Below are 57,671 nucleotides of genomic sequence, written 5' to 3'. Positions count from 1 at the left end.
TCGAAAACTTTCGCAATGTTCCCAAGGCCAAGCCCTACACTCTGGAAGAGCAGTTGTCCTGGAGCGTCCTGCCCGACCAGGCTGACTGCGGCAACATGGAAGTCGACGGCGGGAAGGATGTCGCTGATGTGTCGACCGAAGTGCTACGTATTACCTCAGTTGCCACTGCCGGTCAGGGTGGCCCGGTCCTTGCCCCATGGTCGGCGGCGCATCCCTACGTCAATCTATACACCAATGCCAACCCGGTGATGGCAACGGTAGCCGGGAACTTGCGACTGACCGCCGGCGATGCCTCGTGCGACATTCGCCATATCGTGCTGAACTTCGGCACGACGCCGTTCCCGGTGCTGGAAGGCCAATCCATTGGCATTACCCCGCCGGGGCTGGACGCCAACGGCAAACCGCACTTGCTACGCATGTATTCGGTGGCCAGTCCGCGCGAAGGCGAGCGCCCCGGTTACAACAATCTGGCGCTGACCGTGAAGCGTGTTACCGAGGACCATGAAGGCAACCCAGTAACCGGGGTCTGCTCCAATTATGTCTGTGATCTCAAGAAGGGCGACCAGGTGCAGGTCACCGGTCCCTATGGCGCGAGCTACCTGATGCCCAACCACCCGGGCGCCTCGATCATGATGATCTGCACGGGTACCGGTTCCGCGCCGATGCGTGCCATGACCGAGCGGCGCCGTCGCCGGATCGACCAGAAGGAGGGAGGTGAACTGGTGCTATTCTTCGGCGCCCGGACGCCAGGCGAATTGCCTTATTTCGGTCCGTTGCAGGAGCTGCCGAAGGAATTCATCGACATCAACTTTGCTTTTTCGCGTCTACCTGATCAACCCAGGCAGTATGTGCAGGATTTGATCCGGGCCAGGGCCGACAAGGTGGCGGCGATGCTGGCCGACGACAACTGCTTTATATATATTTGTGGACTGAAAGGTATGGAAACCGGCGTGATCGAGGCTTTCACCGACATCTGTCGGGCAAGAGGTTTGGACTGGAATACAGTATGGCTGGCATTGCTGAACAAGGCTCGTTTCCACGTTGAGACCTATTGACCCCGGTGTTCTCTGCCAGAGTATTGCTTTGGCGATCGTGAGCGGTTTGCGGAGGCAAGTGTGGAACCTGTAGCTACCCAGATCATCAAGGACGAACATTCTGCGATTGCAGCCGTGCTCTACACATTGCGTTATCTGGTGAAGCAGATGCGAGAAGCCGGCAATACGCCAAACTTTCCCCTGCTACGGGCAATCCTGGATTACATCGTGTCCTACCCTGATCGCTGGCACCATCCCAAGGAGGATGACTTTCTCTTTGCTGCTGTTAAGAGACAGACGAAGGAAGCGGATGCGCTAATAGCTGATCTAGAGCATGAGCATAAACTCGGTTATTTGATGATCGAAAATCTTAAGCAACAGCTCCTCGCGTTTCAAAATAACATGCCAGAGTCTGGTGAAGCATTTTTCAAGCAGGCGGAGAGCTATGTCGAGTTTGAATGGGAACATATGCGCAAGGAGGAGGAGGAGCTTGTCCCGATTGCCAAACATACCCTGACCACCGCTGACTGGATAGAAATAAATTCAGCCTTCCGCGAGAATGACAACCCGCTGTTCGGCATCAAGCCCAGGGAAGAGGCAGAACGGCTGTACCAAAGAATATTAAGCCTGGCTCCGCCGCCCATTGGTTTTCACCTATAGCACCGCAGTTCCATGGTATCGGATTTCCAAGGATCACGTAGCCGGATGAAATGCGCCGGGGAATTCTTTATGCGCCGAAAGTATCTGCCTCATGCGTCCGGAATGACTGCGGTAGCTTCGATCTCCACCTTCGCCCCGTCCTCGACAAAACCGGCGACTTGTATTGCAGTCATTACCGGAAAGTGGCGCCCAATGACATCACGGTAGGCCTCGCCTATGCCTTTCTGATTCGTGTTGTACTCGTCCTTGTCAGCCAGATACCAAGTCATGCGTACGATGTGCTCAGGCCTGGCTCCGGCTTCAGCGAGAATAGTGACGATATTGGCCAGAGCCTGACGAGACTGGTCAACAAGATTGTCGGTTTTAAATTCCTCATTCACATCAAATCCGACTTGACCCGCAACGAACACCATCGTTCCTCGCGCGGCAATTCCATTCGAGTACCCCTTCGGCTGGCGCCAACCGGGTGGTCGCAGAACTTGCATTGTGATCTCCAATTCAAATTTTCAAGAGGGTTTCTCTATTGAACCCTAGATGCCTGTTATTTCCGATGATCTTTTGATTTGCTGCACATGTAACGAGTCGTTGTTTGATGTACATGACTAAATTGTTTCAGGAGAACTCTGCTTTTCTCCCAACTCGATTTTGAGCGGCAGGAATACTCGAGGTGGCGCATTGGCGCGGATGCGGATTCCGTTTCCTTCTTCATCTGCGCCATCCAGTCATCGTCTGCTCGCCTGCGTACGACAATAACATTTCCTCGCCCTTCGCCAGCTTGTTTCGACTCATCCATTGGGTGACAGCTCCCGCTTTTCGAAATTCGCAGCCTGCCTGATTCTAGTCCGCTTTTGCTGCCCCTGCTGGCTTGCCGACGGAACCTCATTTGTAATCAGGATTTGCATATCTGTTGCGGCCCAATACGGGAAAAGCTTTAGTCCCTACGTATTTGGTACCAATTTATTCCTTCGTCAATACTCCATAAAATAAATCAAAAAATTGCGTGACTGAGCCTCTTTCCAAAGTCAGAAATCAAAGAATCTTCTACTGAATGTTGACCGAAACACGCAGTGGAAATTTTTAGTGAGGACTACATGAACAAGTTTTATCCAAGCGCAGCCACTGCATTGGCCGGAATTGTGCGCGATCGCCAGACACTAGCCGTAGGCGGATTTGGCTTGTGCGGTATTCCAGAAGCCTTGATTGCGGCACTGCGCGACACCGGCGTCAAGGATCTCACGGTAATCAGCAATAACGCGGGTATCGACGATGTTGGACTTGGCCAACTACTGGCTACGCATCAAATTACAAAAATGGTTTCCTCCTATGTGGGAGAGAACAAGGAATTTGAGAGGCAATATCTCAGTGGCGAACTGGAAGTTGAATTTACGCCACAAGGCACTCTGGCTGAAAAGTTGCGCGCCGGGGGCGCAGGAATTCCCGCATTTTTTACCCAGACGGGTGTCGGAACCATCATTGCCGACGGCAAGGAAATCAGGGAATTCGATGGTGTCGCCTATGTGTTGGAACGATCGCTGGTGGCTGATGTGGCGTTGGTGAAGGCCTGGAAGGGGGATCCGCTGGGTAATCTGGTGTACCGCAAGACGGCACAGAATTTCAATCCCAACTGCGCAATGGCCGGGAAGATCACTGTTGCCGAGGTTGAAGTGATGGTCGGCGTCGGCGAGTTGGACCCCGACGAGATTCATACCCCAGGCATTTTCATTCATCGGATGGTGCATAACCCATCGGCTGAAAAACGCATCGAGAAGCGAACCACTCGGATCTGACAGGAAGGGAAGCTGTTTATCATGGCTTGGTCAAAAGACGAAATGGCGGCGCGCGCCGCCAAGGAACTCAGGGACGGGTACTACGTCAACCTTGGAATTGGACTGCCGACGCTGGTCGCCAACCACGTTCCCGAAGGCATCGAGGTTACCCTTCAATCCGAGAATGGTTTATTGGGGATAGGCCCATTTCCTTTGGAGGGGGAAGTCGACGCTGACCTGATCAATGCCGGGAAGCAGACGGTTACTTCCCTGCCTGGGTCGAGTTATTTTTCCAGTGCCGATTCATTCGCCATGATACGCGGCGGCAAGATCAATCTGGCCATTCTTGGTGCAATGCAGGTCAGCGAAAAAGGTGATCTGGCGAATTGGATGATCCCCGGGAAAATGATCAAAGGGATGGGCGGCGCCATGGACCTGGTAGCTGGCGTCCAACGCGTGGTTGTTCTCATGGAACATACCGCAAAGAACAAGGATGGAAGCGAAGATCTCAAGCTTCTCAAACAATGTACCTTGCCTCTGACGGGCATCGCTGTGGTTGATTTGATCATTACCGATCTTGGTGTCCTCGAAGTTACCCCTGCCGGACTCAAAGTACTGGAACTAGCCCCTGGCGTGACCGCGGAAACATTGCAGGAAAAAACTGGTTGTGCGCTAAAGTTTCCGCCCGAATTATGTAGGGGGAAGAAGCAAGAATTGATTTGATTGCTGCAAATGCCTGCTGTCGTAGCCGGCGGAGATAGGCAAAAGGGTTTCCGACTTTGCTTACTAAGGCAGGGCTTGCCGTCACCCCGGTAGCAATGACCAGCATGAATAGCCTGACGCATTGATGATGGTCGGCCTGTTTTTGGCAGATCAATTCAAGTAATAACTGCATGGAATTGATATCTCAACCCCAAAGTGAAGAAGGTTGCCTGATCGACCGAATCAACTGACTCTTCCTCCTCCAGTCCGTAACGGACTGGTTTCAAGCCCCAGCCGTATGGCCGGGGCTTTTTTTATACGCTGGTGGCACAGGCGATGGATCGTCAGATGGGTGGAGAGTCAGCGTCGTCCAGTACCGCCTGTTCGCAAATTCTGCTTTTATCGTCCGTAATACTTGCCGCACACCACACAATTCAGAAAATACACAGACCTTCAATGTACTCAATCACAACGCAAAATAACAGAATGCGTTCGAACTTCTACCCCAGATCAAAGCGTAGTCAGAAACCAGGCAAGCCAGATGTTGCAGTGCAATACGGATATGGCTTTAGCCGTTAGGGGTTCAATGCCAATTTATGAACTCCTTGGCAAGTTACTATTGATCACAAACAAGTTGGATACGGAGCCAAAATAGAAACATGCGTAACCGACCGGCGGCAAGTCCCACCCCAGCAACTTTACCTCGACTCTTGCCACTCCATGGTTTCGTGCATTCCACTTGCTGAGACAAAAGTGGATTATTGTTGCTGTACCGAGTCCGATTTGTCCCTTTGTCAGAATTCAAACGTCGGATCGAGGCTAGGCAGTCTATATCTTGATGGAGAAAAGCATGGTCATGTTAAGCCAAGTCAATCGCGATAGCAGTCCCCCGGATATCATGATTCCCCGCGACTACAACGCCGCGCATGACCTCATCGAACGTAACTTGGTCGCTGGGCGTGGCGGCAAGATCGCGTACATTGATGATCGCGGTAGTTACACGTTTGACGAGCTATCAAAGCGCATCAACCGCTTTGCCAATGTCCTGAAGGGGCTACAGGTTCGGCAGGAGGAACGGATACTCCTCTGCTTGCTTGATACGATAGATTTTCCAACCGCATTCCTCGGTGCCATCAAGGCGGGTGTAATCCCGGTGCCCACCAACACCCTGCTGACGGCAGAGGACTACCGGCATATGCTGCGCGATAGCCGGGCCACAACGCTGGTTGTATCGCACCTGTTGTGGCCACACTTCCAGGAAATCGTCGACGACATTCCCACGCTTCGCCATGTCATCCTTTCTGACGAGAAGGTGCCGGGCAGGCTGGAGTTGTCATCATTGTTGTCGCAGGCCAGTGATGTCTTTAGGGCTGCAGAAACAACCAGCGACGATCCGTGCTTCTGGCTCTATTCGTCGGGTTCCACAGGCAACCCCAAGGGCACGGTGCACATTCACTCGAGCCTGGTCAACACCGCCGAACTCTACGCCATCCCGACGCTGGCCATCAGGGAGAGCGACGTTGTCTTTTCGGCAGCCAAGCTTTTCTTTGCTTATGGCCTGGGTAACGCACTGACCTTCCCGCTCGCGGTCGGGGCGACGACGATCCTGATGAACGAGCGCCCCACCCCGGAAGCCGTATTCAAGCGGCTGCGCCAGCATCAGCCCTCGGTATTCTGCGGCGTGCCGACGCTATATGCATCTATGCTAGCCCATCCTGATTGTCCCGGAGCTGAGGAACTGAACCTGCGCTGTTGTCCTTCAGCCGGTGAGGCGCTGCCTCAAGAGATCAGCCGGCAATGGTCGGCCCGCTTCGGGGTAGACATCCTCGATGGCATTGGCTCCACCGAAATGCTGCACATTTTTTTATCCAATCGCGTGGGCGATGTACGCTACGGGACAACCGGCAAGCCCGTGCCAGGCTACAAGGTGCGGCTGGTAGACGAAGACGGTCAGCCAGTGGCCGTCGGAGAGATCGGTGCGTTGGAAGTCAGCGGGCCATCATCAGCCATCCAGTACTGGAACAATGTTGCCAAGAGCCGTAGTACTTTTATCGGCGACTGGATCCACAGCGGCGACAAGTATTCGGTAACTGCAGACGGCTACTACGTGTATGCCGGACGCAGTGACGACATGCTGAAAGTGGGCGGGATTTATGTCTCCCCCACAGAAGTGGAATCAGTATTAATGGGCCACGAGGCGATACTGGAAGTCGCCGTCGTCGGACGCCATGACGACGAAAAACTCATCAAGCCGGCGGCCTACGTAGTTCTGAAGCCTGGTTGGTCGGCCTCGCAAAAGCTGGCTGGGGAACTAAAGCAGTTCGTAAAGGCGCACTTGGCACCATATAAATATCCTCGTTGGTTTGAATTCCTCGATGAATTGCCGAAGACAGCCACAGGCAAAATCCAGCGTTTCAAATTGCGTTCTGGCAATCAAAATCCGTCAATTAAATGACATTCAACCAACCAGAATGCCTTTGCTTTTCATTCCCAGCAGCGCCGTTAAGAACTAGAAGGAGGCAATGAATCAATTCACCATCCTCAATGCAGGGCAAAGCCGGGGGCTTATCTCACTGGTTTGTCATCTTGCAGCAAGACGATTCGCATTCACAAACTCCCGGAGCACTTGGCCATTACTTTGCCATGCGGCCTCCGTCCGTAACCAAAAGCAACCGCGTGGTGTAACTGGACGCAGCGGAGGCCAGGTAGAGTACCGTGCCCTTAATCTCTCTCGCATCCGCTACTCGGCTCATCGGCGTAAATGCGGTGATTGCCTTCACAAATTCCGGGTCGCCATACGCATCGCACGGCGATGGCTTGTCGACCCAGGCTTCGCACTCGAGATGCCGTTGCCTCGTTTCCCTTGTCATCGATGTCGCCACAAACAACATGCGGCTCGGCTTCAGACTTGGCCTCCGCAAATTCATGGCCGAGCCCATTAGCGGCGAGGCGGCGATACTTGCAGCTTTGCGTTAGTGAATCGCCCCCGCCCCAATCGACATTGCGGAACTATAACCTTGGCTACCGGACTTTCCAGGTAACTCTTGCTCCAACGGATATGGGAGAACTTGTTCCATAGGCTTGGATAGATGAGCTTTTATAAGTACCTGGGAAATTCGGGTTATCCGCTACGCTGATTTGCCTGCTTTTAATCCACATGTAACCTGCCGAAAAACCAAGCCTCCAAGTATCAAAATCCCTTTCGTAACCAGCCATGAGCATATCGTCGTCATGGTCGAACATCATGGGGCTTACCGCACTGTCCGCGATCATGGGCTTTTCGCTGGTAAAGCCCGCTCGTAATGTATGCCGGGGAATAAATTCATATTCCATAGCAACGCCCCACCGCACACGGTTGGTTGTGCTACTCAGTAGCGGACCATTGAGGGCGGCGGTTTTATGAAATTCTACTCGAGCTCGCTCAAAGTCTGTATAGCGCGTCCAGACAAGCTGGCTCAAGAGCCTCAGCTTCTCTGAAGATTGGTAGGCCAGCCCGGCGGTAATACTTTGTGGTGATACAAAAGTGATGGAATCACGCTGTCCAATATTGCCTACATGAGCGTCACCACGGAATTTTGCCACTCCTGGTGTACGGTAAGCCAAACCAAGAGACACCTTGTCGGTTAGGGCATATATCAGCCCTGTAGAAGCACTGATGCCAAACCCTTTTGCCTTGAGATGGACGTCGCCCAAAGGGGTAGGCATGCGCATTTTCAGCATTCCAAACTGTGGTGCCAGCTGGATACCAAAGCGCAAGTCTGGAGTCAATTGCCTTCCCGCATTGAAGCCAAAATTCATGATTCCCACTTCGCCAAGGTAAGGGGAGGACTGCCCGATTTCAGGTGCGAAAGGCAAATTAAAAGCAGCGCCCAGGTTCCCATAAACACCGAAACCAAGCGACCAGTCGCGAATCTCCCCCAGCCCATACCACAATCCCATCGCAGCGAAATCCTTTCTTCCTCTACCGTCATAACCCGTTGCCGGATTTTTATAGCTCATTTCGAAAACACCGGGGTAAATGGCGATCAATGCCTCGTTCTTCGCTTTGCTTACAACGCCAGCCGGATTGGTCATCAAAGCACTCTCGCCATCATCAGGTGCGGCAACCGTTATGCCCGCAAGATCAGCATTACGCCCCGCGCCATGGGGTGAAATCATCATAGAGGATTCAGCAACGGTTGATAATGTCAAAAGAATAATGGCGCCTAACAGACGCCAATGTTTAATGCTGGTACTCATATCGCATCTCCCTTGTTGTTTATATATATGCGAGAACAGTATAAGCATAAATTGCCGGCTCTTTTGTTGTCGTGAATAATTTTTGCACATTCAGGATAGTGCCGCACTCACGGGATAACGTAGCTACGTCAACTTGGATAGAGTACGTGCCAAGGAAGTTGATCTCTATTAAATCGATTGGCGCAATTTAGGAAGCCAATGCGTCGCTCGCAGGTTCGGATTGCCTTGAGCAATATTGTTCGAATGAGGAAGGAGACTAAAGCATGCAGGAACGTGGTTTTGCCCAATAGAACCGAATATGGAGGAGTGTTATCGGTGCTGCAGTGCAGTACGGATATAGCTTTAGTTTCTAGGTGTTCAATACCAATTTAATCATTCTTTGATACTCCCTAGAATCTAACCAAAATCACTAACCAAAATCGATAAAAAAGATAGAAGGCACTTGCCTGCGATCAGTTGCAAGAACAGTCCCCCTCTAAAGCGAAGAGGGGACTACACAACAACGACGGTTAAGCAATTTAATTGTTGATGAGGGTTAACGTATGACTAACAAAGAAACAATAGACGACAGTCGGCGCAGCCTGATGAAGGTGGTGGCGACTGCAGGAGGAGTGGCGGGGATAGGCGCCTTGGCTGTCTCGGTGACACCCTTCATAGAAAGCATGCAGCCGTCGGAGCGGGCCAAAGCAGCCGGCGCGCCGGTGGAAGTGGATATCAGCCGCTTGAAGCCCGGACAGATAGTGACCGTGGAATGGCGCGGCAGGCCGGTGTGGATACTGCATCGCACACCGGAGATGCTGGAATCGCTGAAGGCAACGGCGGCACGGGTCGTGGATCCGATGTCGGAGAACTCGGTACAGCCCAAGTACTGCCAGAACGAGACGCGTTCGATCAAGCCGTCGATCATGGTGGCGCTGAATGTGTGCACGCATTTGGGCTGTTCGCCGACGCCGAAATTCGTCAAAGGGATCGAATCCGGCATCGACGCGGACTGGGAAGGCGGCTTCTACTGTCCCTGTCACAGTTCCACCTATGACCTGGCTGGACGGGTGTTCAAGGACAAACTGGCGCCGGCCAACCTGGAAGTTCCTCCCTACCGATTCGTTGGTGATGGCAAGCTCATCATCGGCGAAGAGAACAACACCAAGAAAGCCTAACCGCTATGACTACGCTCACAGTCAAGCTACGCAATCTCGTCGCCTGGATCGACGAACGCACGCCGATGACGGCTACCTGGAAAGCCAACACCCGGCTGGCCACCTACTATGCGCCGAAGAACGTCAATTTATGGTCCTTCATGGGGACTCTGGCGATTCTCGTCCTGATCAACCAACTGATCACCGGCATCTTTCTTACCATGCACTACAAGCCGGATGCCTCGCTCAACGAAGCGGGCATCCCCGTGGCCTTCGCCAGCGTTGAATACATCATGCGCGACGTTCCCTGGGGCTGGCTGATTCGCTACCTGCACTCGACCGGCGCCTCGGCGCTCCTGGTTCTGGTTTATCTGCATATGTACCGCAGCGTCCTCTACAGCTCCTTTCTCAAACCGCGCGAGTTGACCTGGTTGTTCGGCATGCTGATCTTCCTGGCGCTGGTGGCGCAGACCTTCGTCGGCTATCTGATGCCATGGGGACAACTGTCTTTCTGGGCGGCGCAAGTCATCATCAACGCCTTCTCGCAGATACCTTTCCTCGGTCCGAAGTTCACCATCTGGCTGCGCGGCGACTACGTCGTCAGCGATGCCACGCTGAACCGCTTCTTCTCTTTCCATGTGATTGCCTTCCCGGCGCTCGTGTGTTGGATGCTGCTCAAGCACGTGCCCTACACGATGAAGGATCTGCGCTACTTCCTTGGCTTCTTCCTGATCTGCGCGGCGCTCGTCTTTCTGGCGCCTGAGGCGGGCGGCTATTTCATCGAGTACAACAACTTTACCCAGGCCAATTCGCTAGTGACGCCGAAGCATATCGCGCCGCTGTGGTATTTCACTCCCTATTATTCCATCCTGCGCGCCATTACTTATCCGCTGTTCGGCATTAGCGCCAAGTTCTGGGGCGTGATCGGCATGCTGCTGGCGATGGTGATCTTTGCGGCCTTGCCCTGGCTGGACAAAAGTCGGGGTCAGATGATTCGGAAGAAAGGTCCCATCTTCAAAATTGCTCTCGCCCTTTTTGTTATCGCCTTCGTCGCCCTGAGCTATCTGGGAACTGTGCCGACTACCCCGCAGCGTTTGATGCTGGCGCAGATATGCACGGCCATCTACTTTGGCTTCTTCCTGTTAATGCCCATCTACAGTCGCCTGGACAAGTCCAAGAACGATGCCAATGGGAGTATGCAATGAACCTGAAACAAATGAACCTGAAGCGCCTCCTGCTGGCGCTGCTTCTGGCGCCGTTTTTGTCCATTGCCGCACCGGTGAAACCGGCCCCGGAAATTCACCTCGACCATGCGCCGGACCGCAGCCAGGATCAAAAAGCGCTGCAAAACGGTGCTCGGATTTTTACCAAGTACTGCCTGACCTGCCATTCGGCTTCTTTAATGCGCTTTAACCGGCTGGAGGAAATCGGCTTTACCGAGCAGCAGATCAAGGAAGAACTGATGTTCGACAAAGGCAAGATCGGCGAGCCGATGAATGTGGCGCTGTGGCATGCCGATGCCAAACGCTGGTTTGGTGTGGTGCCGCCGGATCACAGCTTGACGGTACGGGCGCGGCACTCGGATCTGGGTCCCGGAGAAGACTGGATCTACACCTATCTGCGCAGCTTCTACCGCGATCCGATGCGCCCCAGTAGCTGGAACAACGTCGTTTTCCCGAATGTGGCGATGCATCACGTGCTGTGGAAAGAGCAAGGCGAGCAGGTGCTGGGCCAGGACGGCAAGCTGCAGTTACTGAAGCCCGGCAAGCTGACGCCGGATCAATATGACATCATGGTGGCCGACCTGGTCGCTTTTCTCAAGTACATGAGCGAGCCCTCGGCGAAACAACGGCGGCCTCTGAGCATCTACGTGTTGATTGGTATGGGCGTACTGCTGGGCTTCGCCATCGTCCTCAAGCCGGCGGGGAAGAAACTGCGCGCACCGCGGCGAGTTGCATGAGCCATGGATGAGTTTACGTGAGCTTGCATAAGCTCGTGCGCTGGTTAAAAAACGACAGGAGACAAGATAATGGAAACGCAACGCGTGGAAAGCATCGAGGACTATTTGTCCCCCGCCTCGGCACATTGGGCGCGGGTTCGGACGACACAAGTCGATATGATCCCGACCCCGCTGCAGATGCAGCCGACAGACTATATCCGCAATTCGTGGGAAAAAAGGCCTTATGGGCAGACGCAGAAAATTATCGTTGCGAGCGTGCATGACGGGAAGAAGTGGGCGTTGCGCGCGAGTTGGACAGACAGCAGCAAGCCGGCCCCATTCAAGACTCCAGGCGACATGAATGCGCTGGAAGCTGCCGCCTGGGAAACGCATCAAGCACTAGGCAAGCAGACTCCAGTCGAAATAGATCCTCTGGCAGTATTCCCCAATGCCTTTGCAATTGCCTTGCCGGTGAGGAATCGCCCTGTGCTGGCGTTGATGGGTGACAAGGATGCGCCGATTCATTACCTCCGCTGGAGCGCTGACAAGAAGGAGGCTGTCTCGATGATCGCAACCGGAATCGGTTCGTCACGTCCGGGGCCCGAGCTGAAAAGTTCCGTGCGGGTGGCAGCGGATGGACCGACATGGCATCTCGTCATTGCGCGCCCCCTGGATGGCGGCAAGGATGCCGCCCCGCTTGTGGCCGGCAAAACGACCGGTGTGGGTTTTGCGCTATGGCGTGGCGAAAACCAGGAACGCGCTGGCATCAAAGCATTTTCGATCGACTGGACCGAACTGGAACTGGAATCCTAGGAGCATATCGATGAAGCAAACGCTATTTCTGGCGGTTTTTGCCAGCGTACTCGTGACTGCTAGTCCTGCCTGGAGCGCCGACGAAGCCAAAACCGATGCCAATGCCGACACTAAAGTCAAACAATTGGTGAAGAAGCAATGCGGGGGCTGCCACGGCGATGACGGCAACAGCGTGAAGCCGACGGTGCCGAAGCTGGCGGGACAACACGCCGACTATCTGTACAAACAGTTGCGCAACTTCAAGGCGACCGACGGCAAACCAGCAGGGCCATCCAACCCGATGTATCCGACCCCCTCCGATCTGGTTTATATCGCTTCACCGGAGGGCAAGTTGCCGGAGCGGACCAATCCGCTCTATTTTGTGGTGATGAACGGCATGGTGAAGGACTTGACCGATGCCGACATGAAGGCCGTGGCTGTGTATTTCAGCGAGCAGACGCGCAAGTCGGCGGATTCCGTGACCAAGAGCGGCGAAGGGTTTGAGGCGGCGCAACGCTTATATCGGGTGGGAGATGCGGTGCGACATGTGCCGTCTTGTGCCGGTTGCCACGGCCCGACGGGCGACGGCCTGCCGGCACAGTTTCCGCGGCTCTCCGGACAATTAGCCAATTACACGCTGAAACAGCTGAAAAACTTCCGTGCCGGCTACCGGACCAACGACCCGAACAGAATGATGCGCGATATTACCTACAGGCTGACTGAGGAAGAAATCGAGGCCCTGTCAGACTACATTGCCGGCCTGCGCTGAGTCGACCATGGGACAGATGACAACACTTAGCGTCAAGGTGCTGCGCAAGCGGCGGGAAGCCACTGACATCGTCAGCCTGGAACTGGGCCGCGCCGATAGCGGAATGCTACCAGCATTTTCCGCCGGCTCGCACATCGACGTGCATATCGGACCGGATCTGATTCGCCAATACTCCTTGTGCAACCACCCGGAGGAACGTCATCGCTATCTGATCGGCGTGCTGCGCGATCCGGCCTCGCGCGGCGGTTCGGTGGCGATCCACGACACTATTCAGGAAGGCGACCTGATCGAGATCAGCACGCCAAAGAATCACTTTCCGCTGGTACGCGCAAGACGCAGCCTGCTGTTCGCCGGCGGCATCGGCATCACGCCAATGCTCTGCATGGCCGAGCGGCTGGCGCACACCGGCGCCGATTTCGAGATGCACTACTGCGCCAGGAGCGAGGATCGCATCGCCTTTCGCGACCGAATTGCCGCCTCGGACTTCGCCCGCCAGACGCACTATCATTTTGATGACGGCGACGAGGAGCAGAAACTCGACCTGGCGTATCTCCTCGACGTGCCAGACCACAGCACGCATCTCTATGTCTGCGGTCCGACCGGCTTCATCGACCATGTCTGCAAGATGGCCAAAGACTGCGGCTGGCGGTCGGAGAACGTGCATTACGAATATTTCGGCGCTCCGGCACTGGATACTTCGGGCGATACTGCCTTCGATGTCGAGATCGCCAGTACCGGCGAGATCATTACCATTCCTCCGGGTCAGGCCGTGACCAATATCCTGAAGAAGCGCGGCATCGATATCGATGTCGCCTGCCAGCGCGGCGTCTGCGGCACGTGCGTGACGCGCGTGCTCGATGGCACACCCGAGCACCGCGACCATTATCTGACTGCCGAAGAGAAATTGCAGAACGACCAGTTCACGCCCTGCTGTTCGCGAGCCAGGGGCAAGATGCTCATACTCGACTTATAACGAAACATAGATAACAGAAACAGGTGCCTTAAAGTTTCTCGTAAATTTGATCCGGCTGAAGCATCTGCTCGGACGGTGTAAGGAACAGGAGGATGCATATATGAGTACGACGAAAACGGATTTGGCAGAAGCAGGAGTGCCGGTAGTGGTCGACCAGAGCCGGCGCGATTTCATGAAACGCAGTGGGGCGGGTGTGCTTTCGCTGTCATTGGTTTCGCTCACGACAGGACTGACGCCTGGTTTTGTTAAAGAGGCGCTGGCCGGAATCAATACACCGCAATACCAGAAGTGGGAAGATGTTTACCGGAATGTGTGGAAATGGGACAAAGTGACTTGGGGCTCGCATCTGAACATCTGTTGGCCCCAGGGCTCATGCAAGTTTTATATCTACGTCAGAAATGGCATCGTCTGGCGGGAAGAGCAGGCGGCGCACAATAACGCCTGTAGCGCGGATCACGTGGATTTCAAGCCATTGGGATGCCAAAAAGGGGCTTCATTCAACAACAATCTCTATGGCGATGAGCGGGTCAAGTATCCGCTCAAACGCGTAGGCAGGCGCGGCGAAGGCAAGTGGAAGCGCGTATCGTGGGATGAAGCCGCGACGGACGTTGCCGATTCGATCATTGACAGCTTCGAGAGCCAGGGAACAACGGATGGATTCGTCCTGGACGCGCCACACGTACATGCCGGTTCCATTGCCTGGGGAGCTGGTTTCCGGATGACCTATATGATGGACGGCGTATCTCCCGACATCAATATAGATATCGGCGATACCTACATGGGGACGTATCTTACCTTCGGCAAGATGCATATGGGTTACTCTGCCGATAACCTCCTGGATTCAGAACTCATTTTCATGGTCTGCAGCAACTGGTCGTACACTTATCCGTCCAGTTATCACTTCATGACCGAGGCTCGCTACAAGGGAGCGGAGGTCGTGGTCGTGGCGCCCGATTTGAATCCCACCACGCCCGGCGCCGATATTCACGTTCCCGTCAAGGTTGGCCGCGACGCCGCCTTCTGGCTTGGCCTCTGCAAAGTCATGATCGATGAAAAGCTGATCAATCGCCAATTTGCCAGCGAACAAACCGATCTACCTTTCCTTGTCCGCACGGACACGGGGAAGTTCCTCAGTGCCGCTGAGGTCGAAGGCGGGTTCGAAAAGCAGTTCTATTTCATGGACGAGAAGGATGGCGTGTTGCGCCAGGCGCTGCGGGGCACCCTGAAGCTGGAGCATACGCCGGCCCTGGAAGGAACGTTTAACGTCAAGCTGCAAAATGGTTCGACAGTGCAGGTGCAGACGGTGTTCGAGCGGCTCAAGGAACATTTGAAAGACTACACGCCGGAAAAGGCCAGCGCCAAGAGCGGCGTACCGCCATCCCTGATCCGGGAATTGGGGCGCAAGCTTTCCAAGAAGCGTGCCTCGTGTTACATCGGATTTACCTCCGCCAAGAGTTACCACGGCGACCTGTTTGAGCGCAGTCTGCACCTGGCGATGGCGCTGAGCGGCAATTGGGGCAAGCCAGGGACCGGGTCCTTCGCCTGGGCCTATTCCGATGACAATATGGTCTTCCTCGGCGTCATGGATAAACCCGTGGCGCAGGGAGGCATGGCTGCACTCCACCAGATGGCCGAGGATTTTCATAAGCGCACGATGGCTACGGATCCTACGGCCACCGACGAGATGGGCAACATCGAATTCTATAAAGCCGTGACTTCTGCCGTGGGTCTGGTACCGCCGGCGTTTTGGCTTTACTACCACGTGGGCTACAACCAACTGTGGGACAACAAGGCTTGGCAGGATCCGGCTCTCAAGAATACCTTCGGTGGATATTTGCAAGAGGCGATAGACAAGGGCTGGTGGACCAAGGATCACCTTCGTCCGGCGAAGGACAATCCGCCTCAAGTCTATATGATTCTGTCGCAGAATCCGATGCGAAGGAAACGCAGCGGCGCCAAGATGTTTCCGGAGGTGCTATTCCCCAAACTGAAGATGATTTTCGCCCTTGAGGTCAGGATGTCATCTTCGGCCATGTATGCGGATATCGTCATGCCCTGCGCGTGGTACTACGAGAAACACGAAATGACTACGCCCTGTAGTGGCAACCCGTTTTTCACCTTTGTGGATCGGTCGGTGCCGCCTCCCGGCGAGTGCAAGGAAGAGTGGGATGCCATAGCGCTTATTTTCAAGAAGATAGAAGAACGTGCCAAGGCCAGGGGGCTTACGGAATTCACCGATCACAACGGGAAGAAGCGCCGCTACGACGAACTGCATAGCAAATTCACCATGAACGGGCAGCTTCTGACCAATGAGGACTGTCTGAAGGAAATGGTGGATATCAACAAGGCTGTGGGCGTTTTCGCTGCCGACTATAGCTATGAAAAGTTCAAGAAGGAAGGCTCGACCAGGTTCCTGAGCATGGGGGCGGGTGTTTCAAAATACGCCCACGCCAATGAAGTCGAGCCAAACAAGCCCATCTACCCCATGCGCTGGCATGTCGAAGAAAAGAAGGTATTCCCGACCCACACGCGGCGAGCGCAATTCTACTTTGACCACAATTGGTATATGGAAGCCGGCGAGGCGCTGCCGGTCCACAAGGACCCCCCGATGTTAGGCGGCGACCACCCTTTCCAGGTCACGGGAGGACACCCCAGGGTGAGTATTCATTCCATGCACCTTTCCAATACTTTTTTGTCGAGGCTGCACCGTGGTCAGCCGGTGGTGCACATCAACGACAAGGATGCGGCGGCACTCGGCATCAAGGATGGTGAAATGGTGAAGATGTTCAACGATTTCGCCGACTGTCAGATCATGGCTCGAGTTGCGCCGAACGTTCAGCCGAAGCAATGCATAGTGTATTTCTGGGAGGCTTATCAGTACAAAGACTGGAAGCCCTATGACATTATGCTTATTGGATTGCCCAAGGCCCTTCATCTGGCGGGCGGGTATGAACAGTTCCGCTATTACTTCATGAACGGTAGTCCGGCTCCGGCCACCGACCGGGGAGTGCGCGTGAGCATTCAGAAGTTGGAAAGTCATAAAAATGCTTAGCGGTTTTCAGATAAGTTATTGGAGGTGGGTATGACATACGTGCCAGGTGGTAATGGTGACAAAAAAGTACTGAGAAAATCGAAGCGGCAGCTCGCGACGGTGATCGACTTGAACAAGTGTTTGGGGTGCCAGACATGTGTCGTCGCCTGCAAGAATATTTGGACCAGGCGCCCGGGTACCGAATATATGCGCTGGGCCAATGTAACGACCTATCCCGGCAAGGGCTATCCGCGCGACTATGAGAAAAAGGGCGGCGGTTTCTTGAAAACCCGTGCGCAACCGGGAAAGATGCCCTCGATGATCGACTTTGGCGACAATTTTCAGTTCAACCACAACGAGGTCTATTACGAGGGGAAGGGGCAGAGCGTTCGGTTGCGCCCAACCAGCAAGGTTACCGGCAACGATCCCGAGTGGGGATACAACTGGGATGAGGATCAGGGTGCCGGAAACTGGCCGAACCCATATTTCTTCTACTTTGCGCGAATGTGCAACCATTGCACAAATCCGGCTTGCTTGGCCGCTTGCCCCCGCGGAGCGATTCACAAACGGGAAAACGACGGCATAGTGCTCGTTGATCAGACGAGCTGCAAAGGCTATCGTTATTGTTTCGAGGCCTGCCCCTACAAAGCCATCTACTTTAATGTAGTATCGCAAACGAGTGAGAAGTGCATTCTCTGTTTCCCCCGCATCGACAATGGCATCGCCAATGCCTGTAACCGGCAGTGTCCCGGCCGGGTCCGCTGCTTCGGCTACCTCGACGACAAGGAAAGCCAAGTCCACAAGCTGGTCAAGAAATGGAAGGTCGCCTTGCCGCTTCATGGTGAATATGGCACCACTCCCAATATTTACTATATTCCTCCCATGGGCGTGCGCGGGTTTGGGAAAGACGGTGAAATCACCGCTGAGAGCAGAATCCCGGTTGAGATCCTTGAAGGGCTGTTTGGGCCTGAGGTCAAACGTGTGCTGGCAGTATTGCATGCAGAGCGGGAGAACATGAAGGATGGTCGCGGCTCTGAATTGATGGACATTTTGATCAGCAAGAAGTGGGAAGATCGATTTGGTGGCTTTACCAAGCCTCCTCTGACCCAGTCGTAGCGACAGCATGGACAGCAATGATATTAAGATGCTGATTAATATTTTTTTTCGCGCTAACGCGTGAATTTAACCGGCGTTTTTGTCGATTTCCAGATTCTGAAGTGAGGTAATCAATGAACGACAAATTTGAATTGAAACTTCCTGAGCACAAGCGCGCAACAGCGGCCCGATCCGAGATTTACAAGATATTGAGTGGCATATTCATCTTTCCGTCGGATGGGCAGCAGAAGAATTTCGTGTTGCAGGGGGCCGGTGTTGCGCTTCGCGAAGCAGCGAGCGAACTTCCCTTTGGCGTTCCGTCCATCGAAAGCCTTGGGCCGGGTTACGCTTCCATGGCTGCTGATGACGATGACTTGGAAGTGACTTATACCAGTCTGTTCGATAACTGCACGGGAAAGTCGGCGCTATCCTTATATGAAAAGGATTATTCCACCAAGGATACAAAGCAGATATGGGAGGATTTAATCCGATTTTATGAACATTTCGGGTTGCATTATGATCTTGCGAAATGCAAGGAATGGCCCGATCACATCAGCACTCAGCTTGAGTTTTTGCATTATCTGACGTTTTTGGAGGCTGGCGCCCCCGATGACATGGTGGATGTCTATATGGCGGCCGAGAGTGATTTTCTGGAAAGACATGTTGTCGAATGGATTCCGAAGTTCAGCGAGAAACTCCTGGCAATGGCGGAAGACAGCCCTTACGCAGGCTTGAGTCAGGTTCTCGCGCAATTTGTGGAGGAAGAAATGGAATTCAATAGACGCCGTCGGACGATTCAATAGCCGGCATGCTGGGTGTGACTGTTTCCGGTCGATCTTTCGAAGGTGCACACTAATCCAGGCCAATCGTCTCGGTCAGCATACCCTCCGTTGACCATTGCATACTCCGGTCCATCTTGGCCTGAGCCGCAGCAGGTGCTATATGCATTGATGGAATACTTCTCGCCAAGAGTCCCTTCCAGTTTGTCGCTCCATCACTTGCGGCCAATTTCGCTCGCCTGGTATCTCACCAGTAGAGGTATGAATCCATGCTGAAAAAACACATCCCGCAGGCTAGCCTGCCCCAATTGGACTGGGATGACGACTCCACGACGAGTCTGCGGCGCGATCATTTCTATGAGCTGGTGTTCAACAACACGATCGTCGGCATCAGTTACATGAGAAATCGGCGTTTTGTGTGGGCCAATGCGCGCATGGCCGAAATATTCGGCTATGAAGATGGAGAACTCACCGGTCAATCAGTGCGGATGCTCTACAGTTCCGATGAGGAATACGAGGACGTAGGGCGTCACTTCAAGAGGTTCGGGCCCGCCAACGTCTATACGCACGAACGGGCGATGGTCAAGAAGAACGGTGAAATGCTGTGGTGCCTCATCTCCGGACGTTTGACCGAACCGAACGATCCGTCTTCGCCGACGGTTTGGGTGGCGCAGGATATATCGTTGCGAAAGCAAGCGGAAAATCAACTCAAACGGGCAAAACTGAGACTGGAACATACTGTTGAAACGCGTACCCAGAACTTGCACCGCATCAACGAAACATTGCGCCTGGAGATGGACCGCCGGATCGACATGCAGGCGGCCCTGGTGGAAAGCCGGGAAAAATATCGGGCCTTGTTCCGGCACCTTTCAATAGGAATACTCATTACCGACAATAGCGGCAAGACTATTGAAATCAACAGTGCGATGCAGAAGTTCATCGGTGCGTCGTCGAGTGCCTTGCTTGCGCAGGTACTCGACGATCCTAATCGCGTTGTCGAGAGCGAGGATAATTCCTGCTCATTACAACAGTTTATCAAGGAGAAGACGCCAGCCGACGGCCGGCGCGTGTACCGTGGCCACATGGCATGGCGATCCATTACCGGCGAATTAAAGCAGTTCCTGTTAATTGCCAACCGGTTATCAAGTCACGGCCTCGGTGCGGTGTTCGCATTTGAGGATATTACCGAAAGGTATCGGGCCAGGGAGCGCGAAAATGCTCAGCAAATCGCGCTGGCGCATGCGATGCGCGTTTCCATGATGGGGCAGTTTGCGTCATCGTTGGCGCACGAACTTGGGCAGCCCCTGAACGCCTGCGAAAGTTATCTCGCCGGTATCCGTTTGCGGTTTGGCGATGATTTGGCCGATCGCCCTGAATTGCAAGGAGCATTGGATCATATATCGCGGCACCTCGAACAGGCCGGCCAGGTCATTCGCAATGTGCGTCGCTTCGTCTCGAATCAGGAACCCGAATTTGAGTCAGTTGATGCGAGTGAGCTGGTCAAGCAAACATTGGTGTTGTTGCGGATGCAACTCAAGGCATCCGGCACCGTCTTCGAAATTGAGGCAAAGGAGAAACTGCCGAAGGTTCAGGCGCACTGGACCGAGGTTCAGCAAGTCATTGTGAACCTGATCGTCAACGCGATTGAATCCATGGCCAATGTGCCGGTGGCGCAGCGCATTATTCGCATAAAAATTTGCCGTGAAGGGAAGGGCATGCTGGGCATCCATGTGTCCGATAATGGCCCTGGCGTCGCACCAGAGTTGATCGATCAAATCTTTAAACCGTACTTTTCGACAAAGAAGGATGGCCTCGGCATGGGTTTGATGATATGCCGTACTATTGTTGAATCCCATCGAGGAGCAATTCGTTGCGTGAACTCCCCAGGTGGCGGTGCCAACTTCAGTTTCACATTGCCTGTTGCAAAATAACCTATGAATGAACAACCGCCAGTGACGGTTTTTATCATCGATGACGAACCCGAGGTGTCGGCCGCCCTTGTATGGCTGCTTGAGTCGGTGAAAATTAATGCCCGTGCATTTCAAGCTGGCGAGGATTTGCTTCGCGAGCTGGCCTCATTTAAGGCTCCAGCTTGTGCAGTCCTCGACTTGCGTATGCCCGGGATAAGTGGCCTGGAATTATTGCAGCGCATGATTGACATGGGGTGTCGTATTCCCGTGCTTTTTCTCAGCGCCCATGGCGATGTCCCTGCAGCAGTCAATGCAATGCAGTTAGGTGCAATTGACTTTCTCCAAAAGCCATTCAACTCGCAAGAATTTCTTAATAGCGTCAATCGAGCGATTACTCTCGCCAGGGAGACTTATGCACAACAGTTACGAGAAAGCGCAACACAGAAGTTGCTCACGCGCCTTTCAGAAAGGGAGAAGGATGTTCTTCAACACGTGCTTCGCGGGCAGACCAGCAAACAGATTGCCAAACTGCTCGGCATCAGCCCCAAGACAGTCGATGTGCATCGAGCAAATATAATGCGCAAGTTGGATGTGACCACATATCCCGATCTCGTCAATAAAGTTCGCGGCGATACACCATAGGGAATCGATTGGCTGATCATTGGACACTGAAACGATTGTAGTGGCCAAGCGTGCCTGTGTGTCCTATGCAAGAAGCCCGTTCTGTGCCGCAACAGCCGCTTAAAGAATACAATGATATATTATTATGTATATGTCATAGAAAATCCGCGTTTGGCAGATGGTTGGGTAGCGCAAGACGATTGAAATACAAGACGAGGCGTGGAGACGCTAATCAGTGCTGTTTCCCGCTGGATCAATGCCGGTTGACGACACCCGATCTGTTGGCTTCCTAGTGAATGAGCATAGCTTGGTGGAACCCATACCTTCAGACGTCGCGATAACTTGCGCGGGTTAAGATGATTGCGTCAACTTCGGATGCTGCGCCGCACTACGTATATAGTTTATATCCCTAGGGAATCGTCCCGATGTACTAAATTTTCTTGTGCTCGCAGAATGCCATCACTCGATCAATCACGGTCGAGGCTTCAGGCACTAGGAGACAAGGATGCTCACTGTCGACATCGACACAGGCGGCACAATGACGGATGCGCTGATTTCCGATGGGGAACGGCGCTACTCATTCAAGGTGGATACCACGCCGCATGATTACACCGTTTCATTTCTTGCCTGCCTCACCGAGGCAGCGAAGACCCTGCAATTTTCCGATGTTGCGAGTTTCCTCTCCGATGTCGCATTGATCCGTTGGACTTCAACGATCACGACCAACGTCCTCGCCGAGCGGCACGGGTCAAAAGTGGGGCTGCTTGTCAGTAAGGGGCATGAAAAGAACCTTTATGGCAACTCACGCTCGCCGGTGATTGACGAAATAATCGGCGGATCCAGCGTGATTGGTTTGCCGGAGAATCCTGCGCCGGGAGATATCCTGTCCGGGGTGAAAGAGCTGCTTGAAGGCGGCGTGCGGCGGATTTGTGTATGTTTAAAGGATAGCTTCCCCGATGGGCGCGCCGAGGAATTTATCAAGGGCGTCATCGAGGAACAGTATCCGGACCACATCATCGGTGCAGTTCCGGTGTTGCTTGGCAGCGAGATGGCGCGCCTGCGCCACGACCAGACGCGGGTGCACTATTCGCTGATGAACGCCTACACGCACACGCAATTGGCTAATTCGCTATTCAAGGCCGAGGATCTCCTGCGCGATGATTATCGCTGGAACGGGCCGTTGCTGATCGGTCACACCAACGGCGGTGTGGCACGCATCAGCAAGACCAAGGCAGTTGACACGATCGAATCCGGTCCGGTGTTCGGCACTTTCGGTGGCGCCTACATGGCGCGAACCTATGGTCTTAAGAATGTAATGTGCTTCGATGTTGGCGGCACCACCACCAAGTGTTCAATCATCCGCGATGGTCAGCCGGTATTCCAGCGCGGTGGGGAACTGATGGAAGTTCCGGTGCAGTCTTCGTTTGCGATGCTGCGCTCAGCCGTGGTTGGCGGTGGCACGATCGCGCGGATCAAGGACAACCTCATCGTGCTGGGTCCGGACAGCATGGGCGCGGCTCCCGGCCCTGCATGCTACGGCCTCGGCGGAACCGAGGCGACGCTTACTGACGCATTGCTCGTACTCGGTTATCTTGATGCCGCCAACTTTCTCGGCGGCCGGCGGCACCTGCAGGTTAACCTCGCGCGCGCCGCAATTGAGAAGAGCATCGCCAAGCCCCTCTCGGTATCGGCGGAACTTGCCGCATTGATGATCCGCGATGAAGCGCTGGCGATCATGGGTGAGCTGCTGCGCGCCACTTTGGACGAAGCCAATCTCGCCCCGGAAGATACCGTTCTGTTCGCCTTTGGCGGCAACGGACCGATGTTCGCGGCGCTTCTTGCCGAAAATCTTGCCATGCCCATGGCCTACATCTTCGACCTGGGCCCTGTTTTCAGCGCATTCGGCTCGGCGATTTCGGATGTGGTGCATGTGTATGAGCACGGGACATCCGAAAATTGGGATGCCACGGCCTACAACGAGACACTCCTTGATCTGCAGACGCGGGGAATCCGCGACCTCCAGGGCGAAGGGTTTGAAGCATCGGACGCGAAATTCTCCTGGGAACTGGAATTCGCAAAAAGTGCTGACGAGGTTGCCGTAGTGCACGCTGTTGTCTCGACGGAGAATCCCGCAAGCCTGGCTGCCGAGCTCAACAAGGCAGTGAAGGCAGCGGGCGCAGCCGCACAAAAGCCGCTCGTGCTGATACGGTTGACTACAACGCTATCGGTCGGGTCGCACGGCCTGACCAAGCGCAAGCGCAAGGCAACGGCGCAGGCTCATGGCAGCCGGGCGATGCGTTTCGATGCCGCGCATGAGAAGGTCAATCCGGTATGCCGCTGGGAAAACATGAATGTCGGCGACACGATTGCCGGTCCCGCGATGATCAATGGCGATACGCTTACCTGTCCCGTGCCTCCCAACTGGGCATTGCAGGTCGATGCCTATGGCAACGCCGAACTGCGCCGCGCAAATTAGGAAAGAGCGAGGAAAACACCATGTACGAACGCATACGTTTCACAGAGTACCTTGACCTCGATCTGAACGACGATCACTGGTACTGCCATGACTGTGGCACAAAACTTATCTCGGCAAAGCAGAGCTACAAGAAAGGCTGCCTGGTCGCAGAGCGAGATCCGCGCGATATCCACAATCCGGTTATCGGCGGCGAATACAGTTTTGCGCCCGATCCTGAATGGGTGCGCATTCTGGAGTTCTATTGCCCGAACTGCGCGCGCCAGATTGAAACCGAATACCTGCCGCCGGGTCATCCGATAACCGTTGACATAGAAGTCGACCTGGAAAGCATAAAGGCACGCCTTGCCAGCGGCAAGGTCGCGATTCAAGCAGGCAAGCTGTGCAAACCCGAGGAGCTCACAGCATGAGCAATGAAAACAACCAGATTTCCGCCAATACAGCGATGAGCTCTATCGACATCGACGTCGGTGGTACTTTTACGGATTTTGTGCTCACGCTCGACGGGGAACGCATTATCGCCAAGTGTCCGACCACGCCGCACGACTTGTCGATTGGCTTTCTTAATGCTTGCGAAGCCGGTGGCGAGCGGGTCGGTCTGACCATCGAGGAACTGCTGCCCCGCATTGACATCATCCGCTATTCGACCACTGTCGCGCTAAATCGCCTGCTGCAGCGCCAAGGCCCGCGCATCGGCCTGATTACCACGGAGGGCCATGAAGACGCAATCCTGATCGGCAAGGGCGCCCAATGGACCGATGGCCAGCGCGTATCCGAGCGGCGCAATATTGCCGTGCAAAACAAGCCCCATCCCCTGATTGAGCGTGGGCTGATCACCGGCATCCGCGAGCGCATCGACTCCAGTGGCAATGTGGTTCGGCCGCTGGATGAAGAGGACGTGCGGAAAAAGCTGCGCATGCTGATGGACCGCGGCGCACGTGCGATCGTCGTGTCGCTGCTCTGGAGCTTCATGAACCCGGCGCACGAGAAGCGGGTGCGCGATATCATTCGCGAGGAATACAAGGAATACCATATCGGTTTTGTGCCGGTGGTGATGTCGCACGCGGTCGTCGCCAAGATGGGCGAATACGAGCGCACCATGACCGCCATTCTTGATGCCTACCTGCAGCGCTCGATGCAGAATGACATTGGCGCGACCTGGGACAAGCTGCGGGAAAAGGGCTATCGCGGCGCATTCCTGATGATCCACAACTCGGGTGGCAGCGCCGACATCTTCAAGACGCCGGCTTCGCGCACCTTTAACGGCGGCCCGGTAGCCGGACTCATGGGTTCCGCCTACTTTGCGAGCAAGCTTGGTTTCAAGAATGTGATCGCGGGCGACGTTGGCGGCACCAGCTTCGACGTTGCACTCGTCGTCGAGTCGAGCGTGCGGAACTACACGTTCCGGCCGGTGATCGACAAATGGATGGTCAATGTCACGATGATGCAGACCCTCTCGGTCGGCGCTGGCGGTGGTTCCATTGCCTCGGTAGACAAGTCCTGCCAACGGCTCGAAGTGGGTCCGCGCAGTGCGGGTTCGATGCCTGGGCCGGCGTGTTACGACCTCGGCGGAACCGAACCGACGGTGACGGATGCCGACGTCGTTCTCGGCTACATCAATCCCGATACGTACTTTGGCGGACGCATGCCGCTTTCGAAGGCCAAGGCCGAAAAAGCGATACGCGAGAAAATCGCCCAGCCGATGGGCATCGAAGTGATAGAAGCGGCCGCGCTGATCCGTCGCGTGGTCGACGAAAACATGGCCGGGGCGATCAAGCGCGAAGTTCATATGCGGGGTTACCACCCGGAGGATTTTGTCCTCTTTGCGTTTGGCGGCGCCGGTCCGACGCATATGTCAGGCTTCAAGGCCGACGTGCCGAAGGCCGTGGTGTTCCCCGCCGCACCGGTGTTCTGCGCGATGGGTTCATCGATCATGGATATCGTGCATATGTATGAGCGGTCGCGCCGCATGATCTTCATGCAGCCCCACACGGAAAAGATCGCCATCGATCGCAAGGTCTTCAACGAAACCGTTACCGAGATGATGTCCAAGGCCCGGCTGGAGATTGAGTCTGAAGGGTTGAATGCCGACGAGGCGATATATTCGCTCGAACTCGACATGCTTTACGGCGGTCAGGTCAATGTCAAGCGCGCCAGTTCGCCTCTGCTGAAGATCGAGTCGGACGCGGATGCGCAGATGGTTTATGACGCCTTCGAGAAAGAGTTCGCCGAGGCCTTCAGTCCGCTGGTGGTCAATAAGCCGGGCGGGGTGTTTCTCGACAACTTTGTATTGCGCGTCACGGTGCCGACCTGGAAACCCGAGGTGCCGGAATATGCCTTGCAGGACAAGGATCCGTCCAATGCACTCGGCGGAAGGCGGGATGCCTACTGGCCGGAAACCAAGTCATGGGCAGATACGCCAGTGTTTATATTTGAGCAGTTGCAGCCTGGCAACGTGGTTGAGGGGCCGGCCATAGCCGAGGCAGAGTTTACTACCATCGTCATCCCTCCCGGGCAGCGTTTCTCCATCGACAAGCACGGTCTTGGCATTCTTGAGGCAATCGTAGCCGCGCCCATTCGTCGTCGCGTCGGCGCATCGGCGGACGCAGTGCCCGCCTGAACGCCTTACATACCTAATACGGAGATGCACCATGGCAATTCCAACACTTGAACAGAAACTTAGCTGGCTGAAGCCGGTACCCGCCACCCGTCGCGAACTCGAACTGGCCGCGCAGATTGATGCCGCTGAATTCGAGATCGGCTTTCAGCGAACCAATGACATTCTTGACGAAGGCATGGACGTGTTCCAGCGTTCCTGCCGGTGCGCGATGGGTGTTGCCGGCGATTCGCTGGTGGGCATCATGACGGCGAATGGCGACATCGTGAATGGTTCCTGCGGCACCTATTTACATGCCGTAATTCCGCCGTTGATCATCAAATACATCATCGCCACTTACGGTGAGAAGCCCGGCATCAAGGACGGCGACCTCTGGTTTGCAAATGACGCGGTGTATGGCGGGGTGCACAATCCGGACCAAATGGTCTGCATGCCGGTCTTTTATAAAGGCGAGTTGGTGGCGTGGACAGCCGCATTGGTGCATACCACGGAGACGGGGGCGATCGAACCTGGCGGCATGCCGGTTTCCGCAACCACGCGCTTCGAGGAAGGGATGAACCTGCCGCCGATCAAGATCGGTGACAACTTCGAGCTGCGCGAGGACATTGTCTCGATGTTCACCGCCTTTGGTCTTCGCGCACCATCGATGATCGCGGTTGACCTGAAAGCGCGTTGCACCACCGTTGACCGGGTGCGGACACGGCTGATCGAGTTGTGCGATCGAGAGGGTACCGATTACTTGAAAGGGCTGTTTCGCAAGATGCTGCAAGTGGCCGAGTCAGGCGCGCGCGAGATCCTTGATCTGTGGCCCGATGGCAAATACCGTTGCGTGACCTTCCAGGACGCGGTCGGCCTGAAGCAGGGCCTGGTGCGCTCCTGCTACATGACGATGGAGAAGAAAGGGGATGGCATCCTGGTCGACTTTACGGGGACCGGGCCGGAGACGCCTTCTCCCTACAATGCGCATCCGCAAGCGGCAATTGCCCACTTCTCCAACTACATTTACGAGTACCTGTTCCATTCGTTACCGATCTCCAACGGCACGTTCGCCGGCATTGACTTCAAGTTTGGACCCAATACCTGTCTGAGTCCGGATGTACGCGCAGCGACTTCGTGTTCGGTGATGATCTCAACGGGTGTGATGAGCGCCGTGCACAACGTTGCGGCGAAAGCCATGTTTTCCACCTCGTTGTGGAAACAATCGGGCGCTTCCATGGGCAACGGCGGCAATGCGCTGGTATTGGCTGGTCAGAACCAGTGGGGTTCCCAGTTTGCCGATATGCTGGCCTATTCGCTCAATACCGAAGGCCAGGGCGCTCGGCCCACCGAGGACGGCATTGACGCGTTTGGCTTCCCCTGGTGCGTATTTGGCCGGGCGCCGAACACCGAACAGGTGGAGAACGAGTTTCCGCTGCTGGTGCCGTTGTCGAATCACTGGAAGGATTCCTGCGGCCATGGCAAGTATCGTGGCGGGGTGGGTACGGCGCAGATGTGGGTTGCCCACCATGTACCGGCGGTTTATATGATGGCCATCGCCGACAACTCGAAACTGCAAACGCCCCAGCCGCTGTTCGGTGGCTATTCCCCCTGCACCGTGCCCGGCATCGGCATCCGTTCTTCCAACGCAAAAGAGTTGATGATGAATGGTGACGAGAAACTGAAGATGGATGTGCAGGATCTGCTCGTCAATCGTTCCATCGGCGGCGACTACGAGGTCGAGTTTCAGGGGCGTTCGGTGAGGCCCTACAATGATGGCGACGTCATCACCTTTGCCTTCTCGACGGGTGGCACGGGCTATGGCGATCCGCTTGACCGGGACATAGCCAATGTGGAGCTCGATATCCAGAAGAATGTAATTACGCCCGACACGGCCCAGCATATCTACAAGGTGATGTGGGACGAGTCGACACGACGGGTTGATCCAGCCAAGACGGCCGAGTTGCATAAACAGGAACTGGCGGCGCGCAAAAAACGCGGTGTGCCGTATGCCGAGTTCGAGAAGGTGTGGAACACAAAGAAGCCGGCGGACGAGATTCTTATTTACTACGGTTCCTGGCCCGACGCGAAAGTGGTTAATCCTATTTTGCGTGCCTGACCGCACAGGAAAGAAAAGACAGCGATGAACGAGATAACGGGAGCCGTGTGGCGGAAGCGCATGCAGGAATTGGCGCGCAATGTCGGCAAGCCACACGCGCCCCTGTTCGCGCCACTCGTGTTTGGAGTTGCGGCGCAGATCGAAGCGATCACCGTACCGGAGATGGTGCGCAATTCAATACGGTTGCGCAAGAATGTTTCGGAACTGCGGCGCATGCTCGGCCTTGCCACAGCGGTATGTGCGGTTCCTTCCCTTATGGAGATAGAGGCACTTGGAGTGCCAGTGAATGCCGATGTTTGGCCACCGCAGTTGATGCCAAGTGCTGAATGCAATGTGGCGGGAGCCAACATCGAACCGGATGCACTTTTAGCTTCTGGACGCCTTAACGCATCTATTGACGCAGTGCGCCAGTTCGCTACCGCCGACAGCAGCGATCCCGTGATCGTTGCAGCCTTGACAGGGCCGGCGACACTGGCTGCCCAGCTTCGCCAGGCAAAAGCGGTTGGCGACGATGAAACGCTGTACGAGTTCGTCGGCCGGCTGCTTGCGGTATTGGTGCGCTTGTATGCCGAGGCAGGTGCGCACGTAATCCAGTTGCACGAGTCACAAGCAGCGATTGGTGCGGAAGACTATTGGAAAGACGCGCTGGGAACCTCTGGAAATGTTGCACGTTTCCATCGCATTCCACCGCTGCTGGTGTGCGACGAGGGTGTGGCACCTTCAGCTTGGCCGATGCAGGCAGTGCCTTGTCTTTCGCGCCCTGACGAGAAACCGCCTGCACGTGCGTATGGGCGCGCCTGGGCAGGAGACCCCACGCGCTGGGGCCTGTTGCCGGGGGGGGAGTCTAATGAGCGCATCGTCACGACCTCTTCAGAGGTACCCGCTGATTCCGAATTGGCCGAATTGTTGGGCCACGTGCGCCGCGTATGTACCCCTACTGAATAATTTGACGGTCAAGAATATTACGCATACAGGAAGACGAGAGGCAGGACAGTCGTTGGTGGCAGGCAGCAATCAAAAAACAAGTGATTGATCGAATCAATAACCAGGTGCCATGTGCGCTATTTAATATAGGAGACATCATGACTCAAAGACTGAAAGGCAAGGTTGCTGTCATCACCGGTGGGGCTAACGGCATCGGCAAGGCGATTGCGCTGCGGTATGCGGCCGAGGGTGCCGATATCGCAATCGCCGATGTGTCGCCATCGGCAGAGACCGATGCGGCCATCAAAGCCTTGGACCGACGCGTACTGTCGGTCAAATGCGATGTATCCAATCCGGGCGAAGTGGACGCCTTTGCCCAGAAAGTGAAATCGACCCTGGGCCGATGCGACATTCTGGTCAACAACGCCGGCATCTATCCGCTTAAGCCTTTCGATGATCTGACCTTCGAGGAGTGGAAGAAGATATTTGCAATCAATGTCGATTCCGGTTTTCTGATGGCCAAGACGTTTGTTCCTGGAATGAAGGCGGCGGGCTGGGGCCGTATCATAAATCTGACCTCAACCACGTACTGGCTAAAGATCGAGGCCTACACGCACTACATCAGCACCAAGGCCGCCAATATTGGTTTTACCCGCGCCTTGGCGACAGAGTTGGGCAAGTTTGGCATTACCGTCAACGCCATCGCCCCGAGCCTCGTTCGTACTGCCACGAGCGAAGCTTCCCCACTGGCGGAAATGTTCGAGATATTGCCTGGCATGCTGCAGTCGATTCCGCGTCTTCAGGTGCCGGAGGATCTGGCAGGCACGGCGGCTTTCCTTGCATCGGATGATGCTTCATTTATTACTGCCCAGACAATAGCGGTCGACGGCGGAATGGTCAGGCACTAAACACCGTAATTGTTGTTATCCCTGCGCCAAAGCGAAGGAATAACAACCCAGAATGGATGAGACAAACATGAACAAGCGAAAAATCATAGTTACCATTGCGCCTACTGGCGGCATGGCCAGCAAGAAGCAAAATCCGCATCTGCCGACGCAACCCAATGAGATCGCCAGGGATGTGGTCGATTGTTATAACGCAGGAGCCAGCGTTGTAGCCCTCCACGCCCGGCGGCCTGATGACGCAGCCACCTGCGATCCGGCGATTTACCGCGATATCAATGAGCGCATTCGCGCCAAATGCGACATTGTCATCAACAACTCCACTGGCGGCGGCGTTAATGGGGATATGGTGCGGCAAGCGCCTAACGGCTACTGGGAAATTTTGTGGGACGAGCGGTTGAAAGGACTCGATGCGGGCGCCGAAATGTGTACGCTGGACGCGACCACGATCAATGCCTCGTTCGATGGCCGCGAGATACTGATGAATACTCCTCCTGCCCGTTGCCGCGAGTTGGCGCTGAAGATGAAGGAGTTGGGGATCAAGCCAGAGTGGGAAGTGTTCAGTCCAACCCATATTCTGCAAGACGTCACCACGCTAATTGAAAGCGGCGTAGACGAGCCGCCATATTTCATCAACCTGGTACTGGGTGCGCACCGCGGATTTCAGAACGCCATGCCCTACACCCCGCGCTTTTTGCAAAACATGGTAGACCTGTTGCCCAAGGAAGCCATCTTCTGCGTGAGCGGAATTGGCCCGGCGCAACTGCCATCAGGAATAAATTCGTTGCTGCTGGGTGGTCATGCGCGCGTTGGTTTGGAAGACAATCTGTATTACTCGGATGGCGTGCTTGCGACCAACGTTCAACTCACCGAGCGGATCGTGCGTATTATCAGAGAAATGGGGATGGAACCAGCCACCGCTGTTGAAGCGCGCGAGATCATGGGCTTACCCCGCCGGCAGACTTAAAACACAGCGTCATGGCAAGGGCTGATATTTATTGATTAGATAGTAGTTCTTTGCCATTGGGCCACCGACAATATACGGGGTTCCATGCGGCCAAGCTGAAGCTCTGCAGAAAGCAGGGACGTATGTTTCCGAGGCGCCTTGGAGCATGCCGCGCGCCTGCAATGGAGAACGGAGTAAGGTAAAAATCATGGTGGCGCATATCACAACACCGGTTACGGTCATTACCGGCTTCCTGGGTAGCGGCAAAACAACGTTGCTCAACCGTGTTTTGCGCGAACTGCATGGTGAGCGCCTCGCAGTAATTGAAAATGAATTCGGCGCTGTAGGCGTCGATGCGGAGTTTCTTGTCACCGGAGGGAATGAAACAATCATACAGCTTGCGAACGGTTGTCTGTGTTGCACGGTACGGGGTGACCTTGCAAAATCCTTGCAGACATTGAGCACAAGCGCTGAAGCCGGTGGTTTTGTTTTTGATCGGGTACTTATCGAGACGACCGGCATTGCTGATCCAGGGCCTGTCATCCAGACTTTCCTCGCCGAGACCGCAATCCTGACGAAGTTTCATCTCGACGGCGTTATTGCGCTGGTCGATAGCGTGCATTTTTTCTCACAACTGGACAGGGTCGAAAACAAGGCCCAGATAGCCTATGCTGATCGGCTGCTGCTGACCAAGTGTGACCTTGTCACGTCCACCCAGCTTGAGGCTGTGGAAAGTCGTCTAGTGGATATGAATCCACGAGCGGAGTTGCTTCCGTTAGACCTGCATCATGCGCCTATAGCTGACGTGTTGAAGCTGTTGTTCGATGCAAGTGCCTATAGCTTTGATTACGTACCATTGATGGAGTTGAAGCAACTTCATGGCTACCGTATGACATCGGGTAACCGCTATTCTCATGTAGTGCCGCATCACACCGGCGATGTGGTGTCCTGTGTCTTCGAGTCTGATCGCCCACTCGATCTCGAACGCTTGAATCAGTTTTTTGATGTGGCTCAGCGACATTATGGCCCCCGCCTCTGGCGTTACAAAGGTATCGTCTTTGCAGAGCATCAGCGCCCGCGGCTAGTCGTGCAAGGCGTGCAGAGCCTTCTGCAAATCACTGGAGGCACGATATGGCGCGCTTATGAACCCCGGCGCACTTTGCTTGTGTTTATTGGGCAGGAGATTGAGCCGGACTGGATTGAACAGGGCCTGCGCTTGTGCGAAGTTGCTTCCGTATAGATAGCAGGTGCGGCGTGTGTTCACTTATGGACGCCACCGGGAAATCAAGTCGGAAATAACGAGAGCAATAAAATCAGTTTAGACGAAATGAATGAGGCTTGCTGCGGTACAGAAGACAATTTGAGGGAACTTCTCATGGGCCAGCAGTTCCACTCGGTATTGAACAAATAGGGATTTCAATGCGTTTCTTGCAGTATTCGGAAGCTCGCAATAACTTGAAGCGGGTGATTGACCAGGCCGTATCCGATGCGGACGTATCTGTAATCACCCGGCGGGATGCGCCGGGCGCTGTCGTAATGTCGCTCGATACATACAACAGCCTGTTAGAGACGATTGAACTTTTGAAAGTTCAAGTCAATGCAGCCTACCTCATTCGTCCCAGTGGTCAGCCCCGACAAAGCAAGGTGAAGCTGCGAGATCTACTTGAAACCTAAGCCTGCCGAGCTTCGGGTGCGAACCATTACTGCCGGATGATCAGGTCGAGACAACGCCGGATGATATTTTCAGGCTGGCCACGCAGTTCCGGGTAGGTGAGGAGTCCGACCATATTAATTAATGGGGTGCAACGGGTCGTGAGTTTGAATCCCGCCGCCCCGACCAGTAGGACAGCGTTTCAGCGAAAGTGACCGCTAACGCCTATCAGGCCCCAGCCAAGTTCCGCATCAATCGATCCGCATCTTGCTCCGGCCTGACTCGGCCGGGCAAACTTACTTCATCACGCGGTTGCGGTATTCGCCGGTGCGGGTGTCGATTTCGATCTTGTCACCGGTACCGACGAAAAGCGGCACCGGCAGTACGAAGCCGGTGTTGATCTTGGCCGGCTTCATCACCTTGCCCGAAGTGTCGCCCTTGACGGCGGGTTCCGTGTAGATGACTTCGCGCACCACGGAATTCGGCATTTGAACCGAAATCGCCTTGCCGTCATAGAACACCACTTCGCAGGCGAGACCGTCCTCGATGTAGTTCAGCGCATCGCCCATGTTCTCGGCTTCGACTTCGTACTGGTTGTAGTCGGCGTCCATGAAGACATAGAGCGGGTCGGCGAAGTAGGAGTAGGTGACTTCCTTGCGTTCCAGTTGTATCAGTTCGAACTTGTCGTCGGCCTTGTAGATCGCCTCGCTCGGCGCGCCGGAGAGCAGGTTCTTCATTTTCATCTTGACCACGGCGGAACTGCGGCCACCTTTGTTGTACTCGGCCTTTTGCACTACCAGCGGCGTGCCGCCGACCAGTATGACGTTGCCGGAGCGGAGTTCTTGAGCGATTTTCATGATGGGAAGCCTTGGACGGAATTTGCGAAAATTTTCGAAGCGCGCGATTTTACCCTTCCTGCTGCTTTTGCGCCATCATGTGGCCGCTCCGGCCAGACTTGCAATCGTCAAATACCAGCGGTATATTTCCATCCGCGATGAATAATCGGGACCCGCAATCCGATATGTCCGGGAGGAAACCGCATGAACCGCAAGATCAAGCGCTACGGCTGGATTCCCGAAGCTTTCCGAAGGGAATGGCCGAGGACTCATCGATCGCGGCAAGAATGGCGGCGGGCAAAGTGGTCGCCAGTCCGGGCGAATCTCCAGCTCCCTACAATCCGCGCAGCAGGCCCCAGACCGGTTGCCATTCCATTTGCGGAATAACACGCAGCACGCGATCCGATCGACAACACCAGGCTCTTCTGCCACACAACCCCGGGAACCGCTAAACGCGGATGGCATCGGCGGCAGTCATGCCACGTAGCGCAGGGTGGGCTCAGAGGTTCGCGACCTGGTGCAGACCGGCCCACACGATCACGTAGTAGAGGATCGCGAAGACCGCGTTGCTTGCCGCCAGCGGCAACCAGATGCGGCGCATTTCGACGCCCAGCCAGCGCAGTGCCACCAGGATCGGCTCCTGGCCGACCAGGGCGCAGCCGAGGGTGAGGCCGCCCCAGACTCCCCACCTGTTGGCTAACGCCACGCCCCTCGGCGTGCGCAGACGTGCGACCCACCGGCCGATGAAACCGATCCGCGTGCTCTCGCCGGCGAGCCAGGCGACGACGAGCCCTTCAAGGCAGCTCGCCGTCGCAACCACCGGCAGGAGTATCCACGGGCTGTAGTGCGCCGCGATGCCCACGCCAACCGCCGCCGATGGCCCCAGTATCAGGTTGGGGGTCATCGACAGCCCGACGATGGAGGCCCATGTCCAGAAGGTCGTCACAAGGATAGGAAATTCAACCACATCAAACAAAGTATCCATGACCGTCGCACTCCGGTCAATGCCAGGTTTTATCGCTGACCTCACACAGAAAATCCGATTTCCGCATCACCCGCACGTGTAAGGACAAGAATTTCCCGACCCGAACGAAAAGCCATCCCGGCGCCTTAAGTACGCCCATGGGTAGTGAACGTTTATGGACTATCATTTGTCATGATACGGAAATCGGTCACTTCCGGTCATTCCGAATTAGCTTCCAATTTGAATGGTAACAGGATGCAAACATGACTGATGCCACGCTTTGCGCCATACTCCACTTGGACCGAACGCTCGGATGACTTTTTGGTCCTATTTGAATTGGCACAGTGGAAGGGGCGTGGAATGAAACCGGAGAATCAACAAATGGGTCGAACTTCGCCATCCGTGATTGCGCTAGCTGCTATCCCGAAGCAAGTGCTGACCCTTTTGGTAATCGCGTTCGCGTTACTGCTAACCAGTTGTAGCAACCAACAAATCCGGACGAAAACAGAACAACGCAGTAAAACCACCCAGATTAATCCCGGTACCCAGGTACTGACAAACAATCTGCAGTCCGAAGATTTTAAGGCGGCAGGAATCGCCATAATTACGCCGTCTTCGATAACTGGGCACGAAGAAGATAAACAGGCCTTGGCACTCGCGTTTACCGGAGTCCTGCGAGAAATGCGTCCAGGAATGCGTGTCGTTTCCCTTGCAGAAACACTTAGTGCGATAAATCGAGCTGGGCTTACGAGCGAATACAAGAAGATGTTTGAAGACTACCTATTAACTGGCATATTCGAGCGCGAAACCCTCCAAAAAGTGGCCAAAGTGACGGGAACCCGTTATATCGCTCAAGTCAAATTGGGTGCGTTCCGGCAGGAATCCAAAGACCGATGGGGGTTATTAGGAATACGCATGATCGAAACCAAGTCAAGCGCAATTCGTCTTTTCCTGCAAATCTGGGACAGCAATGACGGCTCGATTGCATGGGAAGGCTCCCAGGAGTCAACACTTTCTCATGATTCGTTCAGTGAGGAAAACGTTCCCTTGAGAAGCATAGTCGAAGAATCCGCGCATGATCTCATTAGGCATTTCCCCAAGGACGGTAATCGCTGAACGTCCGCTTTCCAGAATCCTGGCTGGCTGGAATGGATCGTGAAGCGACTATGACCGGACTCACCTAAATCCGAGAGCACTACCTACCTTCGGCATGGCGCAGCAGCCTGCTGGCCAGATCCCCCGAGCCTGCTATTCGCTCCGCCCAGGGTCTTGCATGCGCTTTCATGGCTGGCAATGCCGCGTGGAACGCGGGCCACGCCGCAGCAGAATCGCCATCCTCATTCCATGCCTGCCAGAAATAGCTCGCGGCGTTAGCGGTTTCCGCTGGCAGGCCTTCCAGATATCGCGCCAGAAATGCATCGAGCTTGACGCGATGCGCCGCGTCGGCCTGCGGGTAGATGTGCCAGACCAAGGGCTTCTGCGCCCACTGCGCGCGCACGAAGGAATCCTCGCCGCGCACGAAGTTGAGGTCGCACAGCCAGAGCAGACAGTCGTAGTCCTGCTGCGGCAGAAAAGGGATCGCATGTGCGCTCAGGTGGCCGCGCTGCATCAGCGTTTCATGATGGCCGAAGTACTCTTGTACGTCAGGCAGCAGAAGGCCTTCCGGCACGAGGCAGGTAATCGGTTGTGCACTGTGCGCCCAGGCATCGAGCAGTCCGGGCAGGGCCGGGTTTTCGTAGCCAAACAGAGAGATGGTGAATTCGCCCTCGCGCCGGGCTGGCAGGCCGAGGCTGGCGCGGAATGCTGCCGCGTCAAAAGCTGCTGCGCGTTTATCGTAATCCGCTTCCCTGATCAGGCCGCCGGTATTGGGCGTGAAGCCGGGAAAGAAAAAATGTTTAGTCAGCGGCAGGCGCGGATGCGGCGAGGCCAAGCCATGTGCGCCCTCGACCCAGGCTTCGGCGCTGAGGTATTCGAGATTGATCCAGACCGGGGCGCGCTTGCATTGCGCCATCGCGGCAAGATAGTTCTCGGGAATTTCACAAGCGAAGGCTTCGATTACCACATCGGCGACATCCGCCGCATCGGTCGCGGGGAAGTCCTTGGGCCAGTGGCGCACATCCACGCCGTCGATGTTTTGCGCTTCCCGCGCAGCATCGGTATCCGGACGCAGCCGGGCGAGCGGGGTCAGGTCATCGACCCAGAGCCGCACGCGCCGGCCGTGTTCATGGGCGAGCTGCCGCGCCAACCGCCAGCAGACGCCGATGTCGCCGTAGTTGTCGACGACGGTACAAAAAATATCCCACCTTGAGGAACGCTTCATGGCTGGTATCCTAGCCGAATGGAACCCCTTCTTGACTGCAAAGATTGCACGCGGCTGGCCGATTTTCTCACTGACGTCCGCAACAAACACCCGGATTACCACGCGCGACCGGTGGAACCCTTCGGCGCCGAGCGGGCGCGGCTGCTGATCGTCGGCCTCGCCCCCGGCATGCACGGCGCCAATCGCAGCGGCCGTCCATTCACCGGCGATTATGCCGGTATCCTGCTTTACGAGACGCTGCACCAGTTTGGCTTTGCCAGCCGGCCGGTTTCGCTCTCTCGTAACGATGGCCTGCTGCTCACGGACTGCCGCATCACCAATGCGGTGAAGTGCCTGCCGCCGGAAAACAAACCGGAGCCGGCCGAGATCAAGAACTGCAATCGCTATCTGAGTCATGAATTGCAGAATTCGTCCGAGGTGCGCGTGATACTGGCGCTGGGCCTGGTGGCGCACAAGGCGGTGCTGATGGCGCTGGGTCTGAAACAGAGTTCGCTGGCGTTCGCCCACAATGCACGCCACGATCTTCCCGGCGAACGGATATTGATCGACAGCTACCATTGCAGCCGCTACAACACGCAGACACGGCGCCTCACGACCGAAGGTTTTCACGATGTCTTCCGCAGCATTCGAACGGAACTTGATGAGCTTTGAACAAACATCTCAAGGTTTATTCAACATGACACAGACAACGAAACAGCACGTCGTCCCCGCGCAGGCGGGGATCCAGGGTCTTTCTATCGGGAAAGTCACTGGATTCCTGCTTTCGCGGGAATGACACACTCGCACACATGTGGCGGTTTCCTTAAGACTATTGTGAGCGAAGCAACTTCGCCCCCAGCCCCCTTTGATGCGAAGGCCTTTCTCGCCGCGCTGACCGATGCGCCGGGCGTCTATCGCATGCTCGATGCGGAGGGCAAGGTGCTCTACGTCGGCAAGGCCAAGAACCTGAAGAGGCGGGTCAGTTCCTACTTCAAGAAGACCGGCCACAGCCCGCGCATTGCGCTGATGCTGCAGCAGGTGGCACAGGTCGAGACTACGGCGACACGCTCCGAGTCCGAAGCGCTGATCCTTGAAAACACGCTGATCAAGAAGCTGGCGCCGAAGTACAACATCCTCTTCCGCGACGACAAGTCCTACCCGTACATCATGCTGTCGGGCGATGAATTCCCGCGGCTGGCGTTTCATCGCGGCGGCTTCGAGAAAAAATCGCGCTACTTCGGCCCCTTCCCCAATGGCTACGCGGTGCGCGAAAGCATCGAGCTGCTGCAAAAGACCTTCCTCCTGCGCACCTGCGAGAACAGCGTCTTCGCGCATCGTTCGCGGCCCTGCCTGATGCACCAGATCAAGCGTTGCAAGGCGCCCTGCGTCGGCTTTGTTTCGGCGGAGGAATACGCCGCCGATGTACGCAAGGCCGAGATGTTCCTGCGCGGCCGTCACAGCGAGGTGATCGGAGATCTCACGGCCGAAATGCAGCAGGCAGCGGATGCGATGCAATTTGAAACGGCCGCGGCGCTGCGCGACCAGATCCGCGCCTTGCAGGCGGTGCTGCACCGGCAGTATGTGAGTTCGACGCAGGAGGCCGATGTCGACATCATTGCCGTGCATATTGCCGGCGATGACATCTGCGTCAATCTGGCCATGGTGCGCGGCGGACTGCATCTCGGTGACCGCGCTTTCTTCCCGGCAACGGGCGCAGCCGTTGTCGAGCCCGGCGAAGCGCTCACCGCTTTCATGGAGCAGCATTACCTCGATCACCCGGCGCCGGCGCGCATCATCGTCGGCATCGATGCAGGCGACGAATTTTCTCCGGGCGAAGGCAAAACTATCGTGGCCCTGCCGCGCAACGAAATGGAACGGGCATGGCTGGAAATGGCGCAGAGGAATGTGCTGCTTGCCTTGCAGACCCGGCGTCAGGTACGCGCCAAAGCCGGCGGCCGCCTCGACGCCCTGCGCGAAGCGCTGAATCTGGCCGAGTTGCCGCATCGCATCGAGTGCTTCGACATCAGCCATACCATGGGCGAGGGTACGGTCGCTTCTTGTGTGGTCTGCGTCGATGGCACCATGAAAAACAGGGAATACCGCCGCTTCAACATCGCCGGCATCACGCCCGGCGACGACTACGCGGCCATGCGCCAGGCATTGGAGCGGCGCTATGGCAAGGTCGCGGCGGGCGAGGCGGTGGCACCCGATTTGATCCTGATCGATGGGGGCAAAGGCCAGCACGGCATTGCGCGCGAAGTGCTGGTTGAACTCGGCCTCGGCCATTTGGCCAGCGTTGGTGTTGCAAAAGGTGAAGAGCGCAAGCCGGGCCTGGAGACCTTGTTCGTTTTTGGGCGCGCTGAACCTCTACAATTGGCGCAGGATCACGCCGGCTTTCACCTGATTCAGGAAATTCGTGACGAGGCGCACCGTTTTGCGATAGCGGGGCACCGCGCGCGGCGGGCGAAGGCGCGAGGCCGGTCGGGGCTGGAAAACATCGCCGGCATCGGCCCGACGCGGCGACGAAAATTGTTGGCCTGGTTTGGAGGCTTGGATGGAGTAAAGGCGGCGACAGCAGACGATATTTGCCGCGTCGGCGGCATCAGCAGGAAACTGGCGGAACAGATTGTTCGCGAATTGCATGGGTAAGGAAAAATAAAAATGCAGCCACAGAGATCACAGAGGCCACAGAGAAAACCAAGTTGGACAAGGGAACTTGCTTTTGATTTTCCCCTGCGCACTTTGTGGCTAGAAGGTTTTTGGGTTAACCATGCCGTTTAATGTTCCGATTCTGCTTACCTGGGCGCGCATCGTCCTGATTCCGCTCTTTGTTGGCGTGCTCTATCTGCCTGAGCGCTGGCTGACCATTCCCGAACAGAACGTCCTTGCCACGGCGATTTTCATCGCCGCCGCGGTGACCGACTGGCTCGACGGCTGGCTGGCGCGCCGGCTCGACCAGACTACCGCCTTCGGCGCCTTTCTCGATCCGGTCGCCGACAAACTCATGGTGGCGGCGGCACTGGTGGTGCTGGTGCAACTGGGGCGCGCCGACGCAATCGCCGCCTTCATCATCATCGGCCGCGAGATCACCATCTCCGCGTTGCGCGAATGGATGGCCAAGATAGGCGCGGCGAAAAGTGTGGCGGTCTCCCTGGTCGGCAAATTGAAAACCACTGCGCAAATGGCCGCCATTCCGCTGCTGCTTTTCAACGATACGCTGGGACCGCTCGATGCGACGCTGGTCGGCCGCTGGCTGCTGGAAGTGGCAGTAATACTGACCCTGGTTTCGATGGCCTACTACATCCGCATGGCATGGCCGGAGATTTCCGCGCGCAGTCGTTGACTCGATGGCCCGCGCCGTTATAATGGCGGCCTCCCGCGGGAGTAGCTCAGTTGGTAGAGCGATACCTTGCCAAGGTATAGGTCGAGAGTTCGAGACTCTTCTCCCGCTCCAGAATCCCAAAAACCGGAAAGCACGCTTTCCGGTTTTTGTCTTTTAGCCACCCGTTTATTGCTTTCGAGCCTGTGAAACGAAGGGCTTGCGGAACCGGATGAGGTGAGGGCGGCGGGTATAATCCTCTCTTCACGAATGCCTGTCTTTCAGTCTTGTCCACCATGGCCGAAATCCTGAAGCTGCGCGGTGCAGCCGCCTTTTCCAGTTCCCGCCTCGGCCGCCTGCAGGATAACCTGCGCAAAGTCGTCCCCAGCCTTGTTTCGCTCCATGCGGAACATTGGTATTTTGCCGAACTCGACTGCGAATTGAATCCCGCCGAACTGGCGCGGCTCAAGGACTTGCTCGGTATTCCGGGGGCATTGCCCGCGGTACCCGCCGGGGAGTCGATTCTCATCACGCCGCGCCTCGGTACGATTTCGCCCTGGTCGTCCAAGGCGACGGATATTGCAAGACAGTGCGGTTTCCAGTCGGTCTGCCGCATCGAACGCGGCATCGCTTATTCGATCAGCGGCGCATTTTCCAATCCCGCGACTGACCGTGCATTGCTGGCCGCGCAACTGCATGACCGCATGACCGAGTCCGTGCTCGACTCGCTGGGTGCGGCAGCGGCACTTTTTCGTCATGTGCAACCGCAGCCACTGACCGCGATCGATATTCTTGGCGACGGGCGCGGGGCGCTGGAGCGGGCCAACGTCGAACTCGGCCTCGCCCTGTCCGATGACGAAATCGATTACCTCATCGACAATTTCACGCGCCTGCAGCGCAACCCGACCGACGTCGAGCTGATGATGTTTGCGCAGGCCAACTCGGAGCATTGCCGCCACAAGATTTTCAACGCGAGCTGGACCATCGACGGCCAGGATCAATCGCACTCGCTGTTCGGCATGATTCGCGAAAGCCACAAGGCGCATCCCGAGGGCACGGTGGTCGCGTATTCCGACAATGCGGCCGTGATCGAGGGGGCAACGGTGAAGCGCTTCTATCCGGATGCCCAAGGCTGCTACGACTGGCATGAGGAAACGGCGCACCTTATCGCCAAGGTCGAAACGCACAACCATCCGACCGCGATCTCGCCTTTCCCCGGCGCGGCGACCGGTTCCGGCGGCGAGATTCGCGACGAAGGAGCGACCGGGCGCGGTTCCAAACCCAAGGCCGGACTGTGCGGCTTCTCGGTTTCCGACCTGCGCATTCCCGGCTATGCGCAGCCATGGGAATCGGCCTATGGCAAGCCGGACCGCATCGCCTCGGCGCTCGACATCATGATCGAGGGGCCGATCGGCGCCGCCGCGTTCAACAACGAATTCGGCCGCCCGAATCTGGCCGGCTATTTCCGCACCTTTGAACAGGAAGTCGCTGGCGAAGTGCGCGGCTATCACAAGCCGATCATGATCGCGGGCGGCGTCGGCAACATTGCGGCGCGCGATTCGTACAAGATAGAATTCCCGACTGGCACGTTGCTGATCCAGCTCGGCGGGCCGGGCATGCTGATCGGCCTCGGCGGCGGCGCGGCGTCTTCGATGGCGACCGGCAGCAACACTGCCGATCTCGACTTCGCTTCCGTGCAGCGTGGCAATCCCGAGATTCAGCGCAGGGCGCAAGAGGTTATCGACCGCTGCTGGCAACTCGGTGAGAATAATCCGATTCTCGCCATTCACGATGTCGGTGCCGGCGGTATTTCGAATGCGATGCCGGAACTGGCCGATGGCGCCGGGCGCGGCGCGCTGTTTGACCTGCGTGCGATTCCGTCGGAAGAACCCGGCATGTCGCCGCGCGAAATCTGGTGCAACGAGGCGCAGGAGCGTTACGTCCTTGCCATTGCGCCGGAACGGCTCGATGAATTCCGCGCACTGTGCGAGCGCGAGCGTTGCCCCTTCGCGGTGCTCGGTACGGCGACCGAAGAGCGCGTGCTACAGGTCAAGGATGGGCATTTCGGCAACCTGCCCGTCGATATGTCGCTGGAGGTTTTGCTCGGCAAGCCGCCGCGTGTGCATCGCGATGCCAAACGGATGAAGTCCGATCTGCCCGCGCTTGATGTTGAAGCCATCAGCCTCAAGGATGCGGCATGGCGCGTGCTGCGCCTGCCCAGCGTGGCATCGAAAAGCTTCCTCATCACCATTGGCGACCGCAGCGTCGGCGGCCTTACCGCGCGCGACCAGATGGTGGGCCCGTGGCAGGTGCCGGTGGCCGATGTCGCTGTCACCGCAATGGGCTTCGATACCTGTTTGGGTGAAGCCTTCGCCATGGGTGAGCGCACGCCGTTGGCATTGATCGACGGTCCGGCCTCGGGCCGCATGGCGGTGGGCGAAGCCATCTCCAATCTGGTCGCTGCCGACATTGGCGATATCTCGAAAATCAAGCTCTCCGCCAACTGGATGGCCGCAGCCGGACATGGCAATGAAGATGCCGCGCTGTTCGATACGGTCCGGGCCGTGGGCATGGAACTCTGCCCACAACTCGGCATCAGCATTCCGGTCGGCAAGGATTCGCTCTCGATGCGCACACGCTGGGACGAGCATGGCGAATCTGGCAACATCGCCAAGCAAGTCACCGCCCCGCTGTCCCTGATCGTCACCGCCTTTGCTCCTTGTGCCGACATTCGCAAGACGCTCACGCCGCAACTCCAGCGTGACAGCGAGGCGGGTGAAACCGAGTTGCTGTTGATCGACTTGGGACAAGGGCGCAACCGGCTCGGTGCCTCGGCACTGGCGCAGGTGTATGGCAAGACCGGCAATGCGGCGCCGGATGTCGATGCGGCCCTGCTCAAGGCATTCTTTGCCGCCGTGCAAAAGCTCAATCGCGCAGGCCGTGTGCTGGCCTATCACGATCGTTCCGACGGCGGCCTGTTCGCGACCATCTGCGAAATGAGCTTCGCCTCGCACCTTGGCATCTCGCTCGATCTCGATCCGCTGACGAATGGCGGCGCCGGCCAGATAATCAGCGTGCTGTTCAACGAGGAACTGGGTGCCGTGTTGCAGATCCGTCGCGCAGACCGCGCGACCGTGATGCAGACGCTGCGCGATGCCGGCCTGGGACAGTGCTCGCACCTGATAGGTATACTGAATCAATATGACGAAATACGCATCCAGTGCGATGCGAAACAAATATTTTCCGCGCGCCGCAGCGAATTGCGGCGGGCGTGGAGCGAGGTCAGTTACCAGATCGCAAAGCTGCGCGACGATCCGGTTTGCGCGCAAGAGGAATTCGATGCGCTTGTTGCTGCGAATGATCCGGGGCTTTCGGTGTATCTCATTTTTACTCCTGACCACGTAGTGGTCGGCCAACTGGAAACCCCCGCCCGGGCGGGGGGTGAAGGTAGGGTTTCGGGAAGCGCTGCTTCCCGCCACCATAGCGGGCGAACTGTGCAAAGTGAGCCCTCCGGGGGGTGGGGGCAAGATAAAGGCGCAGCCGCAATCTTGGGCCGCAGGCCCAAGATTGCGGTATTGCGCGAACAGGGCGTCAACGGTCAGGTCGAAATGGCCGCAGCCTTCGACCGCGCCGGTTTCGCCAGCGTCGACGTGCACATGTCCGACCTGCAGAGCGGCCGCGTCAAACTCTCTGACTTTGCCGGCTTTGCCGCCTGCGGTGGTTTTTCCTACGGCGATGTATTGGGAGCGGGACAGGGTTGGGCCAAGTCGATCTTGTTCAACGCGCGGCTGCACGATGAGTTTGCGGCATTCTTCGCGCGCGGCGACAGCTTTGCGCTGGGTGTCTGCAACGGCTGTCAGATGATGAGCCACCTCGCGCCGATCATTCCCGGCGCCGAACATTGGCCGAGCTTCCAGCGCAACCGCAGCGAGCAGTTCGAGGCGCGTTTCGTGATGGTGGAGATCACGGAATCGCCGTCGCTTTTCTTTTCCGGCATGGCCGGATCGAAACTGCCGGTGGTTGTATCGCATGGCGAGGGCCGCGCGGTCTTTGCCGGCAACCAGGATAATGCGCAGGTTGCATTACGCTATGTGGATAATCATGGCGCGGTGGCGACGAGCTACCCTTTCAATCCCAATGGCTCGCCTGACGGTATCACTGGCGTCACCACGCCCGATGGACGCTTCACCATCATGATGCCGCATCCCGAACGCATCTTCCGCAGCGTGCAGATGTCCTGGCATCCTGCCGGACTGGGGAGTGACTCTCCCTGGCTGCAAATTTTCCGCAACGCCCGCGAGTTCGTGGGGTAGTTGCACTACAGGCCCATGGTCTCCGTCGTTCATGCGCTGCCCACCAAGGGCGAGGATAGAGAAGTTTTCGGCCTTGCTGCCCGCGGCCTGAATGACGAGGCACGGCTGAAGCTGCTCGACGCCTGGAACTGGGTGTCCGGCATTTATGGCGAACGCAAGCTGGGTACCGGCGAACCGGTGTTGCCGCATGCCCAGGCGATGGCGGTGATCCTGGCCGGGCTTGACCTCGATCTGGATACCCGGATCGCGGCCTTGCTGTTCAATATCGACGACACTGTGCCCGATTTCAACAATGTGGCTACGCAGCGCTATGGTGCTGCCGTGGCGGAACTGGTGACCGGACTCGAACGCCTGGCGCCGCTGCGCCTGGTAGTGCGCAACGAGCAGGAGAGCATGGTGCAGCAGACCGAAGTCCTGCGCAAGATGATGCTGGCAATGGTGGCCGATATCCGCGTCGTCCTGTTGCGGCTTGCCTCGCGCACGCAGACCCTGCGCTGGCTGGTGGACCATGAAACACCGCTGCGCGAGGAATCAGTTGTGCCCCCGGCTTCGGCTGCCGGCCTCAGCCGCCACCCAGGGGGGCCAAGTCAGTCTTGTCCCACGGGGGTTTCCTTCGGTCAGGGTGGCCCGGCGGCTGACTTGTTCGCGCGCGAAAGCCTCGATGTCTTCGCGCCGCTCGCCAACCGGCTCGGTATCTGGCAGTTCAAGTGGGAGTTGGAAGATCTCTCGTTGCGCCTGCTGGAGCCGGCCACCTACAAACGTATCGCGAAAATGCTTGACGAGCGCCGCATCGAACGCGAGCAATTCATCGCGAATGTGATCGAACGCGTCAAGCGCGAACTCAAGGTGGCCGGTATCGATGCCGAAGTCATTGGCCGGCCCAAGCACATCTACAGCATCTGGAACAAGATGCGCACCAAGCAGCTCGATTTCGAGCAGGTCTACGATGTGCGCGCATTGCGCATCATTGTCGGGAAAGTCGCGGACTGCTACGCCGCGCTCGGCATCATTCATCAGTTGTGGTCGCCCATCGAGGGCGAGTTCGATGACTACATCGCCCAGCCCAAGAGCAACGACTATCGTTCCTTGCATACCGCGGTGGTGGCCGAAGACGGCCGCTCAATGGAAGTGCAGATTCGCACGCGCGAGATGGATAAGCACGCGGAACTGGGTGTTGCCGCGCACTGGCGCTACAAGGAGGCCAACGTGCCGACGATTGCCGATTCGTCATACGACAACAAGATCGCGCTGTTGCGGCAACTGCTCACCTGGCGCGACGAAGTGACCGATTCGGCGGCCTGGGTGGAACAGTTCAAGCGCGCCGCGCTTGACGACACGATCTACGTCCTGACGCCGCAGGGGCGCGTGGTCGACCTGCCTCATGGTGCCACCCCGATCGATTTTGCCTATCGCCTGCATACCGATCTCGGACATCGCTGCCGCGGTGCACGCGTCAATGGCCAGATGTGGCCGCTGAACCGGCCGCTTGCCAATGGCCAGACGGTTGAAATCAGCGCGGTGCGCGAGGGGGGACCGTCGCGCGACTGGCTCAATCCGGCACAAGGCTATCTCGCCACGCCGGGCGCGCGGCGCAAGGTGCGGCAATGGTTCTCGGCACAGGAGAGCGCCGCGACTTTGGTACAGGGCCGCGCCTTTATCGCACGCGAATTGCAGCGCGAAGGGCAGACCCAGATAAACCTGGACGAACTCGCGGGCAAACTCGGTTTTCGCAATGTCGATGCCATGTTTGCCGCGGCAGGTCACGGCGAACTCGGCCCGCGCCAGATTCAGCTTGCCGTGCGCGCTGAAGCGCCGGTGCCGGAACCGGCGGCCGACGTTATTACCAAGCGCAGCCGCGCCGGCGACAGTCAGGTGCTGCTGGTCGGCGTGGACAAGCTGATGACCCAGCTCGGCCGCTGCTGCAAGCCGGCGCCGCCCGATGCGATTCTCGGTTTCGTCACGCGCGGGCGCGGAGTATCGATCCACCGCAATGAATGCGTGAATTTCCGCCATCTCGCCAAACAGCATCCCGAGCGCGTAATTGCTGCAGAGTGGGGCAAGGCAAGCGAGGGCGTCTATGCGATCGACCTGCAGATCGAAGCGCACGATCGCCAGGGCCTGCTGCGCGACATTTCCGAACTGCTGTCGCGCGAAAAAATCAATGTCACGGCGGTGAAGACCTTATCGAGCAAGGATGGCACGGCGCGCATGAATTTCACTGTCGAGATGAATGGCATAGCGGTCTTGAAACGGGTACTGGGGCTGTTGAGGAAAGTGCCGGGAGTGTACTCGGCGCAACGAGTTTAGAAGTTTCCTGACGCGGCTTGCCGCCGACACAGAGCACGAATTGGCGGCACGCGGCGTCCCGTCAGCAATCCGGTGCAGCCCTATCCCGATGGCGGAATTTATGACGGTGGCTTTGTTGACGGCGCGGGCAACAAAATATGGTTTTGCTCACCGCTTGGCGCCGACGCCACGACAGTGCGATAGCCATAAATATGTGGACTAAAAAAGCCCTTGCTGTGAGGCAAGGGCTTTTGCAGGAACAGAATCCGGCGGGTTTCTGTTTAGCCGAAGATGCCGGCGCCGCGGAAGACGCCGTGGCTGGCCACCATCATGAATAGCAGCGGCATGGACAACATCGTGTTGACGCGCGAGGTGAGAAAAGCGATCCGTCGCGCCCTGGTCTTCTCTTCATCGGTAGCGCTGACGAAGCCGAGTATCTTCTTCTGGTTGGGCCAGATCAGTACCCATACATTGAACAACATGATGGTGCCAAGCCAGGCGCCGATGCCGATCGGATACAGCCCCGGCCCCCCTGAAAGGCGAACACCTTGGGCAGTGCGGCACCAAGGATCATCGCGCCAGCCAGCCAGGTGACCACGGCGGACCAACGGAAGTAGAGCAGGGCGCGTGGCGCGACATGCTTGGTGATGCCGGTGCCGGTGGGTGGATTATCCTTGCCCGCCGCGGCCAGAGCGGCGACCTGCACAAAGTTGAAGTAATAGAGCAGGCCGACCCACATTACGCCTGCCATGATATGAAGCCAGCGGCCCAATCCCAGCGTGATGAATTCCATAGCCATTCTCCTTAGGCTAAAAGGATGTTGACAACGAAATAAAGCGCGGCGGTCAGAACCAGACCTGCAATGACTGTTCCAGTAAGGGAATCGAGTGGGTTTTGCATGAGCATTCTCCTTGTCCTGTTGCGGCGATGGATAGCATGCGGAGCATCAACTGCGACTTACCTAGTCATTATAGTTATCCAGGGCAATAGCGGAAGGAAGGACTTGAAACGAAAACCTCGCACGAAGCGGGGCCTTGGGTGTGTGATTCTTTCACAAGAATAAAGCCGTAACAGCAGGAATGAAGTCGTAATCGAGAACGGGCACCCCAGCGGTGCCCATTTGTCCTTATGCCCGATCTTCAGCCAGAGCGGCCGAAGATGACGATACGATACAATGACAGCAACCGGCCAGAAACTGCCGTTGAAGAAGTGGTCGGAAAGCAGACAGTCGGGACTGGCAGGCGTATGCTATACGCCTTTCTTTTGCTTTTTATAAAGGATTAAAACCCATGAACTCCTGCTTTGAAAAGCAAACAAGGTGATCAAGTCAAAGACTGTATTCATCGTAGGGGCTGGCGCCAGCGCTGAAGTCAAACTGCCCGTGGGGGAACAGTTGAAGAAGATCATCTCCGACAAGCTGAATATCAAGTTTGATGACTTCGGATCTAAGATTAGAAGCGGTGATACACAGATCGCTAGTTTTATGCGCCAAGAGTTTGGGCAAAGCCTAAATCGCTACCTCCATGCCTGCTGGAAAATTAGTGATGGTGTCGGGCTGGCTGGTTCCATAGATGACTTCATTGATACCCATCAGGACGATCCGGACGTGGCAACGTGCGGGAAGATAGCCATTGCCAGATCCATTCTTGAGGCCGAAAAATCTAGTCATCTGTTCTTCAAAATGGAAAACATTAGTGACACCATCAATTTCGGCTCACTGCAAAAAACGTGGTACATGCCGTTTATCGAACTACTTACGCAGGGTGTCTCGCGCACCGAAGTTAAGACGGTTTTTAATAACGTTGCCGTAATCTGCTTCAATTACGACCGCTGTATCGAACATTTCATGTTGCACGCCCTGATGGCGCGCTATTCAATCGAGAAGCAAGAGGCCGCCGAAGTGGTTACAGGCTTGAAGATAATTCATCCTTATGGCATAGTAGGTCAGTATTTTGATAAGCCCGGCGAGATGACAGTTCCATTTGGATCGTCCGCCATCCCACATCTTCACTCGACCTTATCAAACCTCAGGACTTACACCGAGGAGGTCACGGATACTGATTCACTGAATGCGATGAAGAATGCAGTAGCGGAATCCGAGATTTCGGTGTTCTTGGGCACGGCCTTCCACCCTAACAATATGCGCATCATGTCGGATGGTCTTGGACAACCCGTGGTGAAACGGGTGTATGCAACAACTGCTGGCATATCTGATGAGAACAAGAGCATGATCAAAGACGACATCGGGGTCTTATTCCGGGGCGCAAAACATGTCGGCATTAATTTTGCCACAACCTGCTCAGACCTATTCAGCCGCTACAGCATGCACCTGCGCCGCTGAGACCATAGCGCAGCATTTTGTTGAATGGCTGCTTTCAAGAAAGGCAATGGACTGCTTCGGGGCGGAAGCAGTTGATCAACCGGCCTGAGTTGATGGTCAGCTCCGGCCGAAGATCGGGCATAAGGACAAATGGGCACCGCTGGGGTGCCCATTCTCGATTACGGCTTTATTCTCACCAAATAATAGGGAAACTTTCAGGCGAAATTCTTTGCCGCGAAATCCCAGTTGACAAGGGAATTGAGGAAGGTCTCGACGAACTTGGGACGGGCGTTGCGGTAGTCGATGTAGTAGGCGTGTTCCCATACGTCGATGGTCAGCAGCGGCTTGCCTTCGCCGCTCTTGAGCGGATTTCCTGCGTTGCCGGTATTGGCGATGTCTACCGAACCGTCAGTCTTCTTTACCAGCCAGGTCCAACCAGAGCCGAAATTGCCAACGGCAGAAGTCTGGAAAGCCTTCTTGAACTCGTCGAAGGACCCCCATTTCTTGTTGATCGCATCCGCCAGTGCGCCGTTCGGAGCGCCGCCGCCATTGGGCTTCAGACAGTTCCAGAAAAAGGTGTGATTCCAAACCTGAGCAGCATTATTGAATATGCCGCCAGCCGGCGCCTTGGCGATAATTTCTTCCAGCGACAACTTTTCGTATTCGGTGCCAGGCAGCAGATTGTTCAGGTTGGTGACATAGGCTTGATGGTGCTTGCCATAGTGGTATTCGAAGGTTTCCGCGGACATGTGTGGAACCAGGGCATCCTTGGCGTAGGGAAGGGAGGGGAGCGTAAAGGTCATGTTATTTCCTGTCCGAATGGTTGAAGGGATAAAGAACCGATATTCCAGTGTAGGACTGCAATCGAATCAATACAACCATTAAGGGTATAGAGAAAAGCTATCGGGTGCGGATGATCTGTGCGTCGGCATCGCCACTGGCGAATTGCAGCGCAACTTCATCGCCGGGGCGCAATTTCCCGCTGTCAATCACCAGTTTGCCTTCCGTATCGCGAACGATGCAGTAACCGCGCGCCAGCGTGGCATTGGGGTCGAGCAGCTTGAGTGCATCGGCGGCGTTGTCGAGACGATGGCGAGGTTGTCCGAGGGAGGCATGCAGTGCCTGCACAAAACGTTGTGCACTGGCAGCGAGCGTTGAATGAGCCAGCGCGACATTTGGCCGCTGCCGCTGCAGGCGCAGTTGCATCGTGGCGAGATTGCCAGCGTGATGGGTGAGTTTTCCGCGCATGGCGGCATCGAGCCGCATCCGCAAATAAGCATTCGCCATGGCGATTCTTTCAAGACGCTGGCGTGGATGCAAAAGGCGGCGTGACAGCGTGTCGACGCGTTGCATGCGCGCTTCGATCTGACGCCGCAAGTGCCTCTGCAACTCATTGCGCAATTGATCGAGTTCGGACATGGCGGCAAACCAGCCTGTCGTGGCCAATTCGGCCGCCGCAGTCGGCGTGGCGGCGCGGTGATCGGCGACGAAGTCGGCGATCGTGGTATCGGTCTCGTGCCCGACGCCGCTGATCACCGGTATGGCACAGGCCGCGATGGCGCGGGTCACCACTTCTTCATTGAATGGCCAGAGATCTTCGATGCTGCCGCCGCCACGCGCGACAAGCAGCACATCACAGCAGCCGGTTGTACTTGCCGCGTTGATGGCTTGCGCAATCTGCTCTGCAGCACCATCGCCCTGCACTGGCGTCGGGAAGATGATTAGCGGCAGATGCGGCGCACGGCGCCGGCATGCGGCGACGATGTCTCGCAGGGCGGCCGCCTGCAGCGAGGTAACGATGCCGAGCGCGCGAGGGAATACGGGCAGAGCACGCTTGCGTTCGGCGGCAAACAGGCCTTCTCCTTCCAGCTTGGCGCGCAATTTGGCGAAGACTTCGTAGAGGCGGCCAAGCCCGCCACGCCGCATCGCTTCGACATTGAGCTGAAAGTCGCCACGCGCTTCATAAACCGATACCAGTGCCTGTACTTCCACCTGCTGACCATTGACGATCTGCCAGGGCACCAGGTTGGCGCGCGAGCGGAACATTGCACAGCGTACCTGCGCCGCCTCATCCTTGAGCGTGAAGTAGAGGTGTCCGGAAGCAGCGCGGACGAAGTTGGAAATTTCACCCGTCACCCATAGCAACGGCAGCGCGCGTTCAAGAGCTTGCCGCGCACGGCGGTTTAATTCGGTAACGGAAAGGATTTCAGCGGACATGGCGCCGCAGTTTACGCGAAGGGAGAAGAGAAACACAGTCCATGATTCCTTCGCGTGAAACCGTACCGTTACGCGGTGTTTCCGTTAAACAATTGAAATGCATCGGGTTTGAGGTGCGCCACTTTTTTCACCGGATTGATGAATTCGCTGTCTGGAAGCTGCATTGCGGGACTCATCACGGAGGTATGCACACGCTTATCCACAGATTTTGTGGATAAGGGTGGTGGCGATTGACGGAGTTGAACCATGGAGCAGAGTCTTTTCGGGATTGCCCGGTAAGACACATGGAGCTAAAGTGTGCGCTTCTTTGCTGCCAGGAGTTGCGCGTGTTCTCCATTCTTGAAGCCGCCGGTTGGCCAATCTGGTTTCTGTTGCTGGCGTCGATCATTTCGGTTGCGCTGATCATTGAGCGTTTTGTAGCACTGCGTCGCAGCAAGATTGTCCCGCCCGGTTTGCTCACCGGGGTTGTCAACGAATATCGCCAATCGGGCTCCAATGAAGAGCGACTCAAAATGCTCGAGTTGCATTCACCCCTCGGCCGCGTGCTTGCCGCTGGCGTTCGTAATGCCACGAATTCGCGCGACGTGATGAAGGAGGCGATCGAAGAAGCCGGGCGGGCCGCGGCCCATGACCTGGAGCGTTTTCTCACGACATTGGGCACCATCGCTTCAATCAGTCCGCTAATGGGCCTGTTCGGCACCGTCGTCGGCATGATCGAGATTTTCGGTTCGCCCACGGCTTCGGGCAACAATCCCCAGGCGCTGGCGCACGGCATCTCGGTGGCGCTCTACAACACCGGCTTCGGCCTCATCATCGCCATTCCGAGCATGATCTTCTACCGCCACTTCCGTGCCCTGGTCGACAGCTTCCTGGTGGAAATGGAGTTGCAGGCGGTGAAGCTGGTCGAAATGATCCACGGCGAGCGCAAGTGATGGATTTCCGGAGAGGACAGCAGCGCGAAGAACCGGAGATCAATCTGATTCCGATGATCGACGTTCTGCTCGTGATCCTGATTTTCCTGATGATCACGACGACCTACTCGAAGTTCTCCGGTCTTGAAATCAACCTGCCGACCGCCGATACGTCGCTGGTGCCGGAGCAGCCCAGCGAAATCAATGTGATCGTTACTGCCACCGGCGATGTGCTGGTCAACAAGGCACCCATCGGCAGCCGCGACGTGGCCCAGATTGCAGTGGCGCTGAAACGTCTGGCACCCGTCAATGCCGCGAAGGAGCCGGTCGTGATCATCAATGCCGACGCCAAGACCACGCACCAGAGCGTCGTTGATGTGATGCAGGCTGCACAGCAGGCCGGGCTTTCACATATTTCCTTTGCGACCCAGCAGAGCCGGCGCTGAAGCCTTCCTGCACCGCATCTGGCTGCAGCGGGGCATTGCGGCGCTGCTGCTGCCTTTCGCCTGGCTGTTCTTCCTGCTCAGCGGCGCGCGCCGGGCGCTGTATAGATTCGGCATATTCAGCTCGCGGCGCCTGCCTGTGCCGGTGGTGGTCATCGGCAACATCAGCGTGGGCGGCGCGGGCAAGACGCCACTGATTCTGCATCTTGCGCAATGCCTGACGGCAATGGGCTGCCGGCCCGGCATCGTCAGCCGCGGCTATGGCGCGGGTGCGGTGGATGCGCGCGAAGTTTACGTCGATAGTGCGGTAGACGATGCTGGCGACGAGGCCTTGCTGCTGAAGCGGCGCAGCGGCGTCCCGGTATTTGTCGGTCATGATCGCGCCGCCGCGGCGCACGCGCTGCTCGTTGCCTATCCGCAGTGCCAGTTGATTCTTTGCGACGACGGACTGCAGCACTATGCGCTGCAGCGCGACCTTGAAATTGCCGTGATCGACCGGCGCGGCTTCATGAACGGCTGGCTGCTGCCGGCTGGCCCCTTGCGTGAACCTCCTTCGCGGCTTGGCGAAGTCGATGCCTGTGTGCTGAACGAAGCCAGCCTCGCCATTGCCGCTGATGTGCCGGTGTTTCGCATGAGTCTCGTCGGCACGCACTTCACCCTGCTCGGCGATGCGACCCGGCAATGCGATGTGGCTGCATTGCGCAACCTGCGTCTGCATGCCTTTGCCGGCATCGGCGAGCCGCAGCGTTTCTTCGATCATTTGTCCCGGCTCGGCCTGAGCTTCGTGCCGCACGTCTTTTCCGATCATCATCGCTATTGCGCCGAAGACTTCGGGGTTGAGGCTGATGCCATCCTGACCACTGAGAAGGATGCAGTAAAATGCCTGAACCTGACGCAACTCCCGATCTGGGTGCTGCCTGTAGACGCCGTGCTGGAGCCCGATCTCGCCCGGTTTGTATTGGAGAAAATCAATGGATGCGCGCCTGCTTGAAATTCTGGTCTGTCCAATCTGCAAAGGGCCGCTTGACTATCGCAAACCTGTACAGGAATTGATATGCCGGCCGTGCCGGCTGGCCTATCCGGTGCGCGACGATATTCCGATCATGCTGGAGGACGAAGCGCGCAAGCTGACGGCGGAAGAGATTGAGCAACTGAGATGACCCATAAAGTCAAAAGCTTTTGCCACAGAGGACACAGAGAGCACAGAGGAAGTCAAAGGCAAAACAAATACGTCCGGTTTTATTTTTCTCTGTGTCCTCTGTGATCTCTGTCCCACGGGGATTTCCTTCGGTCATGGCTAAAGGATTTTGCTTTTTCAAGGGCGAAGCCGAATGACGGGTTTTAAGGTCGTCATTCCGGCACGTTATGCCTCGACGCGTCTGCCGGGCAAACCGCTGGCCGATATCGGCGGCAAACCCATGGTGGTGCGAGTGCTGGAGGCGGCCGCGCTGAGCGGCGCCAGTGAGATCTGGGTCGCCACCGACGACGAACGTGTTGCCGAAGCCGTCATGTCGCACGGTGGCAGCGTGGTCATGACGCGTGCCGACCATCCCAGCGGCACCGACCGCATTACCGAGGTCGCCGATCAAATGGGTTGGGCCGACGCCGACATAGTGGTCAACGTGCAGGGCGACGAGCCGCTCATCGATCCCGCCTTGGTCGCCCAGGTCGCGCAGGCACTGGCTAATGATGCCGCCGCCGCGATGGCGACCGCCGGTTACCCGATCACCGAGGCGAAGGATCTGTTCAATCCGGCGCTGGTCAAGGTGGTTCCCAATGCCCTGGGGCATGCCCTGTATTTTTCGCGCGCCCCGATTCCCTGGCATCGCGAGGGTTTTTCTGCGTCGCGCGATGCTTTGCCAGCCGGCTATGCACCATGGCGGCATGTCGGCATTTATGCCTATCGGGTTGGCTTCCTGCGCCGCTTCAGCAGACTGGCGCCGGCGCCGATCGAGCAGTGGGAGTCGCTCGAACAATTGCGCGCCTTGTGGCATGGCGAAACGATTTGTGTGGTGAAATGCGGGAAGGAACCGGCCAGCGGCGTCGATACGCCGGCCGACCTTGAATTCGTGCGCCGGCAATTCGAACGCGACGCCGACCCCGGATAAGGCGTCGGTTAAACATAGAATAGACGTTTCGACTGACCCCAAACTGAAGTATTTTTAATATGGAGCAATCATGAGACTGATCCTGTTGGGTCCGCCCGGCGCCGGTAAAGGCACCCAGGCTAATTTCATCAAGGAGAAATTCGGCATTCCGCAAATTTCCACCGGCGACATGCTGCGCGCTGCGGTCAAGGCCGGTACGCAGCTTGGCATTGAAGCAAAAAAAATCATGGATGCCGGCGGCCTGGTTTCCGACGACATCATCATCGGCCTGGTCAAGGATCGATTGAAGGAGCCAGACTGCGCCAGCGGCTACATGTTCGATGGCTTCCCGCGCACCATTCCGCAGGCCGATGCCATGAAGGATGCGGACGTCAAGATCGACTTCGTGCTGGAAATCGATGTGCCCGACGCAGACATCATCTTGCGCATGAGCGGACGCCGCGTCCATCTCGCCTCCGGTCGTACTTATCACGTCAAGTTCAATCCGCCCAAGGTGGCCGGTAATGACGATGTCACAGGCGAGGCGCTGATTCAGCGCGACGACGACAAGGAAGAAACCGTCAGGAAACGTCTGGCGGTCTATCATTCACAAACCAAACCGCTGGTCGAGTATTACTCCAAGTGGGCTGCTGTCGGCGATGCCAACGCGCCGAAGTATCGCAAGATATCGGGACAGGGCAGGGTTGAAGATGTGCGCGATAGCGCCTTTGCCGCGCTGGTCTGATACGGAGGAATAGACCGGGGGCGCTGCCATGACCAATCCAATTCGTCGCATCGCCATTTGCACCGGCGGCGGAGATGCTCCCGGTCTCAATGCCGTCATCCGTTCCGTGGTCATCTCCGCCGCCAACCGGGGCTGGGAATGCTATGGCATTCGTGATGGCTTCAACGGCATCCTCTTTCCCGAGCGCTATGCGGAAGGCGGGGTGTTCCGTCTTACGCGCGACAGGGTGCGCGGTATCGGGCATCTGGGCGGTACGATTCTGGGTACCACCAACAAGGGTAATCCGCTGCATTTTCCGATGAATATGCCGGACGGGACGACGCGGGATGTCGATCGCAGCGACGAGATACTGAATTTTTTCGCCATGAAGGAGCTGGATGCCCTGGTCTCGATCGGCGGCGACGGATCGCTCACGATTGCAAACGCCCTGCACCAGAAGGGGCTGTGCGTGGTCGGGGTGCCCAAGACGATCGACAACGACCTGGACAAGACCTTTACCACCTTCGGCTTCGATACGGCGGTGGCGTTTGCCACCGAATGCCTGGACCGCCTCCACAGCACGGCGGAAAGCCATCAGCGGGTGATGGTGGTTGAGGTCATGGGGCGCTATGCGGGCTGGATCGCGTTGCATAGCGGCATTGCCGGCAGTGCTCATGCCATCCTGATTCCCGAGATCGCCTTTGATTTGGAGAAAGTCGCGGCCAAGATTCGTGCGCGGGATGACGAAGGACGCATGTATTCGATTGTTGTGGTCGCCGAAGGCGCAAGACCCGCCGACGGGCAGCGGGCGATTGTAGACGCGGCGGAAATCGGCCAGGCCGAACGCCTCGGCGGCATCGGCGAGCATGTCGCGAAGGAGTTGCGCGCGCGCACCGGCAAGGATGCGCGAGTGGTCGTGCTCGGCCATTTGTTGCGCGGCGGCAGTCCCACTTCCTTCGACCGGCTGGCCGCCATGCGCTTCGGCAGCGCCGCCGTGCGGGCGCTCGAAGAGGGGCACACCGGCATCATGGTATCGCTGGGCTTCCCCAACGTGAGCTATGTGGCGCTGGAAGAAGTGGCGGGGCGCATGAAGGCGGTACCGATGGACAGCGATACCTTGCAGACAGGGCGGGATATCGGGATTTGCTTCGGCGACTGACGCGCGTCAATCGCCAGCCCGATGTTTTATCCTAGAAAAAGCAGTTAGCCACAGAGGACACAGAGTTCACAGAGGAAAGACAATGCCTTGCATAAGCTGGCGATCTCACCCGGAGGGTGAGCGCGGCAATCGTCCGAAAACCCGCATTTTCTCTGTGTCCTCTGTGGCTTGAATTGAAGTTTTCAGGTTTATTTCGACGGGTTGAGGATTTTGTCTACCTTGTTGAGCCTTAGCCGATACGCATCCGGCATTCCTGAACCGAGGAGCGGACGCAGGTAGAGGCGGAATGCATCAGTGATGTCCGTGCCGTCGGCGGAGATGAATTCGTCCTCCATGACGCGCGTCTTGCCGGCGACGGCTTCCAGCGGCAGCAGGTGGTAGTCGACCGAATAAAAGCCGGTGCGCTTGATGGCGACCGAACCATCGCGATTGCCCCACATGGCGAACTGCACGGCCTTTTCGCCGACCTCCCGCGCTTCGCGCTGATCGACATCCGACACGCAGCCCATGAACGAGCGCTGCAAATAACCGAATGTGTCGCCGCGAACGCGCTTGATGCCCAGTTGGCTCTTGATTTTGTCGCACAACAGGTCAGCCAGGGCGCCGGTGCCTGAGAGTTGCACATTGCCGTGGGCATCGCGCTCCACCTGGCTCGACAACTGGGTGATGATCGGGGTGCCCTTTTCGTCGTGGATACCCTCCGATGCCGCAATGACGCAACGGCCATGGCGGTCATAGG

Annotated in this window: 48 protein-coding genes, 1 tRNA gene and 1 pseudogene (2 of these 50 only partly in view); 40 read left to right on the top strand and 10 right to left on the bottom strand. The window is 56.7% G+C overall.

Annotation, left to right across the window (positions count from 1 at the left end; translation table 11 throughout):
* Both boxA and K5E80_RS08900 read left to right on the top strand, forming a co-directional pair.
* Nucleotides 1-1,055: the 3' portion of a benzoyl-CoA 2,3-epoxidase subunit BoxA gene (gene boxA / locus K5E80_RS08905; protein WP_220635814.1), read on the top strand. 193 nt of this gene lie to the left of the window's left edge; only the last 1,055 of its 1,248 coding nucleotides appear in the window; its start codon lies off the left edge, out of view; it ends in the stop codon at nucleotides 1,053-1,055.
* Nucleotides 1,056-1,115: 60 nt separating this feature from the next.
* Nucleotides 1,116-1,694 carry a hemerythrin domain-containing protein gene (locus K5E80_RS08900; RefSeq protein ID WP_220635813.1) on the top strand — a complete coding sequence of 193 codons (579 nt, stop codon included), beginning with the start codon at nucleotides 1,116-1,118 and terminating at the stop codon, nucleotides 1,692-1,694.
* Nucleotides 1,695-1,783: 89 nt separating this feature from the next.
* Here the strand turns inward: K5E80_RS08900 and K5E80_RS08895 are convergent, their stop codons facing one another.
* Complete coding sequence (locus K5E80_RS08895) at nucleotides 1,784-2,179, bottom strand: RidA family protein (RefSeq protein ID WP_220635812.1); 396 nt, start codon at nucleotides 2,177-2,179, stop codon at nucleotides 1,784-1,786.
* Between the two features lie 606 nt (nucleotides 2,180-2,785).
* Here K5E80_RS08895 and K5E80_RS08890 point away from each other — a divergent pair.
* The 3 genes from K5E80_RS08890 to K5E80_RS08880 all read left to right on the top strand — a co-directional run bounded on the left by K5E80_RS08890 (nucleotide 2,786) and on the right by K5E80_RS08880 (nucleotide 6,617).
* Entirely contained in the window at nucleotides 2,786-3,481 is a 696-nt protein-coding gene (locus K5E80_RS08890; RefSeq protein ID WP_220635811.1) for a CoA transferase subunit A, read from the top strand.
* A gap of 21 nt (nucleotides 3,482-3,502) precedes the next feature.
* Nucleotides 3,503-4,183: a CoA transferase subunit B gene (locus K5E80_RS08885; protein ID WP_246590929.1), complete on the top strand. Its 681-nt coding sequence runs from the start codon at nucleotides 3,503-3,505 to the stop codon at nucleotides 4,181-4,183.
* A gap of 829 nt (nucleotides 4,184-5,012) precedes the next feature.
* Nucleotides 5,013-6,617, top strand: coding sequence for a benzoate-CoA ligase family protein (locus tag K5E80_RS08880; protein ID WP_220635810.1), 1,605 nt, complete (start codon nucleotides 5,013-5,015; stop codon nucleotides 6,615-6,617).
* A 178-nt stretch (nucleotides 6,618-6,795) separates the two neighbouring features.
* On the opposite strand, the gene K5E80_RS08875 is transcribed toward K5E80_RS08880, so the two are convergent.
* Nucleotides 6,796-7,032: an SDR family oxidoreductase gene (locus K5E80_RS08875; RefSeq protein WP_220635809.1), complete on the bottom strand. Its 237-nt coding sequence runs from the start codon at nucleotides 7,030-7,032 to the stop codon at nucleotides 6,796-6,798.
* Nucleotides 7,033-7,183: 151 nt separating this feature from the next.
* Nucleotides 7,184-8,401: an OmpP1/FadL family transporter gene (locus tag K5E80_RS08870; protein ID WP_220635808.1), complete on the bottom strand. Its 1,218-nt coding sequence runs from the start codon at nucleotides 8,399-8,401 to the stop codon at nucleotides 7,184-7,186.
* A gap of 542 nt (nucleotides 8,402-8,943) precedes the next feature.
* Here K5E80_RS08870 and petA point away from each other — a divergent pair.
* From petA to K5E80_RS08775, 20 genes are all read left to right on the top strand, one after another.
* Nucleotides 8,944-9,558 carry a ubiquinol-cytochrome c reductase iron-sulfur subunit gene (gene petA / locus K5E80_RS08865; protein WP_220635807.1) on the top strand — a complete coding sequence of 205 codons (615 nt, stop codon included), beginning with the start codon at nucleotides 8,944-8,946 and terminating at the stop codon, nucleotides 9,556-9,558.
* Between the two features lie 5 nt (nucleotides 9,559-9,563).
* Entirely contained in the window at nucleotides 9,564-10,742 is a 1,179-nt protein-coding gene (locus tag K5E80_RS08860; RefSeq protein WP_220635806.1) for a cytochrome b, read from the top strand.
* Nucleotides 10,739-11,497: a cytochrome c1 gene (locus K5E80_RS08855; RefSeq protein WP_246590928.1), complete on the top strand. Its 759-nt coding sequence runs from the start codon at nucleotides 10,739-10,741 to the stop codon at nucleotides 11,495-11,497. The genes K5E80_RS08860 and K5E80_RS08855 overlap by 4 nt, the downstream gene beginning before the upstream one ends.
* Before the next feature lie 69 nt (nucleotides 11,498-11,566).
* Nucleotides 11,567-12,289, top strand: coding sequence for a DOMON domain-containing protein (locus tag K5E80_RS16750; RefSeq protein ID WP_246590927.1), 723 nt, complete (start codon nucleotides 11,567-11,569; stop codon nucleotides 12,287-12,289).
* Between the two features lie 10 nt (nucleotides 12,290-12,299).
* Nucleotides 12,300-13,037: a c-type cytochrome gene (locus K5E80_RS08850; protein WP_246590926.1), complete on the top strand. Its 738-nt coding sequence runs from the start codon at nucleotides 12,300-12,302 to the stop codon at nucleotides 13,035-13,037.
* Between the two features lie 7 nt (nucleotides 13,038-13,044).
* On the top strand, nucleotides 13,045-14,010 hold the full coding sequence (locus K5E80_RS08845) for a PDR/VanB family oxidoreductase (protein ID WP_220635804.1): 966 nt from the start codon (nucleotides 13,045-13,047) through the stop codon (nucleotides 14,008-14,010).
* A 100-nt stretch (nucleotides 14,011-14,110) separates the two neighbouring features.
* Nucleotides 14,111-17,062: an ethylbenzene dehydrogenase subunit alpha gene (gene ebdA / locus K5E80_RS08840; RefSeq protein ID WP_220635803.1), complete on the top strand. Its 2,952-nt coding sequence runs from the start codon at nucleotides 14,111-14,113 to the stop codon at nucleotides 17,060-17,062.
* A 30-nt stretch (nucleotides 17,063-17,092) separates the two neighbouring features.
* Entirely contained in the window at nucleotides 17,093-18,157 is a 1,065-nt protein-coding gene (gene ebdB, locus K5E80_RS08835) for an ethylbenzene dehydrogenase subunit beta (protein WP_220637277.1), read from the top strand.
* 113 nt (nucleotides 18,158-18,270) lie between these two features.
* Nucleotides 18,271-18,939, top strand: a complete 669-nt coding sequence (ebdD, locus tag K5E80_RS08830; RefSeq protein ID WP_220635802.1) for an ethylbenzene dehydrogenase subunit delta — start codon at nucleotides 18,271-18,273, stop codon at nucleotides 18,937-18,939.
* Nucleotides 18,940-19,184: 245 nt separating this feature from the next.
* The gene (locus tag K5E80_RS08825) at nucleotides 19,185-20,846 is read left to right on the top strand and encodes a PAS domain-containing sensor histidine kinase (protein WP_220635801.1); all 1,662 of its coding nucleotides are present in this window, start codon (nucleotides 19,185-19,187) and stop codon (nucleotides 20,844-20,846) included.
* 3 nt (nucleotides 20,847-20,849) lie between these two features.
* The gene (locus tag K5E80_RS08820; protein ID WP_220635800.1) at nucleotides 20,850-21,467 is read left to right on the top strand and encodes a response regulator transcription factor; all 618 of its coding nucleotides are present in this window, start codon (nucleotides 20,850-20,852) and stop codon (nucleotides 21,465-21,467) included.
* A gap of 484 nt (nucleotides 21,468-21,951) precedes the next feature.
* On the top strand, nucleotides 21,952-23,922 hold the full coding sequence (gene apcA, locus K5E80_RS08815) for an acetophenone carboxylase subunit alpha (protein WP_220635799.1): 1,971 nt from the start codon (nucleotides 21,952-21,954) through the stop codon (nucleotides 23,920-23,922).
* A 20-nt stretch (nucleotides 23,923-23,942) separates the two neighbouring features.
* On the top strand, nucleotides 23,943-24,329 hold the full coding sequence (locus tag K5E80_RS08810; protein ID WP_220635798.1) for an acetone carboxylase subunit gamma: 387 nt from the start codon (nucleotides 23,943-23,945) through the stop codon (nucleotides 24,327-24,329).
* Entirely contained in the window at nucleotides 24,326-26,539 is a 2,214-nt protein-coding gene (locus K5E80_RS08805; protein WP_220635797.1) for a hydantoinase/oxoprolinase family protein, read from the top strand. The genes K5E80_RS08810 and K5E80_RS08805 overlap by 4 nt, the downstream gene beginning before the upstream one ends.
* A gap of 31 nt (nucleotides 26,540-26,570) precedes the next feature.
* Nucleotides 26,571-28,631, top strand: a complete 2,061-nt coding sequence (locus K5E80_RS08800) for a hydantoinase B/oxoprolinase family protein (protein WP_220635796.1) — start codon at nucleotides 26,571-26,573, stop codon at nucleotides 28,629-28,631.
* Nucleotides 28,632-28,655: 24 nt separating this feature from the next.
* Entirely contained in the window at nucleotides 28,656-29,576 is a 921-nt protein-coding gene (gene apcE, locus K5E80_RS08795; protein WP_220635795.1) for an acetophenone carboxylase subunit epsilon, read from the top strand.
* A gap of 137 nt (nucleotides 29,577-29,713) precedes the next feature.
* The gene (locus K5E80_RS08790; protein ID WP_220635794.1) at nucleotides 29,714-30,463 is read left to right on the top strand and encodes an SDR family NAD(P)-dependent oxidoreductase; all 750 of its coding nucleotides are present in this window, start codon (nucleotides 29,714-29,716) and stop codon (nucleotides 30,461-30,463) included.
* A 67-nt stretch (nucleotides 30,464-30,530) separates the two neighbouring features.
* Nucleotides 30,531-31,424, top strand: a complete 894-nt coding sequence (locus K5E80_RS08785) for a beta-keto acid cleavage family enzyme (RefSeq protein ID WP_220635793.1) — start codon at nucleotides 30,531-30,533, stop codon at nucleotides 31,422-31,424.
* A gap of 145 nt (nucleotides 31,425-31,569) precedes the next feature.
* A complete protein-coding gene (locus tag K5E80_RS08780; RefSeq protein ID WP_220635792.1) occupies nucleotides 31,570-32,643 on the top strand; it encodes a CobW family GTP-binding protein in 1,074 nt (357 codons plus the stop codon).
* 179 nt (nucleotides 32,644-32,822) lie between these two features.
* A complete protein-coding gene (locus K5E80_RS08775; RefSeq protein WP_220635791.1) occupies nucleotides 32,823-33,077 on the top strand; it encodes a type II toxin-antitoxin system Phd/YefM family antitoxin in 255 nt (84 codons plus the stop codon).
* Nucleotides 33,078-33,350: 273 nt separating this feature from the next.
* On the opposite strand, the gene efp is transcribed toward K5E80_RS08775, so the two are convergent.
* Both efp and K5E80_RS08765 read right to left on the bottom strand, forming a co-directional pair.
* On the bottom strand, nucleotides 33,351-33,911 hold the full coding sequence (efp, locus tag K5E80_RS08770; RefSeq protein WP_220635790.1) for an elongation factor P: 561 nt from the start codon (nucleotides 33,909-33,911) through the stop codon (nucleotides 33,351-33,353).
* A 478-nt stretch (nucleotides 33,912-34,389) separates the two neighbouring features.
* Nucleotides 34,390-34,875: a hypothetical protein gene (locus K5E80_RS08765; RefSeq protein WP_220635789.1), complete on the bottom strand. Its 486-nt coding sequence runs from the start codon at nucleotides 34,873-34,875 to the stop codon at nucleotides 34,390-34,392.
* Between the two features lie 339 nt (nucleotides 34,876-35,214).
* On the opposite strand from K5E80_RS08765, the gene K5E80_RS08760 reads away from it, so the two are divergent.
* Nucleotides 35,215-35,970, top strand: a complete 756-nt coding sequence (locus K5E80_RS08760) for a hypothetical protein (RefSeq protein ID WP_220635788.1) — start codon at nucleotides 35,215-35,217, stop codon at nucleotides 35,968-35,970.
* A 79-nt stretch (nucleotides 35,971-36,049) separates the two neighbouring features.
* On the opposite strand, the gene earP is transcribed toward K5E80_RS08760, so the two are convergent.
* Nucleotides 36,050-37,174: an elongation factor P maturation arginine rhamnosyltransferase EarP gene (earP, locus tag K5E80_RS08755; RefSeq protein ID WP_220635787.1), complete on the bottom strand. Its 1,125-nt coding sequence runs from the start codon at nucleotides 37,172-37,174 to the stop codon at nucleotides 36,050-36,052.
* Nucleotides 37,175-37,192: 18 nt separating this feature from the next.
* Here earP and K5E80_RS08750 point away from each other — a divergent pair, with 18 nt between their 5' ends.
* The 6 genes from K5E80_RS08750 to K5E80_RS08725 all read left to right on the top strand — a co-directional run bounded on the left by K5E80_RS08750 (nucleotide 37,193) and on the right by K5E80_RS08725 (nucleotide 47,092).
* Nucleotides 37,193-37,825 (top strand): uracil-DNA glycosylase, encoded by a 633-nt coding sequence (locus tag K5E80_RS08750; RefSeq protein ID WP_220635786.1) that lies wholly within the window; start codon nucleotides 37,193-37,195, stop codon nucleotides 37,823-37,825.
* A gap of 162 nt (nucleotides 37,826-37,987) precedes the next feature.
* Nucleotides 37,988-39,802: an excinuclease ABC subunit UvrC gene (gene uvrC / locus K5E80_RS08745; protein ID WP_281420226.1), complete on the top strand. Its 1,815-nt coding sequence runs from the start codon at nucleotides 37,988-37,990 to the stop codon at nucleotides 39,800-39,802.
* A 121-nt stretch (nucleotides 39,803-39,923) separates the two neighbouring features.
* The gene (gene pgsA, locus K5E80_RS08740) at nucleotides 39,924-40,496 is read left to right on the top strand and encodes a CDP-diacylglycerol--glycerol-3-phosphate 3-phosphatidyltransferase (RefSeq protein WP_220635784.1); all 573 of its coding nucleotides are present in this window, start codon (nucleotides 39,924-39,926) and stop codon (nucleotides 40,494-40,496) included.
* A 35-nt stretch (nucleotides 40,497-40,531) separates the two neighbouring features.
* Nucleotides 40,532-40,607, top strand: a tRNA-Gly gene (locus K5E80_RS08735).
* A gap of 161 nt (nucleotides 40,608-40,768) precedes the next feature.
* Nucleotides 40,769-44,785 (top strand): phosphoribosylformylglycinamidine synthase, encoded by a 4,017-nt coding sequence (gene purL, locus K5E80_RS08730; protein ID WP_220635783.1) that lies wholly within the window; start codon nucleotides 40,769-40,771, stop codon nucleotides 44,783-44,785.
* Between the two features lie 15 nt (nucleotides 44,786-44,800).
* The gene (locus K5E80_RS08725; protein WP_220635782.1) at nucleotides 44,801-47,092 is read left to right on the top strand and encodes a RelA/SpoT family protein; all 2,292 of its coding nucleotides are present in this window, start codon (nucleotides 44,801-44,803) and stop codon (nucleotides 47,090-47,092) included.
* Between the two features lie 260 nt (nucleotides 47,093-47,352).
* Here the strand turns inward: K5E80_RS08725 and K5E80_RS17190 are convergent.
* Nucleotides 47,353-47,870, bottom strand: a pseudogene (locus tag K5E80_RS17190) (urate hydroxylase PuuD).
* A 519-nt stretch (nucleotides 47,871-48,389) separates the two neighbouring features.
* Here K5E80_RS17190 and K5E80_RS08715 point away from each other — a divergent pair.
* On the top strand, nucleotides 48,390-49,412 hold the full coding sequence (locus K5E80_RS08715; protein WP_220635781.1) for a hypothetical protein: 1,023 nt from the start codon (nucleotides 48,390-48,392) through the stop codon (nucleotides 49,410-49,412).
* Nucleotides 49,413-49,606: 194 nt separating this feature from the next.
* On the opposite strand, the gene K5E80_RS08710 is transcribed toward K5E80_RS08715, so the two are convergent.
* Complete coding sequence (locus K5E80_RS08710) at nucleotides 49,607-50,194, bottom strand: superoxide dismutase (protein ID WP_220635780.1); 588 nt, start codon at nucleotides 50,192-50,194, stop codon at nucleotides 49,607-49,609.
* A gap of 97 nt (nucleotides 50,195-50,291) precedes the next feature.
* On the bottom strand, nucleotides 50,292-51,608 hold the full coding sequence (xseA, locus tag K5E80_RS08705) for an exodeoxyribonuclease VII large subunit (RefSeq protein ID WP_220635779.1): 1,317 nt from the start codon (nucleotides 51,606-51,608) through the stop codon (nucleotides 50,292-50,294).
* Nucleotides 51,609-51,934: 326 nt separating this feature from the next.
* Here xseA and K5E80_RS08700 point away from each other — a divergent pair, with 326 nt between their 5' ends.
* The 7 genes from K5E80_RS08700 to K5E80_RS08670 all read left to right on the top strand — a co-directional run bounded on the left by K5E80_RS08700 (nucleotide 51,935) and on the right by K5E80_RS08670 (nucleotide 56,932).
* On the top strand, nucleotides 51,935-52,540 hold the full coding sequence (locus K5E80_RS08700) for a MotA/TolQ/ExbB proton channel family protein (RefSeq protein ID WP_220635778.1): 606 nt from the start codon (nucleotides 51,935-51,937) through the stop codon (nucleotides 52,538-52,540).
* Entirely contained in the window at nucleotides 52,540-52,965 is a 426-nt protein-coding gene (locus K5E80_RS08695) for an ExbD/TolR family protein (protein ID WP_220635777.1), read from the top strand. The genes K5E80_RS08700 and K5E80_RS08695 overlap by 1 nt, the downstream gene beginning before the upstream one ends.
* Nucleotides 52,940-53,953 carry a tetraacyldisaccharide 4'-kinase gene (lpxK, locus tag K5E80_RS08690; RefSeq protein WP_246590923.1) on the top strand — a complete coding sequence of 338 codons (1,014 nt, stop codon included), beginning with the start codon at nucleotides 52,940-52,942 and terminating at the stop codon, nucleotides 53,951-53,953. The genes K5E80_RS08695 and lpxK overlap by 26 nt, the downstream gene beginning before the upstream one ends.
* Complete coding sequence (locus K5E80_RS08685) at nucleotides 53,934-54,122, top strand: Trm112 family protein (protein ID WP_220635776.1); 189 nt, start codon at nucleotides 53,934-53,936, stop codon at nucleotides 54,120-54,122. The genes lpxK and K5E80_RS08685 overlap by 20 nt, the downstream gene beginning before the upstream one ends.
* A 171-nt stretch (nucleotides 54,123-54,293) precedes the next feature.
* Complete coding sequence (gene kdsB, locus K5E80_RS08680; protein WP_220635775.1) at nucleotides 54,294-55,070, top strand: 3-deoxy-manno-octulosonate cytidylyltransferase; 777 nt, start codon at nucleotides 54,294-54,296, stop codon at nucleotides 55,068-55,070.
* A 70-nt stretch (nucleotides 55,071-55,140) separates the two neighbouring features.
* Nucleotides 55,141-55,794, top strand: a complete 654-nt coding sequence (adk, locus tag K5E80_RS08675) for an adenylate kinase (RefSeq protein ID WP_220635774.1) — start codon at nucleotides 55,141-55,143, stop codon at nucleotides 55,792-55,794.
* Nucleotides 55,795-55,822: 28 nt separating this feature from the next.
* Entirely contained in the window at nucleotides 55,823-56,932 is a 1,110-nt protein-coding gene (locus K5E80_RS08670; RefSeq protein WP_220635773.1) for a 6-phosphofructokinase, read from the top strand.
* A 188-nt stretch (nucleotides 56,933-57,120) separates the two neighbouring features.
* Here the strand turns inward: K5E80_RS08670 and K5E80_RS08665 are convergent, their stop codons facing one another.
* Nucleotides 57,121-57,671: the end of a 6-phosphofructokinase gene (locus K5E80_RS08665; RefSeq protein WP_220635772.1), read on the bottom strand. 670 nt of this gene lie beyond the right edge of the window; only the last 551 of its 1,221 coding nucleotides appear in the window; its start codon lies off the right edge, out of view; the stop codon is at nucleotides 57,121-57,123.

This window comes from Georgfuchsia toluolica (assembly GCF_907163265.1).
In the GTDB taxonomy this organism is placed as follows: Bacteria; Pseudomonadota; Gammaproteobacteria; order Burkholderiales; family Rhodocyclaceae; genus Georgfuchsia; species Georgfuchsia toluolica.
This window is presented reverse-complemented; position numbering and strand designations above follow the sequence as displayed.

Excerpts from the sequence above, each read along its gene's own strand:
- ebdA (WP_220635803.1), top strand. The coding sequence starts at position 14,111 with ATGAGTACGACGAAAACGGATTTGGCAGAAGCAGGAGTGCCGGTAGTG.
- K5E80_RS08760 (WP_220635788.1), top strand. The coding sequence starts at position 35,215 with ATGAAACCGGAGAATCAACAAATGGGTCGAACTTCGCCATCCGTGATT.
- K5E80_RS08780 (WP_220635792.1), top strand. The coding sequence starts at position 31,570 with ATGCCGCGCGCCTGCAATGGAGAACGGAGTAAGGTAAAAATCATGGTG.
- K5E80_RS08775 (WP_220635791.1), top strand. The coding sequence starts at position 32,823 with ATGCGTTTCTTGCAGTATTCGGAAGCTCGCAATAACTTGAAGCGGGTG.
- K5E80_RS08825 (WP_220635801.1), top strand. The coding sequence starts at position 19,185 with ATGCTGAAAAAACACATCCCGCAGGCTAGCCTGCCCCAATTGGACTGG.
- K5E80_RS08895 (WP_220635812.1), bottom strand. The coding sequence starts at position 2,179 with ATGCAAGTTCTGCGACCACCCGGTTGGCGCCAGCCGAAGGGGTACTCG.
- K5E80_RS08860 (WP_220635806.1), top strand. The coding sequence starts at position 9,564 with ATGACTACGCTCACAGTCAAGCTACGCAATCTCGTCGCCTGGATCGAC.
- K5E80_RS08785 (WP_220635793.1), top strand. The coding sequence starts at position 30,531 with ATGAACAAGCGAAAAATCATAGTTACCATTGCGCCTACTGGCGGCATG.
- K5E80_RS08880 (WP_220635810.1), top strand. The coding sequence starts at position 5,013 with ATGGTCATGTTAAGCCAAGTCAATCGCGATAGCAGTCCCCCGGATATC.
- earP (WP_220635787.1), bottom strand. The coding sequence starts at position 37,174 with ATGAAGCGTTCCTCAAGGTGGGATATTTTTTGTACCGTCGTCGACAAC.
- K5E80_RS08845 (WP_220635804.1), top strand. The coding sequence starts at position 13,045 with ATGGGACAGATGACAACACTTAGCGTCAAGGTGCTGCGCAAGCGGCGG.
- apcA (WP_220635799.1), top strand. The coding sequence starts at position 21,952 with ATGCTCACTGTCGACATCGACACAGGCGGCACAATGACGGATGCGCTG.
- adk (WP_220635774.1), top strand. The coding sequence starts at position 55,141 with ATGAGACTGATCCTGTTGGGTCCGCCCGGCGCCGGTAAAGGCACCCAG.
- K5E80_RS08710 (WP_220635780.1), bottom strand. The coding sequence starts at position 50,194 with ATGACCTTTACGCTCCCCTCCCTTCCCTACGCCAAGGATGCCCTGGTT.
- kdsB (WP_220635775.1), top strand. The coding sequence starts at position 54,294 with ATGACGGGTTTTAAGGTCGTCATTCCGGCACGTTATGCCTCGACGCGT.
- K5E80_RS08750 (WP_220635786.1), top strand. The coding sequence starts at position 37,193 with ATGGAACCCCTTCTTGACTGCAAAGATTGCACGCGGCTGGCCGATTTT.
- K5E80_RS08820 (WP_220635800.1), top strand. The coding sequence starts at position 20,850 with ATGAATGAACAACCGCCAGTGACGGTTTTTATCATCGATGACGAACCC.
- apcE (WP_220635795.1), top strand. The coding sequence starts at position 28,656 with ATGAACGAGATAACGGGAGCCGTGTGGCGGAAGCGCATGCAGGAATTG.
- K5E80_RS08805 (WP_220635797.1), top strand. The coding sequence starts at position 24,326 with ATGAGCAATGAAAACAACCAGATTTCCGCCAATACAGCGATGAGCTCT.
- K5E80_RS08885 (WP_246590929.1), top strand. The coding sequence starts at position 3,503 with ATGGCTTGGTCAAAAGACGAAATGGCGGCGCGCGCCGCCAAGGAACTC.
- K5E80_RS08800 (WP_220635796.1), top strand. The coding sequence starts at position 26,571 with ATGGCAATTCCAACACTTGAACAGAAACTTAGCTGGCTGAAGCCGGTA.
- K5E80_RS08855 (WP_246590928.1), top strand. The coding sequence starts at position 10,739 with ATGAACCTGAAACAAATGAACCTGAAGCGCCTCCTGCTGGCGCTGCTT.
- K5E80_RS08790 (WP_220635794.1), top strand. The coding sequence starts at position 29,714 with ATGACTCAAAGACTGAAAGGCAAGGTTGCTGTCATCACCGGTGGGGCT.
- K5E80_RS08875 (WP_220635809.1), bottom strand. The coding sequence starts at position 7,032 with ATGACAAGGGAAACGAGGCAACGGCATCTCGAGTGCGAAGCCTGGGTC.
- K5E80_RS08870 (WP_220635808.1), bottom strand. The coding sequence starts at position 8,401 with ATGAGTACCAGCATTAAACATTGGCGTCTGTTAGGCGCCATTATTCTT.
- efp (WP_220635790.1), bottom strand. The coding sequence starts at position 33,911 with ATGAAAATCGCTCAAGAACTCCGCTCCGGCAACGTCATACTGGTCGGC.
- K5E80_RS16750 (WP_246590927.1), top strand. The coding sequence starts at position 11,567 with ATGGAAACGCAACGCGTGGAAAGCATCGAGGACTATTTGTCCCCCGCC.
- pgsA (WP_220635784.1), top strand. The coding sequence starts at position 39,924 with ATGCCGTTTAATGTTCCGATTCTGCTTACCTGGGCGCGCATCGTCCTG.
- ebdD (WP_220635802.1), top strand. The coding sequence starts at position 18,271 with ATGAACGACAAATTTGAATTGAAACTTCCTGAGCACAAGCGCGCAACA.
- K5E80_RS08670 (WP_220635773.1), top strand. The coding sequence starts at position 55,823 with ATGACCAATCCAATTCGTCGCATCGCCATTTGCACCGGCGGCGGAGAT.
- xseA (WP_220635779.1), bottom strand. The coding sequence starts at position 51,608 with ATGTCCGCTGAAATCCTTTCCGTTACCGAATTAAACCGCCGTGCGCGG.
- ebdB (WP_220637277.1), top strand. The coding sequence starts at position 17,093 with ATGACATACGTGCCAGGTGGTAATGGTGACAAAAAAGTACTGAGAAAA.
- K5E80_RS08695 (WP_220635777.1), top strand. The coding sequence starts at position 52,540 with ATGGATTTCCGGAGAGGACAGCAGCGCGAAGAACCGGAGATCAATCTG.
- purL (WP_220635783.1), top strand. The coding sequence starts at position 40,769 with ATGGCCGAAATCCTGAAGCTGCGCGGTGCAGCCGCCTTTTCCAGTTCC.
- K5E80_RS08685 (WP_220635776.1), top strand. The coding sequence starts at position 53,934 with ATGGATGCGCGCCTGCTTGAAATTCTGGTCTGTCCAATCTGCAAAGGG.
- K5E80_RS08890 (WP_220635811.1), top strand. The coding sequence starts at position 2,786 with ATGAACAAGTTTTATCCAAGCGCAGCCACTGCATTGGCCGGAATTGTG.
- K5E80_RS08725 (WP_220635782.1), top strand. The coding sequence starts at position 44,801 with ATGGTCTCCGTCGTTCATGCGCTGCCCACCAAGGGCGAGGATAGAGAA.
- K5E80_RS08765 (WP_220635789.1), bottom strand. The coding sequence starts at position 34,875 with ATGGATACTTTGTTTGATGTGGTTGAATTTCCTATCCTTGTGACGACC.
- petA (WP_220635807.1), top strand. The coding sequence starts at position 8,944 with ATGACTAACAAAGAAACAATAGACGACAGTCGGCGCAGCCTGATGAAG.
- K5E80_RS08810 (WP_220635798.1), top strand. The coding sequence starts at position 23,943 with ATGTACGAACGCATACGTTTCACAGAGTACCTTGACCTCGATCTGAAC.
- K5E80_RS08850 (WP_246590926.1), top strand. The coding sequence starts at position 12,300 with ATGAAGCAAACGCTATTTCTGGCGGTTTTTGCCAGCGTACTCGTGACT.